This is a genomic window from Nitrospira sp. (assembly GCA_030692565.1).
In the GTDB taxonomy this organism is placed as follows: domain Bacteria; phylum Nitrospirota; class Nitrospiria; order Nitrospirales; family Nitrospiraceae; genus Nitrospira_D.
The window spans coordinates 1-42,329 of the sequence record JAUYAO010000024.1 but is presented as its reverse complement, the minus strand read 5'-3'; the positions used below and the strand labels follow the sequence as shown (position 1 = coordinate 42,329).

At 57.9% G+C, this 42,329-nt stretch carries 43 protein-coding genes; 13 read left to right on the top strand and 30 right to left on the bottom strand.

From position 1 onward, the window contains the following. Window positions 1–139: 139 nt before the first annotated feature. On the bottom strand, window positions 140–580 hold the full coding sequence (locus Q8N04_06130; GenBank protein ID MDP3090237.1) for a hypothetical protein: 441 nt from the start codon (window positions 578–580) through the stop codon (window positions 140–142). A gap of 61 nt (window positions 581–641) precedes the next feature. Here Q8N04_06130 and Q8N04_06125 point away from each other — a divergent pair, with 61 nt between their 5' ends. Genes Q8N04_06125 through Q8N04_06110 form a run of 4 tightly spaced genes read left to right on the top strand, consistent with a single transcriptional unit; the run spans window position 642 to window position 4,336 of the window. After that, window positions 642–2,213, top strand: a complete 1,572-nt coding sequence (locus tag Q8N04_06125) for a TolC family protein (protein ID MDP3090236.1) — start codon at window positions 642–644, stop codon at window positions 2,211–2,213. A 6-nt stretch (window positions 2,214–2,219) separates the two neighbouring features. Beyond that, window positions 2,220–2,933, top strand: coding sequence for a CPBP family glutamic-type intramembrane protease (locus Q8N04_06120; protein ID MDP3090235.1), 714 nt, complete (start codon window positions 2,220–2,222; stop codon window positions 2,931–2,933). A gap of 32 nt (window positions 2,934–2,965) precedes the next feature. Then, window positions 2,966–3,994, top strand: a complete 1,029-nt coding sequence (locus tag Q8N04_06115; GenBank protein ID MDP3090234.1) for a hypothetical protein — start codon at window positions 2,966–2,968, stop codon at window positions 3,992–3,994. Between the two features lie 3 nt (window positions 3,995–3,997). Beyond that, a complete protein-coding gene (locus tag Q8N04_06110; GenBank protein MDP3090233.1) occupies window positions 3,998–4,336 on the top strand; it encodes a DUF3147 domain-containing protein in 339 nt (112 codons plus the stop codon). Between the two features lie 12 nt (window positions 4,337–4,348). Here the strand turns inward: Q8N04_06110 and Q8N04_06105 are convergent, their stop codons facing one another. The 3 genes from Q8N04_06105 to Q8N04_06095 all read right to left on the bottom strand — a co-directional run bounded on the left by Q8N04_06105 (window position 4,349) and on the right by Q8N04_06095 (window position 6,117). Beyond that, window positions 4,349–5,104, bottom strand: a complete 756-nt coding sequence (locus Q8N04_06105; protein ID MDP3090232.1) for an arylamine N-acetyltransferase — start codon at window positions 5,102–5,104, stop codon at window positions 4,349–4,351. A 106-nt stretch (window positions 5,105–5,210) separates the two neighbouring features. Next, window positions 5,211–5,786 carry a hypothetical protein gene (locus Q8N04_06100; GenBank protein ID MDP3090231.1) on the bottom strand — a complete coding sequence of 192 codons (576 nt, stop codon included), beginning with the start codon at window positions 5,784–5,786 and terminating at the stop codon, window positions 5,211–5,213. A 10-nt stretch (window positions 5,787–5,796) separates the two neighbouring features. Beyond that, window positions 5,797–6,117 (bottom strand): heavy metal-binding domain-containing protein, encoded by a 321-nt coding sequence (locus Q8N04_06095; protein ID MDP3090230.1) that lies wholly within the window; start codon window positions 6,115–6,117, stop codon window positions 5,797–5,799. Between the two features lie 112 nt (window positions 6,118–6,229). Between Q8N04_06095 and uvrA the strand changes: the two genes are divergently transcribed. The 3 genes from uvrA to Q8N04_06080 are packed head-to-tail and all read left to right on the top strand — an operon-like array spanning window position 6,230 to window position 9,844. After that, a complete protein-coding gene (gene uvrA / locus Q8N04_06090; protein ID MDP3090229.1) occupies window positions 6,230–9,145 on the top strand; it encodes an excinuclease ABC subunit UvrA in 2,916 nt (971 codons plus the stop codon). 53 nt (window positions 9,146–9,198) lie between these two features. Continuing rightward, entirely contained in the window at window positions 9,199–9,480 is a 282-nt protein-coding gene (locus Q8N04_06085) for a type II toxin-antitoxin system Phd/YefM family antitoxin (protein ID MDP3090228.1), read from the top strand. Next, a complete protein-coding gene (locus tag Q8N04_06080) occupies window positions 9,470–9,844 on the top strand; it encodes a type II toxin-antitoxin system RelE/ParE family toxin (protein ID MDP3090227.1) in 375 nt (124 codons plus the stop codon). The genes Q8N04_06085 and Q8N04_06080 overlap by 11 nt, the downstream gene beginning before the upstream one ends. A 270-nt stretch (window positions 9,845–10,114) precedes the next feature. On the opposite strand, the gene Q8N04_06075 is transcribed toward Q8N04_06080, so the two are convergent. After that, entirely contained in the window at window positions 10,115–10,504 is a 390-nt protein-coding gene (locus tag Q8N04_06075; GenBank protein ID MDP3090226.1) for a DUF3597 domain-containing protein, read from the bottom strand. Between the two features lie 106 nt (window positions 10,505–10,610). Here Q8N04_06075 and Q8N04_06070 point away from each other — a divergent pair, with 106 nt between their 5' ends. Next, entirely contained in the window at window positions 10,611–10,817 is a 207-nt protein-coding gene (locus tag Q8N04_06070; protein ID MDP3090225.1) for a hypothetical protein, read from the top strand. Here Q8N04_06070 and Q8N04_06065 read toward each other — a convergent pair. From Q8N04_06065 to Q8N04_06005, 13 genes are all read right to left on the bottom strand, one after another. Then, on the bottom strand, window positions 10,810–11,307 hold the full coding sequence (locus Q8N04_06065; GenBank protein MDP3090224.1) for a CHC2 zinc finger domain-containing protein: 498 nt from the start codon (window positions 11,305–11,307) through the stop codon (window positions 10,810–10,812). The genes Q8N04_06070 and Q8N04_06065 overlap by 8 nt on opposite strands. A gap of 697 nt (window positions 11,308–12,004) precedes the next feature. Next, a complete protein-coding gene (locus Q8N04_06060; GenBank protein MDP3090223.1) occupies window positions 12,005–12,835 on the bottom strand; it encodes a hypothetical protein in 831 nt (276 codons plus the stop codon). A gap of 83 nt (window positions 12,836–12,918) precedes the next feature. After that, window positions 12,919–13,155 carry a hypothetical protein gene (locus tag Q8N04_06055; protein ID MDP3090222.1) on the bottom strand — a complete coding sequence of 79 codons (237 nt, stop codon included), beginning with the start codon at window positions 13,153–13,155 and terminating at the stop codon, window positions 12,919–12,921. A gap of 25 nt (window positions 13,156–13,180) precedes the next feature. Continuing rightward, complete coding sequence (locus Q8N04_06050) at window positions 13,181–14,194, bottom strand: ATP-binding protein (GenBank protein ID MDP3090221.1); 1,014 nt, start codon at window positions 14,192–14,194, stop codon at window positions 13,181–13,183. Window positions 14,195–14,244: 50 nt separating this feature from the next. Then, entirely contained in the window at window positions 14,245–14,436 is a 192-nt protein-coding gene (locus Q8N04_06045; GenBank protein MDP3090220.1) for a hypothetical protein, read from the bottom strand. Between the two features lie 93 nt (window positions 14,437–14,529). Then, the gene (locus tag Q8N04_06040) at window positions 14,530–15,465 is read right to left on the bottom strand and encodes a transcriptional regulator (GenBank protein ID MDP3090219.1); all 936 of its coding nucleotides are present in this window, start codon (window positions 15,463–15,465) and stop codon (window positions 14,530–14,532) included. 79 nt (window positions 15,466–15,544) lie between these two features. After that, window positions 15,545–16,735 (bottom strand): CsgG/HfaB family protein, encoded by a 1,191-nt coding sequence (locus Q8N04_06035; GenBank protein ID MDP3090218.1) that lies wholly within the window; start codon window positions 16,733–16,735, stop codon window positions 15,545–15,547. Window positions 16,736–16,937: 202 nt separating this feature from the next. Then, complete coding sequence (locus Q8N04_06030) at window positions 16,938–17,498, bottom strand: YqgE/AlgH family protein (GenBank protein MDP3090217.1); 561 nt, start codon at window positions 17,496–17,498, stop codon at window positions 16,938–16,940. A gap of 87 nt (window positions 17,499–17,585) precedes the next feature. Continuing rightward, on the bottom strand, window positions 17,586–18,377 hold the full coding sequence (locus tag Q8N04_06025; protein ID MDP3090216.1) for a nitrilase-related carbon-nitrogen hydrolase: 792 nt from the start codon (window positions 18,375–18,377) through the stop codon (window positions 17,586–17,588). Window positions 18,378–18,483: 106 nt separating this feature from the next. Next, on the bottom strand, window positions 18,484–18,831 hold the full coding sequence (gene smbP / locus Q8N04_06020; GenBank protein MDP3090215.1) for a small metal-binding protein SmbP: 348 nt from the start codon (window positions 18,829–18,831) through the stop codon (window positions 18,484–18,486). Between the two features lie 93 nt (window positions 18,832–18,924). Continuing rightward, window positions 18,925–19,803: a sulfurtransferase gene (locus Q8N04_06015; GenBank protein ID MDP3090214.1), complete on the bottom strand. Its 879-nt coding sequence runs from the start codon at window positions 19,801–19,803 to the stop codon at window positions 18,925–18,927. 23 nt (window positions 19,804–19,826) lie between these two features. Continuing rightward, entirely contained in the window at window positions 19,827–21,116 is a 1,290-nt protein-coding gene (locus tag Q8N04_06010) for a multiheme c-type cytochrome (protein ID MDP3090213.1), read from the bottom strand. Beyond that, a complete protein-coding gene (locus Q8N04_06005; protein MDP3090212.1) occupies window positions 21,113–22,057 on the bottom strand; it encodes a histone deacetylase in 945 nt (314 codons plus the stop codon). The genes Q8N04_06010 and Q8N04_06005 overlap by 4 nt, the downstream gene beginning before the upstream one ends. Before the next feature lie 227 nt (window positions 22,058–22,284). Here Q8N04_06005 and Q8N04_06000 point away from each other — a divergent pair, with 227 nt between their 5' ends. Beyond that, complete coding sequence (locus Q8N04_06000) at window positions 22,285–22,602, top strand: tetratricopeptide repeat protein (protein ID MDP3090211.1); 318 nt, start codon at window positions 22,285–22,287, stop codon at window positions 22,600–22,602. A 4-nt stretch (window positions 22,603–22,606) separates the two neighbouring features. Here Q8N04_06000 and Q8N04_05995 read toward each other — a convergent pair whose 3' ends face one another. The 5 genes from Q8N04_05995 to Q8N04_05975 all read right to left on the bottom strand — a co-directional run bounded on the left by Q8N04_05995 (window position 22,607) and on the right by Q8N04_05975 (window position 24,879). Further along, window positions 22,607–22,813 carry a hypothetical protein gene (locus Q8N04_05995; GenBank protein MDP3090210.1) on the bottom strand — a complete coding sequence of 69 codons (207 nt, stop codon included), beginning with the start codon at window positions 22,811–22,813 and terminating at the stop codon, window positions 22,607–22,609. A gap of 86 nt (window positions 22,814–22,899) precedes the next feature. Beyond that, on the bottom strand, window positions 22,900–23,337 hold the full coding sequence (locus tag Q8N04_05990; GenBank protein ID MDP3090209.1) for a type II toxin-antitoxin system VapC family toxin: 438 nt from the start codon (window positions 23,335–23,337) through the stop codon (window positions 22,900–22,902). After that, complete coding sequence (locus Q8N04_05985) at window positions 23,334–23,567, bottom strand: hypothetical protein (protein ID MDP3090208.1); 234 nt, start codon at window positions 23,565–23,567, stop codon at window positions 23,334–23,336. The genes Q8N04_05990 and Q8N04_05985 overlap by 4 nt, the downstream gene beginning before the upstream one ends. Before the next feature lie 133 nt (window positions 23,568–23,700). After that, on the bottom strand, window positions 23,701–24,546 hold the full coding sequence (locus Q8N04_05980; GenBank protein ID MDP3090207.1) for a hypothetical protein: 846 nt from the start codon (window positions 24,544–24,546) through the stop codon (window positions 23,701–23,703). Window positions 24,547–24,549: 3 nt separating this feature from the next. After that, window positions 24,550–24,879 (bottom strand): hypothetical protein, encoded by a 330-nt coding sequence (locus tag Q8N04_05975; protein MDP3090206.1) that lies wholly within the window; start codon window positions 24,877–24,879, stop codon window positions 24,550–24,552. 152 nt (window positions 24,880–25,031) lie between these two features. Here Q8N04_05975 and Q8N04_05970 point away from each other — a divergent pair, with 152 nt between their 5' ends. From Q8N04_05970 to Q8N04_05960, 3 genes are all read left to right on the top strand, one after another. Then, window positions 25,032–26,846, top strand: coding sequence for a M3 family oligoendopeptidase (locus tag Q8N04_05970; protein ID MDP3090205.1), 1,815 nt, complete (start codon window positions 25,032–25,034; stop codon window positions 26,844–26,846). 120 nt (window positions 26,847–26,966) lie between these two features. Further along, complete coding sequence (locus Q8N04_05965; protein MDP3090204.1) at window positions 26,967–27,173, top strand: (2Fe-2S)-binding protein; 207 nt, start codon at window positions 26,967–26,969, stop codon at window positions 27,171–27,173. Between the two features lie 379 nt (window positions 27,174–27,552). Beyond that, complete coding sequence (locus tag Q8N04_05960) at window positions 27,553–29,859, top strand: DEAD/DEAH box helicase family protein (protein ID MDP3090203.1); 2,307 nt, start codon at window positions 27,553–27,555, stop codon at window positions 29,857–29,859. Between the two features lie 189 nt (window positions 29,860–30,048). Here Q8N04_05960 and Q8N04_05955 read toward each other — a convergent pair whose 3' ends face one another. From Q8N04_05955 to Q8N04_05945, 3 genes are all read right to left on the bottom strand, one after another. Further along, window positions 30,049–33,636 (bottom strand): DEAD/DEAH box helicase, encoded by a 3,588-nt coding sequence (locus Q8N04_05955; protein ID MDP3090202.1) that lies wholly within the window; start codon window positions 33,634–33,636, stop codon window positions 30,049–30,051. Between the two features lie 151 nt (window positions 33,637–33,787). Continuing rightward, entirely contained in the window at window positions 33,788–34,417 is a 630-nt protein-coding gene (locus Q8N04_05950; protein MDP3090201.1) for an NAD(P)H-dependent oxidoreductase, read from the bottom strand. A 53-nt stretch (window positions 34,418–34,470) separates the two neighbouring features. Further along, on the bottom strand, window positions 34,471–34,656 hold the full coding sequence (locus tag Q8N04_05945) for a hypothetical protein (GenBank protein MDP3090200.1): 186 nt from the start codon (window positions 34,654–34,656) through the stop codon (window positions 34,471–34,473). A 99-nt stretch (window positions 34,657–34,755) separates the two neighbouring features. Between Q8N04_05945 and Q8N04_05940 the strand changes: the two genes are divergently transcribed. After that, the gene (locus tag Q8N04_05940) at window positions 34,756–35,280 is read left to right on the top strand and encodes a DUF192 domain-containing protein (GenBank protein MDP3090199.1); all 525 of its coding nucleotides are present in this window, start codon (window positions 34,756–34,758) and stop codon (window positions 35,278–35,280) included. Between the two features lie 21 nt (window positions 35,281–35,301). Here Q8N04_05940 and Q8N04_05935 read toward each other — a convergent pair whose 3' ends face one another. From Q8N04_05935 to Q8N04_05920, 4 genes are all read right to left on the bottom strand, one after another. Beyond that, entirely contained in the window at window positions 35,302–37,467 is a 2,166-nt protein-coding gene (locus tag Q8N04_05935; protein MDP3090198.1) for a bifunctional (p)ppGpp synthetase/guanosine-3',5'-bis(diphosphate) 3'-pyrophosphohydrolase, read from the bottom strand. Between the two features lie 7 nt (window positions 37,468–37,474). Beyond that, window positions 37,475–39,172 (bottom strand): single-stranded-DNA-specific exonuclease RecJ, encoded by a 1,698-nt coding sequence (recJ, locus tag Q8N04_05930; GenBank protein MDP3090197.1) that lies wholly within the window; start codon window positions 39,170–39,172, stop codon window positions 37,475–37,477. 201 nt (window positions 39,173–39,373) lie between these two features. Beyond that, on the bottom strand, window positions 39,374–39,571 hold the full coding sequence (locus Q8N04_05925; protein MDP3090196.1) for a ubiquitin-like protein Pup: 198 nt from the start codon (window positions 39,569–39,571) through the stop codon (window positions 39,374–39,376). A 208-nt stretch (window positions 39,572–39,779) separates the two neighbouring features. Continuing rightward, the gene (locus tag Q8N04_05920) at window positions 39,780–41,834 is read right to left on the bottom strand and encodes a sodium-translocating pyrophosphatase (protein MDP3090195.1); all 2,055 of its coding nucleotides are present in this window, start codon (window positions 41,832–41,834) and stop codon (window positions 39,780–39,782) included. Between the last annotated feature and the right edge of the window lie 495 nt (window positions 41,835–42,329).

Sequence of the window (42,329 nt, the reverse complement as noted above, 5' to 3'; positions counted from 1 at the left end):
CAGCTCCTGCACGGACGGAGGGAGCAGTACCGGCTGATCGACGTCCCAGGATTTGAATGTTTTAGCCATGCCGCCTAGAAACCACAATGCCCGCTGCCTGTCCAGTCCAAAATGCACATTACTCGGACAGGCTCCTAGATCAGGGAATTTCGTCGAGCAGCGTCGAAGAGATCGGAGGCAGAGGGCCAGTTTGTCTGGGCGGGCCAGGTAAAACCAGCGGAGACCCGCTCTGGTTGGCGCCTTGGATCAGTCCGATCGAAAGTTGTGGGCCGAAGGTCATGACGGCGCCGCTCCAGGCCTGACCCGTTGTCGGGTTCCGAAAACTATACGTCTGCATATTGCCTCCGGGCCGGTACAAATAGCCCTGGGTTCCCTGCCCGTCGAGATACAGACTAGCAGGCCCGGGGAGACTGAAGAGAGGGCCGACCCCGCCATCGAACGACCGCACGCCAGACACCGTCTGCGCCGAAGTCGGTGCGCAATCGACGAACATGCCCCCTACGGTCAGAGCCGCTGCGACGAGTGCACCTGTGAGCAGGCGTTGCATCATAATCCTGACCGGTCGGATGAGTTGAGCCATGACAATCTCCAGGCCATCAGTATAATATGAGCCCGTTCAGTCTGTCGATCGAGGAGGATTCATGAGGCCCGACACTCGTCTCGTTTCCGGCATGTCCAGATGGAGCAGCGGTATCGCCATCATGCTCATATTTCTGACAACCAGCCCCTGCTGGAGCCAAGGTCCCGCCAAGACAACAGCCCCGGCGGAACGGCGCGACGCCATTTCTCTGCCTGACGCCGCCGTTCGGGCGCTACAAAGCAATCTAGATATCTCCATCAGCCGCCAAACGAAAGAGAGCCGGATATTCGATATCACCGTCGAGCAGGCTAAGTTCGATCCGACCCTCAGCGTGAACGGTCAATACAACCGCCAGGTCTCCCCGCTCAACCGGCCGGTCTTCGGCGGCACCGGCGGCGCCCTGACAGATATTCAGACTTTCGATCAACGCAACAGTTCCGTGACCGTCGATGCCACGCAAAATCTCATTACGGGCGGCAACGTCAATTTAAATTACAGCCCAGGCCGTACCAACGTGAACCAAAACCTGGCGACCGGATTCCTGTTCAATCCGGCCTACACCGGCGGACTTGCTCTCACGTTGACCCAGCCCTTGTTGCGCAACGCCGGTGTCGACGTCACCAAGACCTTCATCAAGGTCGCGCAGAATAACGCCGACGTCGAACAGCATGTCTTCCGGGATCGCGTCCTGACCGTCCTCGCCACTGTCGAACAAACCTACTGGGAACTGGTCTTTGCGAACGAAAACATGAAGGTCGCCCAGGCGGCTCTCAAGGCCGCGGAAGAACTGCTGGCGACCAACCGGGCCAAGACCAAAGCCGGCGTCATGTCGATCGTCGATGTCTTGCAGGCCGAAGCCGCCGTCGCCTCGCGGGTGGAGCAGGTGCTGGTGGCAGAAAAATCCATTCGGGACCAGGAAGATCAGTTGCGCCGGCTGCTCAATCCCGGCGAAGAGGAACTGCGGCAGGACGTGCGCCTGACACCGACCGATGCGCCGGTTGTAGTACTCGAACCCCTCAGTTTGCAGGAAGCCATCGATACCGCCATCGAACAGCGCCCGGAAATCGTCCAGGCCAAGAAGAACCTCGAGTCGGGCGAACTCAACAAGCAATTTGCCCGCAACCAGTTGCTCCCCACCCTCTCGCTCCAAGGCACGATGGGCATGGCCGGACTGGGCAAAGACTACGGCGATTCCGTCAGCAAGAACCTCAGCGGAGACTTTTACAATTTTGGCGCAGGGCTCGTCTTGAGCTATCCGCTCGGTAATCGCTCAGCGGTCAGCACCTACAACAAGCGCCAGCTCGAATTCAAAAACGCCGAAGCCTCCTTGGTCAGCGTGCGCCAACAAATCATCGTGGGCGTGCGGGAAGCCGTCCGTCGCGTGCAAACCGATTTCAAACGCATCGAGACCACCCGCTCCGCCCGCATCATGGCTGAGAAGCAATTGCAGGCCGAGCAGGAGCGGCTGAAAGTCGGCCTGAGCACCACCCGCTTCGTCCTCGACTTCCAGCGCGACCTCGCCACAGCCCAAGGCAATGAACTCCGGTCGGTCGTCGATTACAACAAGTCGCTTTCCAATCTGGCGCGGCACAAGGCCACCACGCTGGATCGGTACAATCTGCAACTCCAATAGTTCCGTATGCCGACGCCTGAACCGAGCAGTTGCGCGGCCACGGTTCAGGCCAACGAATGGGGAGCGGCGCTGGCGCTGCTCCCGATCGCCGCGACCGTCGCGTTCTACCTACTCCCCGCGTCCTGGCAGAAACACCCCTTCATCCAATTCGCTCCGCAACTGATCGCCTATCTCGCGCTCGCCTTATGGGCAATACACACCCGCCCTCCGCTTCCGCTTCTCGGTCTGCACCCACGCGGATTGAGGTCCGGCTTCTGGCGGGGTCTCGTGATCGGCCTCGGGCTCGGTTGCCTCAACAGCGTCATGATTCTCAAGGCCGTTCCCGCCATGGGATTCGACATCACCTTTCTCAAAGACACCCCTCATGCCCGCATTCCGCTCGCCATCATGTTGCCCTGGCTGATCGGCTGCATCGCGCTCTTCGTCGAAGTGAACTTTCGAGGCTTTCTGCTCGGACGCCTCGCCGTACTCGAATCGCATCTGTGGCACCTCCCTCTTCTCCAGCGCCTCCCGCCTCTGGCCCTCATCACCAGCGCCGTCGCGTTTTCCTTCGACCCCTTCATGGTCACGACCTTCCAACACCTGCATTGGATCGCGATCTGGGATGGTCTCGTGTGGGGCACGGTCAGACTTAAGACGAACAATCTCTACATCCCCATCGTTGCGCATGCCGTCGAAGTCATCGTGATGTATAGTGCAGTGCGGGCGGCACTGCTGTAAGAATGGAGCCGACCCATCAGACCCGGTGATCGATGAATCCCTCGTTTTCCAGCTATCTCATCAATGACGTCTTTGGCGACCCCGGCGTCTATGTGGAAATCCGCTGGTCCAGGCGAGCCCTGCTCTTTGACCTCGGACACAACGACTCACTCGGCCCCACTCGACTGCTGCGAGCCACCGACATCTTCATCTCCCACACGCACATGGACCACTTCATCGGATTCGACGCCGTGTTGCGCGTCGCGCTGGGGCGCGGCAAAACCCTTCGCCTCTTCGGCCCTCCCGGCCTCATCGACAACGTTCAGGGCAAACTGCGGGGCTACACCTGGAATCTCGTCGATGGCTACCCGCTCATTATCGAGGTCCATGAAGTCCATCCCCAAACCGTGAGGCACGCCGTCTTTCACGCCAACAACGGCTTTCTCCTCTCGGCACAGCCGGATCGTCCGGCTCTGCCTCATGCGGACGCACCCCTCTTCACGGTGCTCGACGATCCGATGTTCACGGTGAAGGCCGTGGCTCTGAATCATCGTATCCCGTCCTTCGCGTATTGCCTGGAAGAGCAATTCCACATCAACGTCAACAAGCAGAAACTGCATGAGGCGGGTTTGCCGGTGGGAGCCTGGCTCAAAGAAGTCAAACAGCATATCTGGCAGGGCAAGCCGGACGACTATAGATTTACGGCCACGCTGTTCGACGAACATCGCCGCGAAGAGCGGGAGTTTGTGTTAGGGAACGTGCGGGAACAGTTTCTGACCATCTCGCGGGGACAAAAGATCGCCTACGTCGTCGATGCCCGCTACGACAAAGAGAACGAATCGAAGATCCTCGCCCTTGCGCACGGAGCCGATGTGTTCTACTGCGAAGCCCCCTACCTGGACAGCGACGCCGGGAAGGCCCGCGACCGGTATCACCTCACCGCAAGACAGGCCGGTCTCATGGCGCGCAAGGCCCGGGTGCGCAACCTCGTTGTGTTTCATTTCTCGCCACGGTATACCGGTCAGGGCGACGCGCTGGAGCGGGAGGCGATGGAAGCATTTCAAGGAACCGGAGGAGGATAGTCCGTGAACGACCTGGGCAAGTATGTACTCTATTTTCTCTTAGGCGGCACCATCGTCAGCGTGTCGACGTACCTCGGCGCGCAAGGCCGATCATTTCTCGCAGCCTTCGCCAGCACCTTCCCCGCCATCACCGGGGCCACGTTCATCCTGATCTATCTGAATGGCGGCAACGACGCCATCGTCAGCTACGCAAAGAATCTGCTGTGGTTCGTGCCGCCCTGGACGGTGTATGTCGTGTCCATGATCGTCGGCGTCCCGCGCTTCGGCTTCTGGCCGGCGATGGTCGGCTCCCTCGCGCTCTATATGAGTTGCGTAGGCTTGGTGCGGTTGATCATCCGGTAGGATCCGGCGGGCTTACGGCAGGACGATGCCAAAGTGCTCGAGAAGCGCACGGGCGTATGCGGCATCACTCTCGACTACTGATTTCTCGTTCTTTCCGTTTCGCCGGATGCTTAAACTCTGATCGACCAAGGTTGTACGTCCCTCTCTCGTCGGAATCGTACAGACCCGCCGCTGCATGAACAGCGAGTCCCTGGAATGGGAGTGGAAATAGTTCGCGTAGTGATAATCGACCGGCTGACAAGGCTGAGTCGAGAAGGAATAAAGACTATCCCACTCACCATGAATCCACGCCTGCAACAGATACTCTCCCGATTCTCCTGAGAGGAGACGAAACCGTTCCTCCAACTGCCGGGCTTCATGCCCCACGGCCAGCGTCATGGGCTCAAGCAATCCGTTTCCACCAAAACCGACATCGACCAGCCAGGGCTCCCCGCCGACTCTGACCAGCAGGACCTGATGGCTTCGCGGATAAGGCGGCTTCGCCCCATACCGCACCCGCGCGATCAGCCTCGTAACCTCAAACCCCATGGCCTCCAGGAGCAGACTGAAGAGACCATTCAACTCGAAACAGTACCCGCCGCGACGCGCGGTCACGATCTTGGCGAACAGATCGGCAGGCTCCAGGGACACCGGCACGCCCCGATAGCCGTCCAGATTCTCAAACGGCACCGCAAATACATGCGCAAGATGAAGCGCACGCAACGCGTCATGCGAAGTAGAGCGATCGCCTGAATAGTTGATTCGGGAGAGATAGGTAGAGAGATCCATAGTCACCTATGCCACATGAACCGAGCTGAAACGATTATAGGCAGGAACTGACGACAGATCTATCACAGCTCGGCAGACAACATGTGGAAAGGGTGAAGTACCGGCGTTAGACAGAAGCAGGGAAATGCAGCCGGTTCATTTCGTTGAGGGTCGAGATCATCTGATTGAGGGCGTGGGTAACGGTGCGGCTGGCTTCCTGGGAGGGGCTATTGCTGCCGGTCCAGATATCGGGCGGGTTGGCGATCTCTTTCACGTTCTGACAAAAACGCGAGATGGTCTGTTTCCAGTGGGAGGCATCCGGGCTGGCATCGAGAAACTCGGCGCGATCGTTTGAAAACGGCTGCTCGAATTGCCCGGCACGGAGTTGCCACATCTGCTCCATGGCCTGCTGCCGATCCGAGCCGAGTTCCAAGCCGCTCATCTTTTCGTTCAACGCAGCGAAGAACCCGCCGACCACATGCGCCACATGCGACTCGGGAAAGACGCCGACACAGGCTTGCATGAGCAGGAACTTGTGAAAGAGAAAGACCTCGGCGCTGATCCGGGCATCATTGGCGGAGGGATCGTAGGCCAGCGCAAGTTCGCGAAGAGCGTCCGCAGAAGCCCCTTCGAGACTGGAGCCCAGCAACCGCGCGATCTGACGACCCAAACCAAGATATTCTGTATTCGACAGTAGTGCCATGGGCTGCCTGCTATTCGACGACTACCGCCGTCCCACTCGCGCTCACCATGAGCATACTGCTGCTGGCGCCGATCGTTTCGTAGTCGATATCGATCCCGACAATGGCATTGGCCCCGAGATTCCTGGCCTGTTCACGCATCTCGCCGATAGCAATATCCTTGGCCTTCCGCAACTCAGCCTCGTACGAGGCCGACCGGCCGCCGACAATATCCCGAATCGACGCAAAGAAGTCGCGGAAGATGTTCGCGCCAAGAATGGCGTCCCCGCTGACAAGCCCCAGATATTTGACCGCTCTCTTGCCTTCAATGCTCGGTGTCGTCGTCAGAGTCATGCGTCCCTCCCGGTGGATGCCCCCATCCTCTCACTATTGAACGTGATCGCCAAGCCTTTCCCCGTTCCCTGTTGAAGCAGAGAGGACCGACTGCTAGGATCTTCCCTTTACCATGACTGGAGCGCGCGTCGTGGACATCACCCCTCTGCCCAAGCCTCCGTCATCCGACCTCATCGTCGAGGGCGCCCGGCAGAATAATCTCAAGAACATCTCGCTCCGTATCCCCCACAACCAGGTCACGGCTATCACCGGCTTGTCCGGTTCAGGCAAATCGTCACTGGCCTTCGACACCCTCTTCGCCGAAGGCCAATGGCGCTATGTGGAATCCCTCTCGACTTACGCCCGCATGTTCATCGACAAGGTGGCGCGTCCCGACGTGGACCGCATCCTCAACGTACGACCGGCGATCGCCATCGAACAGAAAAACCAGGTGCGCACAGCCCGTTCGACCGTCGGCACCACCACGGAAATAGCGGACCTGCTCCGGCTGCTCTTCGCCAAGATTGGCAAGCCCGTCTGTCCTGACTGTCACCAGGAAGCCCGCTCATTCCATCCCGATACGGTGGCCACCGAGCTGCTCGAACGCTTTCCAGACTCACGCGCGATGATCCTCTTCGCCGTGGCCACCCCCACCGCCAAGTTGGAATCCGCATTCCTTCAATCCCTCCTGACTCGCGGGTTTACCCGCCTCAAAGCCGGCGATGAGATTTTCGACTTGCAGGCCCCCTCACCTTCTCCTCTCCCCCACGGGGGAGAGGGCAAGGGTGAGGGGAAATCCCATCTTTATGTCGTCCTCGATCGCCTGGTGATCAGGGCGGACAATCGAACCCGCCTCGTCGAAGCGATCGAGACCGCGTTCCGCGAGGGGGAAGGCCGCTGCACGGTCGAGGTGATCGGCCAAGGCGTGCACTCCTTCAGCACCAACTTCCTCTGCCAGCAGTGCGGACGAACCTTTGAACCGCTCAGACCGATTCTCTTTTCCTTCAACCATCCTCTCGGTGCCTGTCCCGAATGCAAAGGCTTCGGCAACGTCCTCCGCTACGATCCGGAGCTCGTCATTCCCGACCACGGCAAATCGCTCGCCGAGGGCGTCATCGAGCCCTGGAGCAAACCGGGAACGGACTGGTGGGAAAAACAGATGCTCCTGGCGATGAAACGGAAGGGCATCGACGTGACGGCCCCGTTCCGCAGCCTCCCGAAAGCGACCCAGACGCTGCTGTGGGAAGGTGACGATTCCTTTGACGGCATCAACAACTTCTTTGAGTACATGGAAGGGAAGCGCTACAAGCTGCATGTGCGCGTGCTCTTGAGTCGCTACCGCACGCCGGTGGAATGTCCCGCCTGTCACGGCAGCCGATTGAAGCCGGATGCCCGCTTCGTGAAGATCGCCGACACCGACATTCACGAGATCACTGACCAGACGATTGCAGGCCTGCTCGACTGGATGGAGGCACTGACGTTGCGGCCGTTCGAGCAGGAGATTGCCGCCGACATCCTGCGTCAGTTGAAAGCCAAACTGGGGTTCCTGCTGCGGGTCGGTCTCGGCTATCTCACGCTGGCGCGGCAAACGAAAACGCTCTCCGGCGGGGAAGCCCAGCGCGTTTCCCTCGCCAATCAACTCGGCGCCCGGCTGGTCGGCACGCTTTATGTCCTCGACGAACCGACCATCGGTCTCCATGCCCGCGACACCGACCTGCTCGCCGGCATCCTCAAAGACCTCGCCGCAGTCGGCAACACCGTCGTCGTCGTCGAACACGATCGCCACATGATCGAGTCGGCCGACTACCTCGTCGAACTCGGCCCGCAGTCCGGCGAACGAGGCGGTGAGATCATCTGCGCGGCCCCGGCCAAGGACTTTATCCAGGACAAGCGCGCCCTCACCGCCCGCTACCTGCGAGGCGATAAACAGATCCCGCTCCCGAAATCCCGCCGGTCCGGTAACGGCAAGGCGCTCGTGATCGCGGGAGCCAACGAACACAATCTGAAAGACCTCGTCGTTCGCCTGCCGCTCGGCATGTTCATCTGCGTCACCGGCGTATCCGGATCCGGGAAAAGTACCTTGGTCGAAGACACGTTGTACCGCGCCCTGGCCCGCGCCTTTCGCGTGGATGCGCTCTCCATGGGACGCTTCAAAGCCATCAAAGGCATCGAGCACCTCAAGGGCGTGCGCCTCATCGATCAACAACCCATCGGCCGCACGCCCCGCTCCAATCCCATCACCTATCTGAAAGCCTTCGACGAAATCCGCCAGCTCTTTGCCTCTGAACGGGAAGCCCTCCGACAGGGTCTGACACCTGGACACTTTTCCTTCAACACTACCGGAGGCCGATGCGAGCGCTGTGAAGGCGCGGGTGTGGAAAAGCTGGAGATGTACTTTTTCGAGGACCTATACGTGCCCTGCGAGGGGTGCGACGGAAAGCGGTTTAAGCCGGAGGTCCTCGCCATCCGCTTTCGCGGGAAGACCATTTCAGAAGTCCTGGCGATGACGGTGGATGACGCGGTGCAATTCTTCACCGGCTCGCCGAAACTGCAAGAGCGGCTCCATCTGCTCTCCTCCATCGGCCTCGGCTATCTGCGCCTCGGGCAGTCCGCCACGACGCTCTCCGGCGGCGAAGCCCAGCGGCTCAAAATCGCCGCTGAATTGATCGGCTGCGGGGGACTGTCCCCTCAAGGGACTGTCCCCGTTCCTCGACAAACCGCCGGGGACAGGCACCGGCCAAGCCGGAGCCAGTCCCCTAGGGATCTCCTCTACATCATGGACGAGCCGACGACCGGCTTGCACTTTGAAGACGTGAAGAAGCTCCTCGCCGTCCTACACAAGCTGGTCAACGCCGGCAACACCCTGGTCGTCGTGGAACATAATCTGGATGTCATCAAATCAGCCGACTGGGTCATCGATTTAGGACCCGAAGGCGGAGCAGCAGGCGGACAGATTATCGCGGAAGGGAGGCCGGAACAGGTAGCGAAAGTGGCGACTTCTCACACGGGACAATTCTTGGCGCAAGCCCTAAGGCCACAGCCTAATTGACATAATTCTGTACGCAATTTATACTGTACGCATTCACTCGCCTGGAGGACCAGATGGCCATTACAACCAAAGACGTCATCTCACTCAGTCACGCGCGTGCGAAGCTCACCGAATTGTGCGATGAGGTACGGGAAAAGGGGAACGAGAAACTCATTACCAAGAACGGGGGCAGTTGCGCAGCCCTGATTGATGCGGACCGCCTGGACTACTATCACCGGCTGGAGCGGGAGCACATCCACCTCGGACTGTTTGAAGAAGCGATCAAGGGCCTTACCGATCTGAAAGGCGGCAAGACGCTCAGTCTTGCGCAACTCAAATCGCGTCATGGCCGCTAAGCGGCCACGTTTTACCGAGAACTTCTCAACCAACCTGACAGCCATCGAGTCTTTTCTCGGCCCTCAGGGCCGTTCGGCATACCGCCGGATTCTCGATCGTCTCTTCGATGACGCCATTCCCTCCCTGTGCCAATTCCCGCAATCCGGGCGCTCGTTCTTGGCTCATACCATCAAATCTGCAAAAGCGAGGACTCTTACCAAGGAACTGCGCAAACTCCTCGGCAAAGAAGACGACCTGCGTGAATTTGTGACGGACGAATATCTCGTACTCTATCTGGTGCGCCGGAGCCAAGTGATCTTTCTCGCCGTGAAACATCACCGGCAACTGTCATTCGACCTTAAACAGTTCTGGAGCAGAGAATAGCGGCCAGCACGCGCTTATCCAGGAACACCTTCATAGCCTTATAAACATCACCTGATTGTGACCAACGCAGCCGGCAGGGTGATCGACCTAGGACCGGAAGGAAGAGGAGCGGGAGGCAGGCCGGAACAGGTAGCGAACGTGCCGAATTCTCACACGGGGCGATTCCTGGCAAACCTCCTAACTACCCGAATTCAGTCCGTCACTCCTCACTGAGCCAGATGGCTTCCTATGCGCATCATGCAACCACGGACAGGAAGTCATTGGCTGAGGTTACAGTAATTCATTCGGAATATTTCCTCCGTTATCGGCCAACTTCTGCAGGACAGTCTTGTGCAACCACATATTCATTTGCGCTGAGTCCCCCATCTTTTCAGCGGGACATCCCAGTTCGGTTGCCAGCCCCTTCCGTGCGGTCAGACTGCTGTCGAGGCCCAAGAGTTTCATGAGATCGACAATCGAGACTTTCCAATTGAGCTTTTCTTTGTGCGAAGCCGCCAACCCCTCAAGCTTGGCGACGACATCGACGGTCTTCATTGTCTTAGGCGGCGCAGGCGCTGCGGGAGTAGGAACCGCTGTGGGCGCAGCCTGCGGAGCAGGGGCGGCTTGCGCAGCAGAAGCACCAAGTCCAAGCTTTTCCATAATCGAGCTGAAGAATCCCATAGTGTGTCCTTTCTGTTGAAAACCGACGTAGACGATACGGGACTATAGCACGGGTAGATTACCTAAGTCTGAAGCGGCTCGAAACGAAATATCCTGGTTCGCTATCTTGCACAAGCTCGTCAACGCGGGCAACACCCTGGTCGTCGTGGAACATAACCTGGATGTCATCAAATCAGCCGACTGGGTGATCGACTTAGGACCGGAAGACGGAGCGGCAGGCAGGCAGATCGTGGCAGAAGGCAGACCGGAGCAGGTGGCGAAGATAGCGGCGTCACACACTGGGCGATTTCTGACACAGACACTGACTACCTAAACCGCCCTTTTAACTGGTTCGAGTCAAGAAGGTTTAGCAAGTGAGACAGCGCTTCTCTATAAGGAATACCTTCCATCCTGGCGTAAAAATCTACAATCGTCCCCTCAGCTTCACATTCCTCACAGTAAAATGAATTGGTGTCGTAATAGACAAGAAACGAGTCAAAGCGTGTAGGGCAAAAAGGACACCGGCCTCTTAAGCGCTCAGGCGGAAGCATCCGTTCCGTGACCTCATCCAGCAAGGTATAGCGCCTCACAAGTTCCGCGCCGTCGAGGCCACACCGCAGTTCTTCCCATTGCATGAGCGCCCGCAGATGGGCATCAAGCCCTTGAGGTACCTCGACGAGCGAGTTTTCGGGGCAAGAAGCGTCAGACATTCTGTTCGTGTTGCGGCCCGACAACAATGGAGGCGCGTTGACTGCCTTTGTCCTGAAGATAGAGCCGAATCCGACCGCAGCAATCATCCTGAATAGAGCACGTCTGCTAAGCATGTTCTGTCTCCTTTTCTTCTGAGAAAGGAGTCTCGCATACACCTGGGACAGACTAAGTCACACGTTCAATTTGTTCGGGGAATACTGATTGCGAGCGACGGCTAGGTGAGCAGAACCAGCTGGGGCACCCTGGCGAGTTCTATGCTTTCGCAGCAGATCAGGACAGCATACCTTGGTCATCCGACAGCTACACCTTCCTCTAAGACGCCGTGTCGGATCTCGATCCCTAATTCCTGACATGCCTCCTGAAGCTGAGCGAGATGGCTCGACATTGCCTGAGCCAATAGACTGTCATGCTCTTCGTTACCAGATGGCGGGCTATAAAACTGATCGAGCCGCAAGATGTCCTGCCCTACCCGAGCCGTTACGATCAGGTGCTTACGCCGGACTTCAGAACACCAAAATCCTTCATTCTCGACTTCGACCATCCGAACCAGGCGTCTCTCGACAATTAGGCGATCTCGCCGTAATTCCTCAAGGAACTGGCTCATGTCGCTGAGATTTATGCAACCCATTGCGCTTCCTCTTTAATACCGTCGCAAGAAAGGTTAACACTGAGGTGTGACAGAGAAAGTCACGGAATGAAAAGATCGCAATACCGAAGCGGGCGATGAAAGATATGCGCGGCATAAAGGGGGTTTGTTTATTTGAGAAGCGGAGGGAGCGGGTTGCCTGAAAAAATGTTTCAGACGGATATTTAATGATCAGGAGTTCCCTCGATAAATTGAGGTATTTCGTGCGAACCCATCAAGTGGTCACGATGCAATGCTTTCAGCACACGATGAATGCTATCTGCAAATCGCTCTAGCCTGGGGTACCAATGGAAACTTGGATGAGGAATTCCTATAACAGCACACTCTATTGGCTCCAGGCCATCCTTGAGCCTGATGAGAATGGGCTCAGGAAAATATCTCACAACCACTTGGCTTTTCCCTTTCTGACCACAGGGTTGCTTCTCGGGCTGTACTTTAATATCAAGCCACTTCTGAACTAGAGCGAATGAAGAAGCCGAAGGCTTAGGATCATGCCCCAAACATATCAGTACTTTTGGACGGACATGTGACATTAGAAGCCTGTGTAACTCCCACCACTTCCCCATCGCCACATCTTTAGGAAGCTGCTCCCCCTTCGGCGTTCGTAGGGATACGGCGTTTGCCGAAAAGACCCGTCTTACATCTTGCTTTAACACTGTGTGGCAAAAGTAAACCACATTTCTCTGATGCTGGGTCATTTCCTTCAGGTCGAGAGGCCCTTCGACCTGAATAGGCTCTGCAGGAGTCTTCCATCGCTCATGTGTGTACTCAGACCAGTTTGGTGGATAGTCAAGCCAGCGATTTAATGATTTGGCAATCGTTGTGTCGGTCTTTTTCGGATCGCCACCGGGGTTCCACCCCATCAAATAAAACGGTCCCTCCTGAAGCGCCTGTACCCCAGAATAGAAAATGCTGCCGACATTATTATTGCAATACTCTTCGCCTAGGATGATCCGGATATCTCGGAATAAGTTGTCGACTTCTTCCATCTTCACAGATACTCCAGGATACAAGTCAATAACCACCTCGCTAGGATAGCGGCTTACTTTTTATACATCAACTGTACATGCATGGAGGATTATGGCTTCACTCGGCACTTGGCCAAGACACGAAGACGTATTGCTTCTAGTTCATCGTCCTGCTGAAAAAGATTCTCTCTCTCCAAAGCTTTATCGAACTCCGGCTTATACTCAGCGTACTCCTTCCTACAGACAACATATTCCTGCAGCGCCTCTTTCAGCGACATGTTCAATGTTGCTTGGGTCAACGCATCTCCCCCGGATACCACTTGAAGAATGAGGATCCACCACGCCATGTTGACCCTCAGACAACACCCAGAGTTACACCGGCTGGAAAAACCCGACGCTTTCCCGCTCAATCAGCGATTCGTCGTCTTTTGAGGCGGACTTCCGTTGAGCGCGCATCGCCTCCATACTCCTTTGGAGCGTTTCATCGTCCGGCACTACGCCATCCTCGACACATCGCAGCACAGCATTCACCACAATTTCCTGCACATAGGCCATTGAGAGCCCTTCCGACTGTCGAGCGACTTCTCGCAAGGCCTGCTCCGAGAACCGGTCTCCAGACAGCTGGCCTAGCAACGCAAGCCGCTGCTCGTACCGAGGCAGAGGGAATCTCCAGATACGATCGAATCTGCTGGGCCGATGCAGCAACGCGGGATCAAGCTTTTGCGGCTCATTCGACGTCGCGATGATCAGCACGCCGTTCGCATCCTTCAGTCCATCAAGCATGTTCAGCAAATGCGCGAGGGAGATCTTTTCGGAAGCAATCAGTTTATCCAGATCTTCAAGCAGAATTACCGCCGGTGCGTGCTTATTTGCTACGTACAGAGCTTGTTCAATGTGGTCGTCTCTTACATCAAACCGCCCATGCACGGTAATAAACTTGGCCGGTATGTTCGTAGCCAATGCTATGAGCGTGGCCGTTTTGCCACATCCTGGAGGACCCGTAAATAAAAATCCTCTGCGATATGGGAGTCCCAGTTTGTGGTACAGCTCCCCGCTACGAAAGAATCCCACTACGTTTGAACGAATATCCTCAAGAAATCCAGGAGGCAACAGCACCTCGTCCCACAACACAGGCCTAATCTGAATGTCCTCTCCATTCACAACGTAAATTTCGCGAGCTGCCGACTTCATTCGCACCGTGCTGGCGTAGCGGGCAAGCGTTTGATGGAGCGTTCTCATAGCTGAGTTGGACTTTGTGGCTAGCATAAAGATGTCCCTCCATCCGTGCCCACATGAGACCGTGAATGCGAAGACATGAATCGGCTGCTGTTCCCATTCGATGTGGATCTGACCTTTCCAGCTTGCGGCATTCAGTTCGTTCTTCATATCCCACTGCACACCGCACTCCACGGTGTGACACTTCCCTGGAGTCTCGATCATATCACCCTTGAGATTTCACGCCGTTTGATCGATGCAGATCCATTATCCCGCAAGTAATCCGGGAGAAATCGCAAGAAGAGCCTCTCGGCGACTTCCTCAGTATAGGTATACACTTTCCACCCTTCCTCGTAGGGATGCGCGGACAGGAACGCCTGCGTCTGCTGATTCCAATACAATCCTTCGCTCATAACCCCCTCCTCTGTGTGTGTCGGGAGTCTCGCATGAGGGCGTGACAGGAAAAGTCACACGGTTGGGTTTGCGCTGGGATTGATGAGAACCGGCTAGTCAGCGTAACGAATTCTGGCGCGAGCAAGTTTGGATGTGACGTCTTTAACCAGTTCAGGCGGGTCGAGGACCTTGGCGTCAGCACCCCAGGATAGTACCCAGGTTGCAATCTCGTCCAATCCACCGGCCTGGAAAGTGACGATGACGGACTTATCGTTTTGCTGCGTGAGCGATTGGGTCGGATGCCATTGGCGTTCATTGAGCAGGTAGGCCACATCTTGGCTAAACCAGATACGGACGGTCTTGGGTGGCTCGTCAATCAAACCAAAGTTGTTACGAAACATCTTCTCCCACGAGGGAACTGACGGCATATCGAAACCTTCTTCTGTGACTTGAACACGGCGAATTCGCTCGACGGCAAACAGGCGCTGCGCCCCAGCCCGATGCGAATATCCCATCACATAGAGGCCATACTGATACAACACAAGCACATAGGGGTCGATGCGATGCGAAACCGGCTCGTCGTGATCCGGCGTTTGATGGCGCAGAATTACGGTACGCTGCAAGAGCAGTGCTTTCCTGAGATTATTCAGCACCGTACTCTGCTTTGCGTATGAGCGCTTCGGGCCCTGCACTGGGGCGAACACACGGCTGATTCGCTCCAGATGATTGACGACTTTGGCGGGAAGCCCCGCCTCGACTTTTTCAATTACCCGGTCGAGGTCATCCGCAAACGGCGTGCCGTTCAAATAGGCCAGATGTTCCTTGGCTAAATGCAGCGACATGAGTTCATGCTGGGTGATGGCAATTTGCGGGAGCCCTCTGTAACCAAGAGGCAATTGCCACGTCTTCTCGCCTGATCCAACGGACTGTTCGAGGGGGTGTCCTTCTTTCTCAATTTCAGTCAGGTCACGATACACCTGCCGTCGGGTAATCCCGAATTCGTCAGCCAGACCATTAATGGTCACGGCTCGGCTCGCCAGAGTCCGCATCATCCGGGCAAGGCGATCGGCTTGACTATATGCTTTAGGTCTCCGCCCTCGGTTTGCCTCAGTCTTCTTGCTCACTGGTCTATAGCCCCGGTCTCGGTTCCGCCACGATGCCAAGTTCGAGTGGTGAGCCGGCACGGCGGATATCAAGCTTCAAGGACTGCCCCGCCTCGATCTGGCAGAGCCGCTTGGCTTCGCGTTCTGATTTCACCCCCGCAAGTGAAGAACCGTTACAGCCGACAACTTCATCTCCGACATGCAGTCCGGCTTTCTCCGCCGGAAGACCGCTGCGCAATTCTCGCACCGCATAGTAGCGGGAGCCGCCCGATTCGAGCAGCTCCCAATTCACACCGATGCGCCCCGACCCCAAAAGCCCGGTCTGGGAACCGAATCGCGCCAGGATGCGATGCACGATCAGCCGCGCCGCACTCTCCGCATCGTCCCGTGTGGGGTCGGTCAAATGGCCTTCGCCGTTGAACAGGAGCTGTCCGGTCTCGACGTCGATCATCCGCAACGACAGCGACACGCTGCTCGTGCGCGCCTGCTCGTGCTGCTCCCATTGCTGCACGCCGCCGACGATGATCGCGTGGGCTCCGACGAGCTTCCCGACCTTCAAGACATTGGCATCGTCGGCATGAGTCAGCTGAATCACCTGTTCCTTCAACACTTCGTCGAGCTTGGACCGCTCGACCATGTTCATATCAAGATCCAATAACAACGTGGTCACAATCCCCGCCACGCGCGAGCCGGAGCCCGGCGCATTCGGCCCGTCTTCGAACAACATGACCGCCATGGTACGGTAGCGGTCGATGGTCTCCCGATTGATCGGCCCCAGCCCGGTCACGACCGGTTCAGGCCGGCCTGTACGGCCATCTGTGCGGCCGTGCGGTACGCCGGCCACCTCACACGACTTTCGTCGCTGCAAGATGGCAACCGGGGGACCCCACGTACACAGCTCTTCATTCACCAGCACGACATGCTGGGGATACTCGCGCTGACGTTCCATGGCGATATTGGTAAAGGGGTAGATCACACAACCGCCGATCCAGACGGAGATCGGACAGAGACCGAGCTCATAAAGCCATTGATTGCGGGTTGTTAGGGAATATTCCCAGACGAGCATCCGGCCATCGTCCCGCAAGACGCGATCAGGCCGACCGATCTCGTCGAGCACTTGCGCCTTGGTCATCGGCACGGCCAGCCGATCCAACTTCGATTCTGATTTATAGACGGTGTACCCGACTCCGCAGTGGGGAGAGAGGAGTGCTGCCACGAAGAGACTGATCAGTCTTATGACCCGACCAACTGCAACAGGAGAACGGGGAAGGCATCCCATGCAGGCAGCCTAACACTGCCGCCGACAGGCTTCAATGGAGTTATCTAAGAATCATGGCGCGGGGTGTGAGGCTAGAGGCAAGAGGAGGAAAAAGACATTCTCGCAACCTATCGCCTCGTGCCTCTCGCCCCTAGCCTGGCTAGTTCCAGGAGGGGTCGAACGGCATATCTGCGTAGTGCTTGTATGCATCGCCCAGGTTCAGCAGAATTTCCTGCCACACCTGCGCGGGATCTTTCTCAAACACGATCTTGGAATCGGCGGGCAAAGTAATCCAGGAACCGGTCTTCATCTCCGACTCCAACTGGCCAGGGCCCCAGCCCGAGTACCCGAGATAGGCGCGAAAGGAATCTTTGGTCGTCGGGCCGGTGAGGATCCGTTCGACCACGCCCATATCTCCGCCGAGGCACACCCCGTCAAACACATGGTGGGAATTTTCCGGCAGCTGGTCGACCCGGTATAGCAGCATGACGTGATTCGTCTGCACGGGCCCCCCGGCATAGAGCACATGACTCGCCCCTTCGATGATGGGCACCTGCGGGAGCGCTTCCGAGATAGACATGGCGGTCGGCCGATTGACCACGACACCGAGCGCGCCTTCATCCCCATGTTCACAGAGTAAGACCACGGTCTGGCGGAAATTCGGATCGCGCAGTTGGGGCGTCGCCACGAGGAAAATGCCCTTACCGAGTTCCATATCCATAAGAAGATCCTACCGTGCTCGCGTGCATGGCGCAAGCCTACGTTGAGAACGGCCGTTCAGCGACGGCCCGCGTTCGACGAGGGATTCCTACTTGTGATAGAGAGCGGGACGGCGATCGCCGAGCAGATCGTTGTAGCGGGTGAGCGCCTTGCTCCGCGCCTCGGTCGGATCGATGTCCACCACGGCCAGTTCTTCACGGTCGCGCGACGCGCGCTGCAGGATGACGCCACGGGAACTGACAACCTCGCTATTGCCGATAAAGGTGAGGGCATCTTTCCCGCCGCGCGCTTCGGTTCCGATGCGATTGCACGTGACGGCGAAGATGCGATTCTCCAAGCAACGCACCGGCATGGAGTCCGGACAATTCGGCAAGACCAAATTGGAGGGATGGCAGATGATGTCGGCTCCCATGAGGGCCAGAGTCCGCGCAGATTCTGGGAAGTACCAATCGAAGCAGATCATGACGCCGATCTTGGCGGACCCGATATCCCAGACGTGAAAGCCGGTATCTCCGGGGGCAAAGCAGAGCGTCTCTTCAAAAAACAGATGGCTCTTTCGATAGCAGCCGAGCAATCCTGACGGCCCGACGACCACCGCCGAATTATAACAGTGCGCCCCTGCCCGCTCCGGCAAGCCGGCTACAATATGCATGCGTCGGCGCTTGGCCACTTCCACGAGCATCTTCGTCGTCGGTCCATCCGGCACCGGCTCGGATAGCGTCAGTGCCTCCTCGGCCGACACAAACTGATACCCCGATGCACAGAGCTCCGGCAGGACCATGAGGTCGGCCTCGGTCTGTTCCAGCTTGGCACGAATCACCTCCAGGTTCTTCGCGACCTTGCCGAATTCCGGCTCATATTGGTAATACCCGACGCGCACTGCGCTCTCTCCCGCTCAAGCAAGAACGGGCAGGGTTGTTGCCCCCTGCCCGCTCCGAATACCCCGGCTGTCAACTGACAGCCGGCAAATCTGTGCTGTCGATGCGTTACTTCACTTCCGACAAATGCGTGACGGCACCTTCGGCGTGCTGCGTGGCCACATCGGCGTGACCAGCCTTCCCGTGCTCGACGGCTTCCTTAAGATGCTTGATGCCTTCGTCCAAGTGCGGATTCTTCACACCGGCCGCCTCGGCATGTTTGAGAGCGCCCTCGGCATGCTGCACCAGGGCATCGGCATGGCCTTGCTTGCCATGGGCCGCAGCTTCTTTCGCATGCTCGACGGCCTCTGCCACATGCTTGTTATCGGCCAACGCCAGACCGGTCATCACCGGACCGACAACGAACGCACTCACTGCCGCCAACATCACCAGGCTGCGACGAATAGAGATTGTCATAGTGGCCTCCCTCAGGGTTAGATAGGATTGCACAGATCAGTGCATAAAAATCGTGCGCTCATGAATTCACCTTACACAGCGCTTTTTTGACTGTCAAGAAGGTCGCGCCGACTCGTTGAACCCCAGAATTTTCTGTAAGCCTTGTATGTCTTTCTCTACCGGACAGGCGAAATCCCGGCTCCACTCCCACCAGGACCCCGGATAGTTGCGGACATTCTGATAGCCCACGAGCTTCAGAATGAAATAGAGCCAGGCCGATCGGACACCGCCGGTGCAATAGCAGACGATCTCCTGGGAATCCTGTATCCCCTTGTCCTGCAGGGAATCCTTGATGGCGACGAAATCCTTGATCGTCGCGTCCTTGTTGAGAAACGTGTTCCACGCGACATGGATGGCCGAAGGGATATGCCCGGGACGCGGAATCCCCGACACTTCCTTGCCGAGATACTCCTCCAGGCTGCGCGCATCCAGGACGGCCGTCTGCGGATGCGCCTGACGGACGATGAGCTTTAACTCATCCTTGGTCATCGCAACGCTCTTCACCGGCTTGGCTTTGAACGTGCCCGGCTTCGGCGTTTCACGGCCATGACCGAAGGGGCGCTTCTCCGCCGTCCACTTGACCCAGCCGCCGTCGAGCACCTTCAAGTTCTGATGCCCGAGATATTCCAGCATCCAGAACATGCGCCCTTCATCGCCCCAATTGTCGAAGGGATTGGAGTAGATGACCACTTCGCTGTCGTTGCTGATCCCCAACGCCGAGAGCTGCCGCTCGATCTGCGCGAGATCGGGATTCAGAAGCCCTTTCGGAATCGCATTCGGATCGCTGTATTCGTGCCAGGTCGAATGCACGGCACCGGGAATGTGGCCGCCGAATTCATAGGCCGACTTTCCCCGGACATCGACAATCACCAATCCCGGCTGCCCGAGCCGCTGTTGCAAGGTTTCCGTATCCATCAATAAAGGGTGTGTCATGTGGTTCCTTTGTTCGTACAGGATCAGCTCGCAGCCTTCACCTTGCAACTCGTTTCTTCTACTGGACGACTCAATGCGGTCTGCTGACGATTCTCCCGATCCAAGGCTGCTGCCAGTTTTTCAGAAAGAGGAAACTCCCGTTCGTAGATCACGAACCGATAGGGATCGTTCCCCGTCAGCCCATACTTGGTCCGGAGCATCTCGTGCTGCCCGTCCGTCAGAATGTGGTACTGCACCCGCGCCTTGAGAATCAAGCCCTCTGATTTAGGGGGGATACGATAGGCAAAACTGTACTCCCGGCTCGCCAGAGGCAGGAGCCGGTTGTCGTACAGTTCGAGAATGGCCGGCTGCCAGAGAATCCAGCGCCCCATGGTCGATTTCTGTTGGTCCAACACGTTCTTCTGCGCGTCCTCGACGGAAAACTCGATAGTAAAGTGCCGGTCGGGATCGCCGGTCGGGATCTTGTGGCCCGCGCCGGCATTGATCAGGTTCAGCGTAACGGCGATTTCGTCCCCTGGTTTGGGTTGCGGGGTGTCCGTCTTGACCTCGATCGCCACCGCCCGTTGAATCATGTCCGGATCATGCCCGCCCCGCCACAGATGCCGGCGGCCATGGCGAATGGGGCTATCCGGCGCCACCGGGCGAGTCACCTCGGGCATGTGGCAGCTCTGGCAAATGAAGCCCCGCTCCTGCATGAAGAACTTGCCTTCGTACTCGGCATAGGTCCCGCAAGGGCCTACATTGTAAAACTGGGCGGGACCTGAGACGACATTGTGACAGCGCTGACAGACCTGGGTCGTCCGGAAGTTCGGATCGAACTTCGTGGGATGCGGCGCGGCAGAATCTTCGAAGGGACCATAGATCACCCCGTCGCGCACATGGCAGGCGGCGCAGGTGACCGACTCCTTTTGATAGGCGGGATCATAGTGCGGGTTAGGCTCCTGCACCGCCTTTTCCACGCGGCCGCGCGGGATTTCCTTCACCAAGGTCGGCTGCTGATTTTCCAGCGGCGTGTGGCAGTTCAGGCAAACCCAGATGTTCTTGTCTTTCTTCCAGTAAGCCTGAAAAAACGGATCTTCATACGCCTTGGCATGGATGCTGGTCTTCCACTCGTCATAAATCTCGCGATGGCACTGTCCGCACGATTCGGCGCTTAGACTCGTCAAACCCTCGGGCACTTTCTGAAACGGAATCGCATGCGCATACTCATCGCGCAAACCGAATATCACGACGGGCTTGATCTCGGTGTAGTAGACGTAGATCGCAGCGGCCAGACCGACGACGCCCAACCCGATTTTCACCAGCCGCGTCATGATGCCAACAACCCGCGCACGTGGGCGTCCACCGAGGCCGCCAGAGCCGTGAGATTGTATCCCCCTTCGAGAGACGAAAGAATGCGCCCCTGCGCGTACGTCCTGGCAATACCGGCCACGATACCGGTCAACTCCGCATAACCCGCCTCGGTCAATCCCATACTGGCAAGCGGATCGTCTTTATGCGCATCGAATCCGGCTGAGATCATCACGAAGTCTGGCTTAAACTCCTCCGCCGCCGGCACCAGCACCTTGTGGAAGATGGCACGATACTCGTCGTCCCCCTCTCCCGCTTCCATCGGCACGTTGATCGTGTAGCCTTCCCCTGCGCCCCGGCCTCGCTCCGATTCGCGACCCGTACCGGGGTAGTGCGGAAATTGATGGGTGCTGAAAAACAGGACCGAGGGATCGTCTTCAAAACTGTGTTGCGTGCCATTGCCGTGATGCACGTCCCAATCGACGATCAGCACTCGGGAGAGGCCATGCTTCTTCTGGACATAGCGCGCCGCGATGGCCACATTGTTCAACAGACAAAACCCCATCGCGCGATTGGCTTCGGCATGGTGTCCCGGAGGCCGCACCGCGCAAAAGACATGCTCGACCTGCTTCGCCATCATCGCATCGACCGCGGCCAGCGCGCCTCCGGCCGCCAGATAGGCGGCGGTCAGCGAACCGGGAGACATGGACGTATCGGGATCGAGCGGCACGCGCCCGTTCGCAGGGGCGTGCTGCTTCAGCGACGCAAGGTAGGCTGCCGTGTGCACCTTCGTGATCCATTCATCTTCGGCCATGCGCGGCTCGATCCGCGTCAGCTGCGCCATCGTGCCGCTCAGTTCCAGTTGCCGGACAATCGCGCGCAGCCGGTTCGGCGACTCGGGATGGCCCATCCCCATGTCGTGTTCGAGGTACCGCGGATCGTAGACGAGTCCGGTCTTGCCCACACATGCTCCATCTTACTTAAAGGCTTCGCAGGGCGCTCAAAATGACTGTCCAGCAAGGCCGCAGCAAGCGAGAAGCCGAGGCGTACTTCTAGCACGTTGAGGCCTTGAGCGACGCGAGAACGAAGCTGGCAGACATTTTCAGCGTCCTGCCGAATCGTAGCACGCAGGAATCGGCATAGACAACGAGCGCCCGCCGCTGCTATCGTCAAAGGAACTGGAGGAGCCCCATGCCCAATCCCCGCATTGAACCGCTGAAGAGAGTGCTCGCGATTGAACCGACTGACGAGGTGGCCTGGTTCGGTCTCGGGAAAGCCTATATGGAAGACGGAAACTTCGAGGAAGCGGCCGAGGCCTTGCAGCAATGCGTCACAGTGAAGCCGACCTATTCTGCCGCCTACTATGCCCTCGCACAGTCGCTGCACAAACTCGGCCGGATCGACGAATGTCGCGCGGTGTCGGTCACCGGCATCGACGTGTCGACCAAAAACGGCGATGCGATGGTGACGAAGAATCTGGAAATGCTGAAGAGCTCGCTTCCCGCCTGACCGCTTAGAGCACCTGCCGAAAGGTCTCTTCCTGTAACTCTGTGAGCGGCGACAGCACACCGGGATTCTGCACCAGCATCCGGACACGGGGATAGCCTCGTTGCCGCTTCGGTCGTTCAACGAGATCGACGTTGGCCAGTCTCGTCCCTGCCTTCGACGGCAGTGGCTTCACATCCCACAAGGCAATCATGACGGCACTGAGCTGCCACACGAGATCGGAGCACTATCACCGAGCCAACGAATCTTACCTGTTGTTTTGTCCCTGAGCAGAATGGAGAACGGCCTTCGACCAGAAACTTATCGTCGTGAGGATGGGCCATCCCACTCTGAGAGAAGTGCGATGTGGCCTTTGCGCTTGGCCCGTTTCACATAGGCCGCGTCGGCCGTGAGATACAGCCCTTTCGTACGCATCGCCAGCACATGGTAGGCCGAATCGTAGAACGTCACCCCCTTCACCTCCCGCATATGCTCCAGTGTGGCGAAGGCATACTCCGCTTCCAGCGGAACTTCCTCAAAGTCATAGGCCAATAGCGCACTCATCAGCTCCATCGCCAAAGTCGGCTGCTTTAGCCCCAGCACATTCCCGACTTCGTACCGCCACAAGGCCGGGAGTTTGATTTCAACTCGATCAGCCAACACCGCATCCTGAAGCCGCCTGGATTGCGCCTGATCCGGCTCATTTTCTTTTTCCAACACCCACTTAAGGATGACCGACGCATCGGGCACCACTATCATCGCTCCGCCCTTGCCCGATCTCGCCGCACCGCAGCAGTAATTTCCTCTCCGCTCAGCGTCGCGCTGCGTTTTCTCAGCCGGTGAATGGCGTCGGTCGCATTCTGCCGCTTCCGGCTCAGCAACTCCTTGCGAAGGGCTTCATTGACCACTTGGCTTCGACGGCGAGGAGGCACTAGCCGAAACAGCTCTTCCCGAACTTGCTCGTCGATGGACACATTCAGTTTCACCATGACCACTTCCCTTCTAACAGGCATCCTACTTCTACGCCAAAACTGTACGCCTGGAGTTGGCGCCTAGTCAAGGATGCTGCAGACCTGATCCTGACACCCTCAGCCCTTCGCCAATGGGCCTGCGCCCACAACATTACAAAATGCTTCGAAACGCCTCGTATTGTCGTTCCATCAACAAGATTGAGGCACCCGGATTCTGCACCAGCATGCGGATGCGTGGATAGCCTCGCTGCCGCTTCGATCGTTCAACGAGATCGACATTGGCCAGTCTCGTACCAGCCTTTGACGGCAAGGGCTCGACATCCCACAGGGCAATCATGACGGCACTGAGATGCCGCAGCGTCGTCAAGAGTACCGTCACTGAACCGGCCAGCGCTTTGATGTCCAGCCGGATTTCTTCATGGCGGCTCGTCTTGTCTCCCAACAGGTCCGCACGGGGGACGGAGATACAGAGGACCACCGGATCGCAGTAGTCGGCCAACTGCTTCGCCTTCTGCCTGATGCGCGCGAGAATGCGATGGATCAGGATGACGCCCCGATCCTCCTCGTCGCCTTGCACATCGATCTCAGCCAGCCCCCGAACCGGCATCTGCCGGCGCTCGGCGGATCCCACCATGGCGGTCGCTTCGACAAAGAAACGCTCCCGACCCAGATAACATTCCAAATCGGCCGTTCGCGCCTGCGACTCCGGCAGAAAATTCACCCGCGCACCGACACGAATCAGCTGCGTGGCCAGCTCCAGTTCAGCCAGCGCGGACTCTCTGACACCGTAATCGTAGTGGGTAAGGCGAGGGACGAGGCGGCCTAAGCGAAGATGACTGGCTTCGTCGCCGCAATGCTGCTGAACCGTCGAACAGCGTTCTTCAAGATCGCGGGACAGCTCTTGTTCTTCCCGCTTCCAGACGGGCAGCGGGGCCTGATGGCCTTCCCGAAGATGGGTGACCAGCTTGAACGTTTTTCGAGGTCGAAACCGTGCCATGGCTCACACCGCTTCCGTCCCCTCATCATCATTGGACGCCAGCCCTAATGCCTCCGGTTGACGCTTCGCCACCTCTTCATACACCTCATCCAACCACCGGCTGGCACAGCCGAGCACTTCCCGAACCATCGGCTCAGGTTGCCCTGTGCGCTTGATGGCCCATTGAGTCACATACTCCAACAACGTCGCTCGTTCAAACTGTCTGGTCGACTGCGAGGCGATGGCCGACAATTCGCCCAGCCCTGTATTGATAATGCCCGCCACAATCTCCCGCGCATAGGAGGTGCTGGCCGTCACATATTGGATCGCCCGATTGAGTTCTTGATCGGTCATGCTCGAATCCTTTCCATCGGGATTTTCACATCCCGTCGGACCGCTGTCAACGCAACGCTGGCCAGATCATCTCCCTCTTTTTCTCCGCGCGTGACCAGCCTCCAATGGTATGATCCTGGCTCATTCACCCCTGCTTCACGAAGGAGAAGACGATGGCCGGCAGACTCTCTACGCGAACCGCTTCCTCATCGCGCCAACCCAAACCCAAGACGTTTTCGGATAAATGGGACCTGACCTATCTCGTCAAGAATCCCACGCGCCAGCTTGAGGCGCTCCTGGCCGAGTTGGAAGCGAAAGTGGTACAGATCGAAGCCGCCCGGCCTGGGCTTTCGCCGGCGATGCCCAACCAGGATCTTCTCGCCTTACTGCGGTGCAGCGAGGCCATCGCGCAAGGCTCATCCAGATTGGGCGCCTTTGCCTATCTCTGGTTTTCAGAAAACACCAAAGACGACGCGGCCCGCTCGTTCAAGACACAGGTCGAGGAACGGCTGACCGCTCTCAGCAACCGTCTCCTGTTCTTTGAACTCTGGTGGCAGAGCGTCGATGACACCAATGCCGCCCGCCTGATGGCCGATGCCGGCGACCTGCGTTATCACCTGGAAACTATCCGTCGGTTCAAGCCGCACACCCTGTCCGAGCCTGAAGAGAAAATCGTCAATCTGAAAAATGTGACCGGACGCAGCGCGATCCACACGCTCTACGACATCGTCACCAATGGATTCACCTTTACCCTGACGGTCGGCGGAAAGAAGAAGACGATGAACCGCGAGGGGTTGATGGCCTACATGCGCAGCCAGAAAGCCTCCGTGCGGCAGGCGGCCTATCAAGAACTCTACCGGGTGTTTTCAAGCCAGCGCGACCTGCTCGGCGAAATCTACAAAACACTCGTGAACGACTGGAAGTCGGAAAACCTCGGACTTCGCCACTTTGGTTCTCCCATTGCCACGCGCAACCTCGGCAACGATGTGCCCGACCAGGCCGTCAACGTGTTGCTCTCAGCCTGCGCCAAAAACGCCGACATCTTTCAAACCTACTTCAAACTGAAAGCCAAGATCTGCAAGATCACGCCGATGAACCGCTATCACCTCTATGCGCCCCACCGCACCGAGGCTAAGAAGTACAAGTATGCGGACGCGGCAAAGATGGTGCTGGAGGCCTATCGCGGATTCTCACCCCGCCTGGCCGATCTGGCAGAGCAGGTCTTCACAGACCGGCACATCGACGGCCCGACCCGTTCAGGGAAACTCGGCGGCGCCTACTGCTACAGCGTCGTCCCCGGCATGACGCCCTTTGTGATGCTGAACTACACCGGCGAAGCCCGCGACATCGCCACCATGGCTCATGAGCTGGGACATGCCGTCCATGGCATGATGGCCAAGGATCACTCCGTCTTTACCTTCCACTCGACGCTTCCGCTCGCGGAAACCGCCTCGGTCTTCGGTGAACGGATTCTCTCCGATGCGCTGATGTCTCAGGAGCGCAACAAGGCCGTTCGCCAGGGACTGCTGATCGGCCAGCTCGATGATATCTATGCGACGGTCTTGCGTCAGGCCTATTTCGTCCGCTTTGAAAAACTTGCGCACCAAATGGTGGGAGAAGGCGCCACGGGTGACCAGCTGGCAAAGGCCTACCTGGGCGAACTCCGCCAGCAGTTCGGCAAGGCCGTCAAAGTCCCGAATGAATTCCAGTGGGAATGGCTGAGCATCCCCCACATCTTCGCCAGCCCGTTCTATTGCTATGCCTACAGCTTCGGCAATCTGCTCGTGCTGGCCTTGTACCGCATGTACAAGGAACAGGGCGCGGCCTTCGTTCCCAAATACCTTGAACTCCTGGAGACCGGGGGATCTGAAGCTCCCCGGGATATCCTGGCCAAAGTGGGCGTCGACATGACCGCCGAAGCCTTCTGGCAATCAGGATTCGATACGATCCGTGAAATGGTCGTCCAACTGGAAACGACCCTTTCCTGATAAAGCGGCCACCTCAGGACAGCGAAACGCCCTACTCCTGGCTCACAGGAACAGGCTTGACAGAATCCCCCGTTGACCATATACTGAGAATGGTTATCATAATCGTTCATGGAGGTTCCCATGTACGTGTGCCTCTGCAACGGGATTACTGAATCGGATGTCCGTGAAGCCGGCCGGGCCGGCCATGTGACTCCCTGCTCTCTCAAAGCAAAATTCAAACTCAAAGGAAACGGCTGCTGCGGACGTTGCGCGAAGAACATTGGCGAGTTGGTCGAGATTGCCACGAGCGCGCACCACGCCCCCTCCCCTGACCGCGCGCGACGATAGCGGACGCGCGCTTCACTTCTCACCCCTCACCCGACTCCGCATACCAACGTGCCCACGGTCCACTCACCGGAGAAGAGGACCGCCTCGCTCCCCGTCACGTGTTGCCCGACACCCGCGGGGCGATACGAGGCTTGTAAATGTAGAATGTCCCCGTTTCGTTTCCCGGCAATTAGACATCACCATTCAGTTCGACTACATCAGTCTTGATCAGGCAGGAAAGCTATTTATCCGTGTCCTGGCAGGCTTCCAAGGGTACACTCGCCCGAGACGGTATGCGAAGTCGGTTAATGAACAGTTGTCTGATTCAAAACGCTGACACCCGGCGATTTTGCCACCGTCGTCCGCCAAGCGATAGTCAATCATTTCACGGGGTGACAAGATGAAAGCGATGTTTGATCGCGGCGCCAAGCTCCCTCTGCTACCGGCTGAGCCGGACGAGTGCGTGGATATTCTCAGCTTCGTGGTCACAAAAGCTGGATGGGAGGCGTTGAAGCATCGGCTTAAAATCTCCCAGTCGCATCGCGTTCGAATACTGACCCAGCTGATTTATGAATCAGCAATTAAACCAATAGAGCAAATAGGAAGCGCCTGGCATCACCTGCCTGGAAACCATGCCAAGGTCATCCTCTACCGAAAGCAGAAAGTGGCATTGCTCGGCTCCTTCAACCTCACCAAACCCTCACTAGGCGACAACATCGAGTGTTTCTCCCAAGTAGCCCCTGCCGACTACGATCGAATGGCAGATGAGTTTGACAGACTTTGGGAAAAGACCGAACAAAACAAGAAGGCCATTAAGACAAGAAGCACCATCGCCCAGGCAATAGCCGACACGCTCGACGATGGAGAAGAAGAGGAACTGGATGAGGAAACACCACTCTCTGAAGCTGAGACTACAGAGGGTCCGCGCAGACCCTGGCCTTTCCAAGAAGATATCATCAAGCAAGTGATGGCTTGGCTGAAAACAGAAAAAGATGCCGACTTAGGCAGAATCGTCAAGTTGCCAACGGGGGCAGGCAAGACGCTGGTGGCGGCTGAGGTTATCCGCAGGTTACTGGAGCAAAAACCTCAAGCACGCATCCTCTGGGTTTGTCATCGAGTCGAGCTGCTTCGGCAAAGCTGGTTGAGCATTCGTGATCAGATCAATGGCGCTATACCCCCAGCAGCGTGGTTTGTACCTCAGCATATAGAAGATGAGTCAAGCATCAGAGACCGGAAAGAGTTCTGCCGAAGCAAGTTTTGCCAGGTTGTCTTCTGTACGCAAGGAATGCTGCCGCACCTTCTCAGACACAATCGGCAGAATCATTTCGATTTGACGGTCATTGATGAATGCCATCGGTTCCACCCCCGGTCCACATGGTATCGTAAGCTGTCTAAGTACTGCAGCGATCAGAGCATTCCACGGCTTGGTCTCACGGCAACACCGCTGGCACCAGAAAAGCGTGGATTCGGCAAATACTGGGCCGAGACTATGTTCGGCAACAACGTCTCAAAGGAAGCTCTTATACGAGATGGGTTTCTCAGTCGGTTCAACCGAGAGCTAACGAAGCGCCGGCCAACAAATCATACTTTTGTCATCAGTCAGCCAGATGCCAAGCCTGAGCGCAATGAGAGAGAGCTTTTGACACGAATCAGGGAATTCAACAACGACAACGTAAACATGGAGGTCGCAAGGGCATGGCAGGAATATAGAGGCCAACGACAACGTATCCTCTGCTTCGCAGTTACGATCGACCATGCGGAGACGCTAAAGAGCACGTATTTCGCTAAAGATGACAGCGTGAGAGTGGCCCACAGTGGGCTGACGACAGAAAGTCGCAAGAACCTGATCTGGTTCAAGGACTCTGACTCGTCTGAGTCGCGGATGCTCATATCGGTCCTGATGTTGGCTGAGGGAATCGATCTGCCGAAGACGGATTGTCTCTTCATGGTCCGGCCCACATTCAGCCCTGAGTTGTACCAACAGATGATTGGCCGCGGCTTACGCGGGCTAAAGGCCGAGGGCACTGAGGATTGTGCGGTCGTCGACTTCACTTCCCAGTATGTGGATCGGAGGGGGAAAGTCCTGACCTTCACCCAGATCGCGACCAACATCGAGAACGACGGGCTAGCGGAAACAGATGGAGCCGTGTCCGAAGAAGACGAAGAACCAGACGATCTCGATGCGTCAGGAATGATCGAAACAGTGAAAAGCTTGCGGGAAACAGTGAATGATTTGCGGGACAAAGAAGGGATAACTATCCACGACGCTTGCGAGGAGCTTGCTCAGGAACTGGACTATACCGCTCACACGCTCGTCAACTACTACCACACGAAAGCCGATAACTACCCGCTTGGGTGGGAAGACCCAGAGACCGATCCCGCAGAACAGTCGAACGATAGTAACACTGCAGCCGACCGTGGCTCGGAAATGAATGGGCTACGAGCCGTCACTCACAACACGCCAGCAAACGAGCCAACTGGGTCCAGGGGAAATGTCACAACGAACAAACTCCTGGACCTCCGGGCTCACGATTATCAACAATTCGAAAAGATTGCCTCCCTGACAGACGTGGCATCGAGTACGTTGAGGTCATACTGTAGCGATCAGGAAAACTTCAAACGATGGAAAGCCAACAACAAGGATAAAATGGATCAAGTGCGAGTCATCCTAGCTGAGTTTCTCGCACGACATAGCGACGCAGCTTAACACTGGGGGAGACTGAGAAAGAGCCCAATAAGGAAAAGAGATGGGGTCATAGGAAAAGAGATGGGGTCATTGCTTGACTTTGCACTACTCCCGCTTCTGTGCTTGTTGAAGTCGGAGCAAAATCGATTCAAGCGCGCACGGAAGATTGTTTATCGAAGTGCAAAATCAAGCAATGACCCCGCTCCATTCTCATGACGCGCCCGGCGCGAGCAAAAAGTTGAAGTCGGCTTTGGTCAGCACCCCTTGCCCGGAGCCGCGCACGACGCCGCGCATGACGGCGTCGTACAGCTCGAGTTTCCGCTGCTTGAGCGCCATCATCTTTTCCTCGATGCTATGGCGCATGAGAATTCGCACGATGGTGACGGTTCGCTGTTGCCCGATGCGGTGTGCGCGATCCGACGCCTGGTTTTCCACCGCTGGATTCCACCAGGGGTCCAGATGAAACACATAGGTCGCTTTGGTGAGATTCAGCCCCTGGCCCCCCGCCTTGAGACTCAAGAGGAACACGCTCGGCTGTTCGCCGCCCTGAAACGCCGCGACGCGGGTCTTCCGCGCGGGCGCCGCCGTGGAGCCGTCCAGCCGGTGATACGGCAACGAGTGTCTGACGCAGACCTCCTCCACCAGATCGAGAAAGCTGGTGAACTGGGAAAACACCAGAGCACTATGCCCCTCGTCCAGCAATACTTGTAGCCGCTCCACCAAGAAACTAAGTTTGGGTGAAGGCTCGTCGGCCCGGTTCGTTAGGAGGCGGGGAGACAGGCAGACCTGGCGGAGTTTGAGGATCGCCGTCAGCGCGATGAACTGGGCCTGGCCGGACGTCTTGGTGCGGTAGGCGTCGTCGATCGTGGTGCGGACCTGCGCGACCGTCTGCTGGTACAGCGCCTTTTGCCGATCGGTCAAGTCGAGGAACACCTCGCTCTCGATCTTCGGCGGCAAGTCATGGAGGATCTCCGCCTTGGTCCGCCGCAAGATAAAGGGCCTGGTCCGGCGAAGCAGCCGCTCCAGCGCGACGCCCTGGACACGTTTGAGACCGGCCTTGAACCGATCGTACTCGCCGAGCAGTCCCGGCATGCAGAGATCGATCACGGAAAAGTACTCGCCGAGATGGTTTTCGAGCGGAGTGCCGGTCAGCGAAATCTTAAAGCGTCCGGTGAGACGGCGGGCGGCGCCCGTCGTGTTGGCCTGAATATTCTTCACCGCCTGCGCCTCGTCGAACACGATGACATGAAACGGCATGCGTTCCAATCGATCGATGTCCCGCCGAACCAGCCCATAGGTCGTGATGACGACCTCGCCATCCTTGGCATCGAGCGTCCGCTCGCTGCCGCTGTAGACATGGACCTTCAAGCCTGGCGCAAAGCGCGCCAGTTCCTGCTCCCAGTTGAAGAGGAGACTCGTCGGTACGACGACCAGATGAGGCCCCTTCACGCCCGCCGACGTCTTGATGCGCCCGTCCTGAATGGCGGCCAGGAGACAGATGGCCTGAAGGGTCTTGCCCAGTCCCATGTCGTCCGCCAAACAGGCGCCGAAACGGTGCTCATAGAGAAAGGCGAGCCAGGCATAGCCGTCCTGCTGATAGGGGCGAAGCGTGGCCTGTACTCCTGTCGGCAGAGGCCGTGCGGTAATCCTCGTGAATCCCAGAAGGCGCGCGAGTATGGCCTCGTCTTCAGCAGGCAACGAAACCGTAATGCCCTGCTCGCGCAACGCCAGCCAATCGAGGATCTGCAGACGCGGCACTCGCACGATCTTGCTGGCACCCCGACCCGCTTGCGCCTCTCCGGTCAGGGCGAAGATCGCGCGCAACTGTTCCAGCGTCTGTCGATCCAACACCCGCAACCGGCCTTCGGCGTCGATCAGCCCTCCCTGATGGAGGGCGGCCCGCCACTCCGCTTCGTCCAACACCACGCCGTCGCACCGGATTTCCGGACGGATTTCAAACCAATCGATCCCGGCCCCTTCCGGCTCGACATGCTCTACATGAGCAGAACATTCCCATCGAGAGGACTTGAGGGGCTTATCCTCGTACAGCACTTCGATCCCGGCGGTCGTGAGCCTGTCCAAGAGGTCCGGCAAACCTTGGAACAACCGCGGCCCGTCGATCACCATTTCGTCACATCGCCGCATACCGCGAAAGATTTCCGGGCCGAATACGTCAAAGGGAATCCTGTAGAGCCACACCTCGCGAACCTTGTCCACGGACTGCAGTTCCCATCGCCCTGCGCGAATCTGTAGCCGCACATCCGCCCGGGCATAGCCAGACAGATGCTGCTTGAGCCACTGCGCGGCCTCGTCACTGACGGCGCGTGGCCAGTCCTCCAGGCCGAGAATCATTTTGATCCGCTGGTCTCGCTCCTTGGCCTCGTGCACAGAAAGAAGGCTGAAGAACGTGTCGTACAGCACGGCCTTTCGTTTCTGCGAGCGCAACGCGCCGGACACGGCGCGCCCTTGCTCCAACGCCGCGATGAACCCAAAGGTTGAGACGCTTGGCGCAAACCGGACATCCCCGCGACGGCATTGCGCCTGCAGCGTCCATGATGCGGGCGGAAGGTCTTCGTCGCCGGACGGAGGCTTCAAAATCAGGGTGCAGGACAGCGCGTCATCAGCAGAAGGCAAGGCCGGGCGATGCACCGACACGTCCTGGCCCGCTACTTTTAAGATGAGGTCGCGCACAATCCGGTTGATCTGTTTGTGAACTACCTCGATTTGCGCGGACTGAAACTCCTCCAGCGACAGCGTGAACTCCATCTCCTCGTCGGCGCCTTGCCATCGCCCAAACCCGGACTGGCCCGATAACGGCACCGCGCGGAATCCTGCATCGAAATCGGCATAGGGACCGAGGAACGGCTCGCCCCCCTTGAAGCGTTGCCGCAGGGAACAGAACGAATCCCATCCCTGTTCGTCCTTCAAATAGAGCAGCCGCCCGCCGCTCAGATCGGCCACAAACGTCCTGAAGCGGACGATCCGTTCGAGCGGGACCTCATCGGCAAGGCAGACAGCGCGAACTCTGATCTGGCCGCCGGCGAAATCGATCTCCGTCTTACTCCGGCACTTGACCGACTGGTTCCACTGAAGCGGAATCGATTCGTCTCCCGTGACCAGCACGATCGGATAGGGACTGTCGTGCCCCCTGAGATAACGGAACAAGGGGTCTTCCCCGAACCCGGACATGAACCAGGACGCATCGAGCAGAGGAACCAGTTCGGAGGGAATCTCAGAGCCCCATCCCCCGGAGAGCGGCACGCCATTCTTATGGATCAGGAGCTGCGGAGGCAGGTGACGGGCATCAATGACGATCTCATAGGCCGATCCCTTGCGTGCCGCTCCGGTGGGAGCCGGCCCTGGCGCCCTGGCCTGCTCCGGGATGCTGCCAAGCAACTCCGCTCGGAGCCCAGGCAGCTCACTGTGGTGCCCGCCCGGCAATCTGAACAATTCCGGTGAGAGTAGGTGCTTGGTCGTAAAGTAGGCGCACAGCACATGTTTGCACAACCCGTCGGGGCCCCAGGCCGGACAATCGCAGGAGGCCGAGAGAAATCCGTCGATGATGGAAAAGACGACCTCGTAAAGTCTGGTCCCTTCCACCTCCGCCGTCAGCGTCGCACGGTCCTGACTCCACGCATAATGCTGAAGCCGCTGCTCTTGGTAATAGTTGTACCCCTTGACGACAGAGGCCTTCGGCGCCAACGTGTAAACCGTGTTGGCAGAAATGGCGCGAAATGCGGCAAGGAGCGCGAATGATTCGGGGGCAGGACTCGGAGCGACAATCCCATGTCCGGACATGGGACTATCCCCCTGCCCGCGACGGGATGAGGTCTTCTTCCGCATATCGCATCACTATAAGCGTGAGAGAGGAACAGCGGCAAGGTAGGGAGATAGTTCCATCGTGCGAACCGGCTGTTCGCAACTCGTCGTGGAGACCACACGGAAGAGCTTACTTGGCAGAACCGGCCTTAAATCTCGTGGCGACTTCGGCGACACGCCGGCCCAACGCTTTGGCGTCGGCCAACTCCTTGTTGTCGATACCCGGACTATCGCCTTCCGTGGTGGCAGAGGCGCCGAAGGCCCCGCCGCCACTGACCACGATCATTTGATTCCCGAGCATCGCCGCCAGAATAGTCAGCATCGTCACTTCTTTGCCGCTCGAGATCTGCCCACCCGTGGCGAAGGCCGCCCCGACCTTATTTTTCATCTTGAAGTCCGGAAAGACCCCGAACTTAAACTGCCAATTATCGAAGAAGGTCTTCACCTCGCCCGACATATTGGACCAGTAGACCGGCGAGCCGACGATAACCGCATCCGATGAAAACAAATCATCCGCCGTGACCTGCCCGACTCGCTTCATCACAACCACGGTCCCGGGAAGGTTTTTCGCGCCTTCGACCACAGCTTCAGCCATCCGTTCAGTGTTCCCTGAAAGCGAATGGTACGCGACCAGAACTTTGACAGGAACGAGGGAGGGCTCATCCGCAGAGGCCGGACTTACCCCGATAATGGCGATGAAAATAAGAAGACAGACGGCCAGAGGACCTGGCAAGCAACGTATTGAAAGAGCGGTAGGCACCGGACCTATCGATTCGCAGCAATCCCTATGACCAGCAAGGAACAGAAACCGGATCACCGACGAAACGTTTCCTCTTCCATCCGCTCTTCGACGGAGACATCCGTGAGGGCTCCGCGATACTCGCAACGATGACAGCGCACGCGCCAGGCTTCAATCCATTTTTCCTGGACGTACGACTGGCGGCAGCTCGGACACACAAACACCCCTTTGACGTAATGAACCTTGCGAACTTCCTTCATGCGGGCCTCCAGGCTGAGATGGCCGAGGATGGCACAGGTCTCCTCGGGATTGCAAGACGGCCAACCCCGCCCGCGTTTCCTATATTGTTCCACGCCATCATGCGACAGCCATACCTTGACTGCCACCATGCCGGCCAGTACCATGCCCCCATGTTCATTCGCGTGATCCTGATTGCGTTCGTGGTGCTCAGCCTGGCCGGTCCATTCAACGGAGACGCCACGCCGCCGGCCGGCAGTCCCGCTGCGCGGCTGATCCCTGTGAAAACCCCTTCAGGGACCGTCGTGCAAGCCGAAATCGCCGACACCCCCCTGAAGCGCGCCGCCGGATTGATGTACCGCGATCATCTCAAGAAGGACCATGGCATGATGTTCTTCTTCGACCAGGCCCAGGAATGGACCTTCTGGATGAAGAACACCCTGATCGCGCTTGATCTGATTTGGATGGATGATAAAAAACGCGTCATCCACATCGAGCGGAACGTGCCGATTTGCACGAGAACGGATGATTCCTGCCCCCAGTACCGCCCGAACGACGGGGCGATGTATGTACTGGAGATTGCCGCCGGAACCGTGGATGCATTGAAGATCGAGAAGGGCACAAAACTGCAGTTTGCGAATCCGTAAGACCTGCGGACCAGCCGGCCGCTATTTTCCCTGCCACGCCCGAATACGCCGCGCCGAGATCACCCCGTCGACCCGTTCAATCGCCTTCAGCACCTGATTGATGTGCTTCGTGTCATTGACTTCGACGACAAAATCCAACACCGCCTTCCGGTCTTCACGCGTCGCGATTTCCGCCCGGCTGATGTTCGCCTGACATTCCGCAATTGCGGATGATACATTCGCCAACACCCCGGTCTTGTCGACCGCCATCACCGACACTTTCACCGGGTGCGACCCCGGCGTCGCCGTATCCCATTCCACCTCGACCAGCCGTTCCCGATCGTAATCCAGCGCTTCCAGATTGGGGCAATCGACGGAATGGATCGTCAGCCCTCGGCCGCGCGTGATGTACCCGAGAATCCGATCCCCCGGCACCGGATTACAGCAACGGGAGAGCTGCATCAAAAGATCGCGCGCGCCTTTGACGCGTACGCCTTTGTCGTCGGATTTGCCGACCGGGGTCTTCGGTGTCGAAACCGGCACTGCAGCTCCCGGCGACGGCGTCACCAGCTTCGCAATCACCTCTGCCGTCGCAAGATGGCCGAATCCCACCGCCGCCATCAGTTCGTCGAGCGTGTCATGCCCGAGCTGCCGCGCCACCTCCAATAGTTGCTCCGACCGCAGCATCTGCGCCGGCGCAAACGAGTGGCGCCGCAACTCCGACTCCAAGAGACGCCGCCCGATGTCGATGCTGCGCGTTTGTTCTTCGGCTTTGACCCAATGTTTGATTTTTGTCTTGGCGCGCGAGGTCCGGACGAACTTGAGCCAGTCTTTATGCGGCGTCTGGTTCGGCGACGTGAGGATTTCAACCGTATCCCCGCTCGTCACTTGATGCTTTAAAGGCACAATCTTGCCGTTGACCTTGGCCCCGACACAATGATCGCCGACTTCCGTATGAATGGCATAAGCGAAGTCGACCGGCGTGGATCCCTTGGGCAGTTCCTTCACGATCCCCTTGGGCGTAAACACGTAGACCACGTCGTGAAACAACTCGAGCTTGACGGAATCCATGAACTGACGGTTGTCCGGCAAATCGGTGTGCCACTCGACAAACTGGCGCAGCCAGCCGAACGCCTTGCTATCCTTCTCGGCAACTTTGTCCTGTTCTTTGTATTTCCAATGCGCCGCGATCCCGTATTCAGCCACGCGATGCATTTCGTCGGTTCGAATCTGGAACTCGACGTGCTCGCCTTTCGGCCCGACCACCGTCGTGTGCAGGGATTGATAGAGGTTGGATTTGGGAATCGCGATATAGTCCTTGAACCGGCCTGGCAGCGGGCGCCAGAGCGAATGGATCACCCCGAGCAAGGCGTAACAGTTCATCTTCGTATCGGTGATGATCCGCAAGGCCGTGAGGTCGTAGACTTCCTCAAAGGAAATATCCTGCTTATTCATCTTCTGATAGATGCCGTACAGATGCTTCGGGCGCCCGTACACCGTCCCCTGCAACCCGACGTCGGTCAGCGCCTTTTCGACCAGATCGCGCACTTCCTGAATGTACTGTTCCCGGTCTTCATCGCGCTTCGCGACGCGCACCCGCAGCATTTCGTACACATCAGGCTTGAGGTGCTTGAGACACAAGTCTTCCAGTTCGTTTTTCACCCACCCGATCCCGATCCGGTTCGCGAGCGGGGCATAAATCTCCAGGGTCTCCTGGGCAATCTCCAGGCGTTTGGCCTCGCTCAAATGTTCGAGCGTCCGCATATTGTGGAGGCGATCCGCCAGCTTGATGATGACGACGCGGATATCGTCCGCCATCGACAGGACCATCTTGCGAAAATTCTCCGCCTGCTTCTCTTCATAGCTCCGGAACGTGATCTTGCCGATCTTGGTCACTCCGTCGACCAGATGGACCACTTCTTTCCCGAACTCGCGCTCCAGCTCGGCCGGCGTCGCTACCGTGTCTTCTAAGGTGTCGTGCAGCAGTCCCGCCACCACCGCCGCCACATCGGTCTTAAGCAGCGTCAGCACGCCGGCGACGGCGACCGGATGCTGCACGTAGGGCTCGCCGGAACGGCGCGTTTGACCCTCATGCGCTTTGGCGGAAAAGTCATAGGCCTTGCGCACCAGACTGAGGTCGGCCTCCGGCTGATAGCTCCGCACACGGTCGAGGAGCTGATCGATATCGGTGACGGTTTCGTAGACCATCGACGCGTTACTCCCTCGCCGTCGCGCGCATATCCCGGATGCGCAATTGAATGCGGTCGTGCCCGTTCCAGTGATTGATCTCTGGCGTAAAAGCCAGATCCACCGGCTGGTTGAGCGTCAGGCCCTGTTCCGACAATGACTTCATGCCAAACCCGATACTGTCGAACGGCAGCGACCGCCCCTGCCGGACCGTCATTTTCAAATGTTTCTCGCCGACGACGCGCGCCTCCATGATCGCCAATCCCTTCACGGCAAACATCGGTTCAGGATTCCCCGCCCCGAATGGATGCAGCGATCCGATTTCCTGGATGAGGCGCATATTGACTTCCGTTAGCGACACTTCAGAGTCGAGGTGCAGCGTAGGGACCACATTTCCCGTCGAGGACCAGGCTCCAGCCACCGCCGCGAACCGTGCTTGGAATTCCGGCAATCGAGATTCGTGAATCGTCATCCCCGCTGCGCTGGGGTGCCCGCCGAAAGCCACGAGCAGATCCTTGCACGAGGCCAAGGCTTGATAGAGATCAAATCCTGGGATGGTCCTGGCCGATCCTTTGCCGATCCCCTGCTCATTGATGGCCATCACAATCGCCGGGCGATGATAGCGCTCCATCAACCGCGCGGCCACAATCCCCACCACACCGAGATGCCAACCGCGGGACGCCAGGACAATCGCCGCCGGCACCTCGCCACCCTCAAGCATCGCGACGGCCTCCCGCATGATCTCAGCTTCAAGATCCTGCCGGCGCCGATTGAGTTGTTCAAGCTCCTGTGCGAGTTGCATCGCCTCCGATTCGGACTCGGTGGTCAGCAACTGTACACCTTTGATCGCATGATCCAAGCGCCCTGCCGCATTCAGCCTGGGCCCGAGCTTGAATCCCACCGTCTCCGAAGTGCACTCGCGAGTGACTCCGGCGACCTGCTTCAACGCGCGAATCCCGCAGCGCGTCCCACGCGACAATTGCCGCAAGCCTTCCTGAACAAATCCCCGATTCTCATCCTGCAACGGCACGACATCGGCGATCGTCGACAAGGCCACCAGATCCAGCAGCGAGTCGAGCGCCACCGTTCCCTGACCGTAGCGCTGCCGGTAGGCATCGGCCACCTTATAGGCTAATCCACCGGAGCAGAGCCCGCGGAACGGATAGCGCGCCTCCCGCCGATGGGGATTCATGACCGCCAGCGCCGGCGGCATTTGCTCATCCGTCTGATGGTGGTCGGTCACAATGACATCCATCCCCAACTGATTGGCGACGGCTATTTCATGGTGTGAGGTGGTCCCGCAATCCGAGGTGACCAGCAGCTTCACCCCCTCCGCGGCCAGCGCCCGCACCGCCCCTTCATTCAGCCCGTATCCCTCCCGAACCCGATGCGGCACATAGGCTTGTGCGTTGGCGCCGAGCCCGCGGAAGAACGAATAATAAATACTCGTAGCCGACATACCATCCACATCGTAGTCGCCATAGAAACAGACCCGCTCACTATGCTGCACGGCATAGTGCAATCGATCGATGGCCGCTTCGATGTCGGGGATCAAAAAGGGATCGTGCGCACGGAGCGGGGTCATCCAGGCGGTGGCTTCATCAGGCGTGGTGACGCCGCGCGCTAACAGTAGGCCTGCCGTCGCAGGCGAGATCGACAAGGCCCGGGCCAATGTCGCCCGCCGGCCGGGATCGATATCACGAAACACCCAAAGCTTAGACGTCATCCATGCCTCGGTACGGGCTACAGGCGAATAGGGTCAACGGGTCGGATACCGCGGATGGTAAATGCTCACCATCCCTTTGTCAAACCATGCGAAAACGGTCGACACAGAGAAGGCCGGAGGCAGATCATGTACCGGACGGAGAGGACAATAAGGCCAGCGGAGTGAGGAAAATGAAGAAGGGGAACGCGAACCGGTCGTTCGCTATTCCCCCCCCTTTTGCACGTAGTTCTTGACAAACTCTTCAGCGTTCTTTTCGAGAACCTCGTCGATCTCATCGACGAGCTTGTCGATATCTTCCGTGAGCTTCTTCCCGGCCTCAACGACCTTCGGATTCGCCTTGACCTCGTCTTTCGACTGAGGCTCGCGTTTCGGCTCCTGCTTGCGCTCCTGTTTTTCCATCCGAGCACCTCCCGTAGTTCAGGGAAACTCTCGTGGACCAGCGCATCGCGTGATCCCTTGCGATCACCTTACCCTAGGGTTATTTCAGCCGTCAAGCCGAACGCACAAGCGTGACAAGCAAGACGTGCGCGACAAGCGTGACAGGCGAGAAACGCGAGACTCGGTGGCTGGGGTATCAAATCGAGTCTCGCCTGTCCTGCCCGTCTCGCTATTTCACAATCAGCGACACAATGAGCAACGCCACGATGTTGATGACTTTGATCATCGGATTGATCGCCGGACCGGCCGTGTCCTTATAGGGATCTCCGACCGTATCGCCGGTCACAGCAGCTTTGTGAGTATCGCTGCCCTTCAGGCCCTGCTCTTCAATGTACTTCTTGGCATTGTCCCAGGCACCACCGCCGCTCGTCATCGAGATCGCCACGAACAAACCGGTCACGATGCTACCGACCAGCATGCCGCCCAAGGCCTGCGGGCCTAGGATCACACCAACCAGAATCGGAGAGATCACCGGGATCAACCCCGGTACCATCATCTTCTTGATCGCCGCCTGCGTCACGATATCCACGCAGGTGCCATATTCCGGCTTGCCGGTTCCCTCCATGATGCCCTTGATGGTCCGGAACTGCCTGCGCACTTCTTCCACCACGAGACCGGCCGCCTCTCCCACCGCTTTCATACAGAGGGCGCCAAAAATAAACGGCAGCATCCCACCCAGGAACAATCCCACCAGGACAGAGGGATTGGAAAGGTCAAACGTGCTCGCTCCCGCCCCTTTTGCGACCTCACGCGCGTATTCGGCAAACAACACCACCGCCGCAAGACCGGCCGAACCGATCGCGTAACCCTTCGTGACCGCTTTAGTCGTATTCCCGACCGCATCCAATGGATCGGTGATGTCCCGCACCTCTTTGCCGAGGTGAGCCATCTCCGCAATCCCGCCCGCGTTATCTGTGATCGGACCAAAGGCATCGATCGCCACCACGATCCCGGCCATCGACAACATCGACACTGCCGCCACGGCCACGCCGTACAAACCTCCCGAGGCCGCGCCGCCGCAAATCGAATAGCTCGTCAGAATCGCCGCTCCGATCACCACGACCGGCCAGGCCGTCGCCTCCATCCCCACCGCCAGTCCGGCGATGATGTTCGTCGCATGGCCTGTTTCACTGGCCTTGGCAATGGCCTTCACCGGCGCATAACTCTTTGAGGTGTAGTAATCGGTGATAAAGACGAGGGCGAGAGTCACCGCCAAGCCGATCAACGCCGCCATGTAGTAACTCATCCCACTCACGCCACCCACGCCGGCCATGATCGTATTCGTCACGGGGTAAAATGCGACCGCGGCAATGCCGCCCGCCACAAATAGACCCTTGTAGAGCGCCGGCATAATCTCGCCACCGGGGCTTACTTTGACGAAGAGAATCCCGATGATCGTCGCAAAGATCGTGACGCCGCCGAGGGCGAGCGGATAAAGAATCGGCGCGCTGTTTCCATTGAATAAGGTGAAGGCCAAGACCATCGCCGCTACCGTCGTCACCGCATAGGTCTCGAACAGGTCCGCGGCCATACCCGCGCAATCGCCGACGTTGTCACCCACGTTGTCTGCGATGACCGCCGGATTGCGGGGATCGTCTTCCGGAATACCGGCCTCGACTTTCCCGACGAGATCCGCGCCCACGTCCGCCGCTTTGGTATAAATACCGCCACCGACTCGCGCAAAGACTGAAATCAGGCTGCCGCCGAATCCCAGACTCAGCAAGGCATGAATCGCCTTCTCCTGTCCTGAAATCTGCGAGGCCACCGTGTAGAAAAGAGTAATGGCCAGTAGACCTAACCCGATCAGCAACAGCCCGGTCACTGCGCCACCACGGAATGCGACCGTCAGCGCCGCATTCATTCCTTTATGGGCCGCCTGCGCCGTCCGCACGTTGGCCCGCACCGCGATAATCATCCCCACATAGCCGGCTAGCGAGGACGCGCCGGCACCGATCAAAAATCCGACCGCAGTCAGCAAGCCGAATTTATCGGAGAACGCCCCCGCTCCCCACAACATAACGAAGAGCACGGCGGCAACGACGCCGACGGTTCGATATTGTCGATTCAGATAGGCACTCGCGCCTTCTTGAATCGCCTTCGCAATTTCCTGCATTTTGGGATTACCGGCGTCGAGTTTGAACACCCACATCGCCAGATAGAGACCGTAGGCAATACCAGTGACGGCTGCGATCAATGCAAAAGTAACGATGGCTGAGTCGCTCACGGGATACCCTCCTAGTGGTTAAACGACCATTGAATGTCGCTCAATTCCCCGTGGCTTCAACCCATCCGAAGGACACTTCGAGAAGAAGTCCGCAGGGTGGTGCAGGTGCCGCTATGGTGCTAACTAGCCGAAAAACTTGGCTAGTCTATACAGGTGGCTGAAAGGGATCAAGGTGAAAGATGGGGGGATTGGGAAGGGATCTCGGTGGACATGCCCAATGAATGACTAACTGATGAGGGACCCAGTACTCGCTCAATGATGTTTACAGCAGCGCTGGACTTCGGTGTAGGCGGGAAGCTTGCTTACATTCTGGAGTGTCAGTCGCCCTCCCCAAACCAGACTTGTTCCAGCATCTTACTCAGCGGTCAGTAATATAGACAACACATGCTGATTGTGGCATACTCCGTTCCGCTATGACGCGAGACGGACGAACACTGGACCACAGCACCTTGGAGACCATCAGAAAGATGGCCGTTGAGCGCGTGCGCGAGGGCG

Bases quoted from the DNA above. Each gene is read 5' to 3' on its own strand.
- recJ (MDP3090197.1), bottom strand. From the start codon at position 39,172: ATGACGTCTAAGCTTTGGGTGTTTCGTGATATCGATCCCGGCCGGCGG.
- Q8N04_06000 (MDP3090211.1), top strand. From the start codon at position 22,285: ATGCCCAATCCCCGCATTGAACCGCTGAAGAGAGTGCTCGCGATTGAA.
- Q8N04_06080 (MDP3090227.1), top strand. From the start codon at position 9,470: ATGGCCGCTAAGCGGCCACGTTTTACCGAGAACTTCTCAACCAACCTG.
- Q8N04_06065 (MDP3090224.1), bottom strand. From the start codon at position 11,307: ATGCTTAGCAGACGTGCTCTATTCAGGATGATTGCTGCGGTCGGATTC.
- Q8N04_05990 (MDP3090209.1), bottom strand. From the start codon at position 23,337: ATGATAGTGGTGCCCGATGCGTCGGTCATCCTTAAGTGGGTGTTGGAA.
- Q8N04_05935 (MDP3090198.1), bottom strand. From the start codon at position 37,467: ATGGTCTACGAAACCGTCACCGATATCGATCAGCTCCTCGACCGTGTG.
- Q8N04_05980 (MDP3090207.1), bottom strand. From the start codon at position 24,546: ATGGCACGGTTTCGACCTCGAAAAACGTTCAAGCTGGTCACCCATCTT.
- Q8N04_05940 (MDP3090199.1), top strand. From the start codon at position 34,756: ATGCGACAGCCATACCTTGACTGCCACCATGCCGGCCAGTACCATGCC.
- Q8N04_05985 (MDP3090208.1), bottom strand. From the start codon at position 23,567: ATGGTGAAACTGAATGTGTCCATCGACGAGCAAGTTCGGGAAGAGCTG.
- Q8N04_05925 (MDP3090196.1), bottom strand. From the start codon at position 39,571: ATGGAAAAACAGGAGCGCAAGCAGGAGCCGAAACGCGAGCCTCAGTCG.
- Q8N04_06100 (MDP3090231.1), bottom strand. From the start codon at position 5,786: ATGGCACTACTGTCGAATACAGAATATCTTGGTTTGGGTCGTCAGATC.
- Q8N04_05960 (MDP3090203.1), top strand. From the start codon at position 27,553: ATGAAAGCGATGTTTGATCGCGGCGCCAAGCTCCCTCTGCTACCGGCT.
- Q8N04_06125 (MDP3090236.1), top strand. From the start codon at position 642: ATGAGGCCCGACACTCGTCTCGTTTCCGGCATGTCCAGATGGAGCAGC.
- Q8N04_06120 (MDP3090235.1), top strand. From the start codon at position 2,220: ATGCCGACGCCTGAACCGAGCAGTTGCGCGGCCACGGTTCAGGCCAAC.
- Q8N04_06105 (MDP3090232.1), bottom strand. From the start codon at position 5,104: ATGGATCTCTCTACCTATCTCTCCCGAATCAACTATTCAGGCGATCGC.
- Q8N04_06095 (MDP3090230.1), bottom strand. From the start codon at position 6,117: ATGACTCTGACGACGACACCGAGCATTGAAGGCAAGAGAGCGGTCAAA.
- Q8N04_06015 (MDP3090214.1), bottom strand. From the start codon at position 19,803: ATGACACACCCTTTATTGATGGATACGGAAACCTTGCAACAGCGGCTC.
- Q8N04_05970 (MDP3090205.1), top strand. From the start codon at position 25,032: ATGGCCGGCAGACTCTCTACGCGAACCGCTTCCTCATCGCGCCAACCC.
- Q8N04_06010 (MDP3090213.1), bottom strand. From the start codon at position 21,116: ATGACGCGGCTGGTGAAAATCGGGTTGGGCGTCGTCGGTCTGGCCGCT.
- Q8N04_05975 (MDP3090206.1), bottom strand. From the start codon at position 24,879: ATGACCGATCAAGAACTCAATCGGGCGATCCAATATGTGACGGCCAGC.
- Q8N04_06050 (MDP3090221.1), bottom strand. From the start codon at position 14,194: ATGAAGAACGAACTGAATGCCGCAAGCTGGAAAGGTCAGATCCACATC.
- Q8N04_05945 (MDP3090200.1), bottom strand. From the start codon at position 34,656: ATGAAGGAAGTTCGCAAGGTTCATTACGTCAAAGGGGTGTTTGTGTGT.
- Q8N04_05955 (MDP3090202.1), bottom strand. From the start codon at position 33,636: ATGTCCGGACATGGGATTGTCGCTCCGAGTCCTGCCCCCGAATCATTC.
- Q8N04_06040 (MDP3090219.1), bottom strand. From the start codon at position 15,465: ATGCGGACTCTGGCGAGCCGAGCCGTGACCATTAATGGTCTGGCTGAC.
- Q8N04_06115 (MDP3090234.1), top strand. From the start codon at position 2,966: ATGAATCCCTCGTTTTCCAGCTATCTCATCAATGACGTCTTTGGCGAC.
- Q8N04_06130 (MDP3090237.1), bottom strand. From the start codon at position 580: ATGGCTCAACTCATCCGACCGGTCAGGATTATGATGCAACGCCTGCTC.
- Q8N04_06085 (MDP3090228.1), top strand. From the start codon at position 9,199: ATGGCCATTACAACCAAAGACGTCATCTCACTCAGTCACGCGCGTGCG.
- smbP (MDP3090215.1), bottom strand. From the start codon at position 18,831: ATGACAATCTCTATTCGTCGCAGCCTGGTGATGTTGGCGGCAGTGAGT.
- Q8N04_05965 (MDP3090204.1), top strand. From the start codon at position 26,967: ATGTACGTGTGCCTCTGCAACGGGATTACTGAATCGGATGTCCGTGAA.
- uvrA (MDP3090229.1), top strand. From the start codon at position 6,230: ATGACTGGAGCGCGCGTCGTGGACATCACCCCTCTGCCCAAGCCTCCG.
- Q8N04_06075 (MDP3090226.1), bottom strand. From the start codon at position 10,504: ATGGGATTCTTCAGCTCGATTATGGAAAAGCTTGGACTTGGTGCTTCT.
- Q8N04_06055 (MDP3090222.1), bottom strand. From the start codon at position 13,155: ATGGCGTGGTGGATCCTCATTCTTCAAGTGGTATCCGGGGGAGATGCG.
- Q8N04_06045 (MDP3090220.1), bottom strand. From the start codon at position 14,436: ATGAGCGAAGGATTGTATTGGAATCAGCAGACGCAGGCGTTCCTGTCC.
- Q8N04_06030 (MDP3090217.1), bottom strand. From the start codon at position 17,498: ATGGATATGGAACTCGGTAAGGGCATTTTCCTCGTGGCGACGCCCCAA.